The sequence below is a fragment of the Bacillus cereus group sp. MYBK14-1 genome (assembly GCF_051916885.1).
Lineage (GTDB): Bacteria > Bacillota > Bacilli > Bacillales > Bacillaceae_G > Bacillus_A > Bacillus_A cereus.
Map to the genome: position 1 here is coordinate 1 of NZ_JBQAHM010000011.1, position 57,671 is coordinate 57,671.

The following is a 57,671-nucleotide window of genomic DNA, read 5'->3' on the forward strand; positions in this document are numbered from 1 at the left end:
AATTACAGAGCGTCGCCCAGGTGATGTGGCAGTATGTTTTGCTGATGCATCGAAAGCAAAGCGTGAATTAGGCTGGGAGGCAACACGCGGATTAGAAGAAATGTGTGCAGATTCTTGGAAATGGCAATCAAATAATAAAAATGGCTATTTAAAAGTTTAATGATGAATATAAAAAAATGACCTTTGCATAAAAGCAAGAGGTCATTTTTTATTAATTTTATTAGCGAACCTAGAAAAGAACGTTCGCTGTTTTAAATGATGTGATTTTACAATATCTTATGCTAGAAGGTAGTAGAATGAGATAGAGGAATGTATTATTTTATTAATTTTTTATAGAAATTGAAAGCGTATTATTGAAAAGTATTCCAACACTTGTATCATTGATAGAGTCCGTTTATAATCAAGGAATCCTAGTTCATGTTTTGATAGGATTATTTATTATTGAAAGCGTTTTAAGTTCGCTCCTTTTTGAGGTAGGAGGTCTGACTTATTTGAATGAAAAATTATGTATGCAGTTTTAAATGGGAAGAAAAATAATATAAGTATCACTTTATAGTGTGGGGAGGTTAAAAGTGTGAAAGGTAAAGATTTTCACACGAATATATATGGGTTATGTAGGATTATTACTTTCAGGGGCAGCTTTATTTTTAAATAGTCTTGTTATATTAGGGAAAGCAGAGATGAAAAGTGCGGGTGTTTTTAATTTATTTGTGGGTGCACTACAAATTATTATTCCGTTTTATTTGATCATGATTTCTGACCAAAGCAATTGGACAGTGTATTCATATGCGGCTACTTTCTTATTTGGATTAACTTATTTATATGTAGGTGTTACTTTTATAAAAGGAATGGATAGTAGTGGTCTAGGATGGTTTTGTATTTGGGTAGCAATTATAGCCTTATTCTATATGGTTGTTTCATTTGTTCAATTCCATGATGTTGTTAATGCGTTAACGTGGTTTATGTGGGCATTACTTTGGTATTTATTCTTTGTATTAAATACACAAAAGAAGAACATTAATCAATATCTTGGAAGGATTGCCTTCGTACAATCATGGGTAACATTGACTTTACCTTCACTCTTTTATTTTATGGGAGTGTGGGGAGAGGGATTTGTATATGAACTATGGGTTTATGTATCAGTAATTTCTATTTTGTACTTCTGTTATTGTATTTATAAATATCGAGTACGTTAATATATTTTCTGTAGAAAAGCATGGAATCGTTAAACGAATTCCATGCTTTTTATATGTTGGCACTTATAATAGAGAGGTAGTATTTTACAATTTGCTAAAATGGGGATGATGAAGTTGAAAAAAGTATTGGTGCTAGGGGGAACAAGATTTTTTGGTAAACATTTAGTAGAAGCACTTTTGCAAGAGGGGCACGATGTAACGATTGCGACGAGGGGAGTTACTGAAGATTCTTTTGGTAGCGCAGTAAAAAGAATAATTATTGATAGAGAAGATGGAAAGCTACTAGAAAAGTGTCTAGAAGGAAAAAGTTATGATATTGTATACGATAATTTATGCTATAGCTCGAATGCAGCGAAGATAACATGTGAAGTGTTACGAGGGAAAACGAAGAAATATGTTATGACATCTTCAATGGCCGTCTATGAACCTGCCCTAAGCTTATCAGAAGAAGACTTTAATCCGTACGATTATGCAATCGCGTATGGAGATAGGAATGACTTCAATTATGGTGAAGGAAAGAGATTAGCTGAAGCCGTTGTATTTCAACAAGCAACATTCCCAGTTGTTGCAGTTCGTTTTCCAGTTGTTATTGGAGAAAACGATTATACGAAAAGGTTACAATTTTACGTTGAATGTATTGTGAACCAAAAACCTATCGTTGTGGATCATGTAGATGGAACTTTGTCATTTATACATGAAAAAGAGGCAGGAGAGTTTCTAGCTTGGTGCGGAATGGAAAATGTGAAAGGGCCAATTAACGCCTGTAGTAACGGGGTAGTTTCTACGGAAGAAATTATTCATTTCATAGAAGAGAAGACAGGAATAAAAGCACTCATTCAGAAAGCTGGGGAAAATATAGCTCCTTATAATGAGGTAACTAACTGTACATTACATAATGGAAAGGCTCGTGAATTCGGATTTTTGTTCCGAGAGCTGAAACTAGAAATGAAAAATGTTTTAAAACATTATATAAATACAATGAAGTAATCATAAATCCCCCGGTGGCAATCCGGGGGATTCTGGAGGATTTCGACAATACTGATTTTACATTACCAAATTTACCTTATACGTACGACTAATGTTTTTGTGATTGAATTGCTTGTAAATACTTCTCGTTTACTTGGTCCCAGTTTACTGTATGCCACCAGTTGGTAACAAACTCTGGGCGCCTATTTTGATACTTTAAATAATAAGCATGTTCCCATACATCAATTACGAGTAAGGGGATTTTCCCTTCTTGCAAAGGCGTATCTTGATTTGGTGTACTCATAACAGAGAGTTCCTCACCGTCAAGAACAAGCCATCCATAGCCACTTCCAAAACGACTAATAGCTGCTTTGGAAAGTTGATCTTTTAAGTTGTCAAAGGTATTGAAATAATAATCAATTACTTTTGCAACGTCTCCATTAGGCTCACCGCCACCTCGTGGGCTCATCACTTCCCAAAAAAGACTATGACAATAGTGACCGCCACCATTATTTCGTACAGCTGTAACAATTTCCTTCGGTAAAGTATCTAAATTACATAGCAATTCTTCTAAAGATTTATTATGTAATTCAGTATAATTTTCTAAAGTAGCATTTAAATTGTTTACGTATGTCGCATGGTGCTTTCCATGATGAATGGAAAGTGTATTGCTATCAATATGTGGCTCTAGTTCATCATAGTCATATGAAAGCTTTGGCAATTGAAATGAAGACATAACATTACCTCCTTTCTATTTAAAAAGTTGGTCTAGGTAAAAATACTTTACCTGAGTCAAAAATACACCCATTTTCCATATAAGTCAATAGTAAGTCCATTAATTTTCTGAAAAATATTACAATAAAAGTAACACTCTCACTTTCATTTGTGACTCCTATCCTTTTTGCTTATACTGTAAAGTAGCAGGGTTTTGTTGAAATAGAAGGAGATTGTTTATGAGTAAAACGAAACAATTAATAGAAGAAGCAAGTAATTTTATTACGATTTGTTATAAGGAGCTTCATAAAGAACAATTGATAGAAGAACGTATAAAAGAAATTCAAATTGAGATAGAGAAGACAGGGACATATGAGCATACATTTGAAGAACTTGTTCATGGTTCACGAATGGCATGGCGTAACAGTAATAGATGTATTGGAAGACTATTTTGGAGTAAGATGCACATATTAGATGCGCGCGAAGTAAATGATGAAGAGGGTGTATATAATGCATTAATTCATCATATTAAATATGCAACGAACGACGGGAAAGTTAAACCAACCATTACGATTTTTAAGCAATATCAAGGTGAAGAAAATAATATAAGAATTTATAATCACCAATTGATTCGATATGCAGGATATAAAACAGAAACGGGAGTGATTGGTGATTCTCATTCCGCTACATTTACGGACTTTTGTCAGGGGCTTGGTTGGCAAGGAGAAGGTACGAATTTCGATGTATTGCCACTTGTGTTCTCTATAAACGGGAAGGCACCTACATATAAAGAAATTCCGAGAGAAGAAGTAAAAGAAGTGCCAATTGAACACCCAGAATACCCTATTTCATCACTTGGAGTGAAATGGTATGGTGTTCCAATGATTTCAGATATGCGTTTAGAAATTGGCGGTATTTCTTATACAGCCGCTCCGTTCAATGGATGGTATATGGGAACAGAAATTGGGGCGCGCAACTTAGCAGATCATGATCGTTATAATTTACTTCCGGCTGTTGCGGAGATGATGGATTTAGATACATCGAGAAACGGTACCTTATGGAAAGATAAGGCGCTAATTGAGTTGAATATTGCCGTACTACACTCCTTTAAAAAACAAGGAGTTAGTATTGTTGATCACCATACTGCTGCACAACAATTTCAGCAATTTGAGAAGCAAGAAGCTGCTTGTGGTCGTGTTGTAACAGGTAATTGGGTATGGCTTATTCCGCCATTATCTCCAGCTACCACTCACATTTATCATAAACCGTATCCGAATGAAATTTTGAAGCCAAATTTCTTTCATAAATAATATTTAGTGCAGTTTTTTTCTGCAAAATATATTTTTTTTAATTACTGTTATGTAGCAAATGGAAGCCTTTACTCTCGGTTATTTTTGGAAGAGGATTTTTGAACCAAGGAGTACCTTATGTTATAATCAAATTTCTGTTTCGAAGACCTTATAGAAATATAAGGTCTTTTGTTTTGCTTTTTTATGTAAGAGGAAGAGAATTTTTCTTTTTAATAAGGGATTTGGCATATTTTTAGGGACAACATAAGTATGTGGGAAGTCGATAAAATGTTATGCATATATAATTATTATGTTTTAGGTTTAAACAATAAAACATAATAAAGTTGTTTTTTTAGATTGCTGAGGAAGGAGGAAGTATAAATGAGGATGAAGAGTCGAAAAACTGATTGGCCTGTATTTATTATTAGTGGTGGTTCACTTTTATTATTTGTAATTGCAGTTTTTTTGAACAAGGATTATGTAGAGAGTGCGATTAATAAAAGTTTCGCTTTTTCAATTAAATATTTCGGTGCCTTCTGGCAAGTTTTATTATTAGGTACATTTATTGTTGCGATGTGTATGGCTTTCTCCAAATATGGGAGAGTTAAGCTTGGGGGATTAGAAAAACCTGAGATTAGTACGGCAAAATGGCTTGCTATTATTATGTCTACATTACTTGCTGGAGGTGGCGTTTTTTGGGCAGCAGCAGAGCCAATGTATCATTTGATGACGGTGCCACCAATACATGATGGTATATCTGCTGGAACGAAAGAAGCAGTCATGCCTGCTTTAGCACAAAGTTATATGCATTGGGGATTTTTAGCATGGACGATTTTAGGTACAATTAGTGCGGTAGTTATGATGTATGGACATTATCATAAAGATATGCCGCTAAAACCTCGAACGCTTTTATATCCTATTTTTGGGGAAAAATTAAGAAAGAGCCTGCTTGGAACGATAATTGATGCAGCTGCAATTATTGCAGTAGCTGCAGGTACAATTGGCCCAATTGGATTTTTAGGTTTACAAGCAAGTTATGGATTACAAGAATTATTTGGAATTTCTGATGTGTTTACTACTCAATTAGCAATTATTGTTTGTGTGGTGGCCGTGTCTACCATATCGGCAGTAACAGGTATTGATAAAGGGATTCAAATTATAAGTAATTTAAATGTTAGATTAGCAATTGTGTTAATGGCATTCATATTACTATTTGGGCCAGGTGGATTTATTATTGATTCGTTTGTTTCTTCGTTTGGATTTTATGTAAATGAGTTTATACCGATGAGCACATACCGTGGTGATACAAGTTGGTTAGGATCTTGGACAATCTTTTTCTGGGGATGGTTTATTGGATACGGACCAATGATGGCAATTTTAGTGAGTCGAATTTCAAGAGGGAGAACGATTCGAGAAATCATCGCTGCAATTGGAATTATCGCACCTATTATTACAACATTTTGGTTTACTATATTAGGTGGATCAGGCGTGTTTTATGAGTTGATGAATCCTGGGTCTATCTCGGACGCATTAAGTGAATCTGGTATGCCGGCGGCTATGATTGCAATTACAGGGCAATTGCCACTTTCTAATATTATTGGACCAGCGTTTCTTTTATTAACAATTTTATTTGTAGTGACAACAGGAGATTCAATGGCGTATTCCATTTCAATGGCAGTGACTGGAGACGGAGATCCTAGAATTAGTTTGCGAATTTTTTGGTCGCTTATTATGGGCGCAGTTGCAGCAATTCTTTTATATATGGGTGAAGGAAGTATTAATGCGCTACAATCGTTTATCGTGGTGACGGCAGTTCCGGTATCAATTTTGTTATTCCCAATGCTATGGTTAGCGCCTAAAGTTGCGGGAGAATTAGCGTTAAAACAAGGTATTGTAAAAGAAGAAGATAAAACTGCATTCTTATTTCAGAAGGCTAGTAAATCAAAATAAATAAATAAAAACGTAAAAGAGGAAGCATCTTAAATGAGATGCTTCCTCTTTTACGTTTAATCTAATACTTTTCCCTTTGTTTCTGGTACACATAGTAGCATTGTAATTAACCCGATTGGGTAGATGATAAAAATCAAGGACAATGCTCCAAGTAGGTTGCCACCTGTAGCGAGTAAGCCAATAATAACAGGCCCAAATCCAGCTAACCCACGTCCTGTACCGAAAATAAAGTTTTCAGCGGTAGAGCGAGCTTCAGCAGGATAGTTTTCAGCTAAAATTGCTCCAAATCCTCCCATCATTCCATTTGCAAAGAATCCAAGCAATGCACTTCCCCATAATAATAATGTTGAATCTGTGAATAAGAAGAAGTAAATGAGACAGTATACTGTACCGCCAATATAATAGATTGCAAAGGTTTTACGTCGACCAATTTTATCAGCCAGAATACCAAAGATTGCAATTCCAATTAGCATACCGATGGTAGAAATGAACATCCAGCCACTTGCTTTTGCTAATGTATAGTTATATTTATTTGCTAAAATAGTGGGCATCCATGTGAAGATTCCGTAATATCCGAAGTTTTGGATGAACGACATAATAATAAGACCAATTGTTGTAATTGTTACTTTTTTATTGGCAAATAACTTTCGAAGTGGAAATTTTTTTATATGTTTTAGTTGTTCTGCTTCAGTAGTTGTTAATTTACCTGCAGCTTCTTTTTGCAATAGTTCCTTTTTGTAGCGTTGTTTTTGCTCCCATATTTTCGGTTCACTTAAACTTTTACGGACATAGACAGCTAGTAAAGCTGGAATTAATCCAAATAAGAAAACGGCTCTCCATCCAAAGTGTGGGACAATAAATGCTGGAAGGAGTGAAGCAATCAGTACACCAAATTGCCATCCAAGTGCAACAACAGATGTCGCTTTAGCGCGCATTTCTTTAGACCATGTTTCTGTTACGATGGCCATTCCGATTCCGAATTCACCACCAACTCCCATTCCAACTAAAAAGCGCAGAATTAATAATTGCCAGTAGTCTGTTGCGAAATAAATGAGTGCGGTTGCTAGTGAAAACAGTAAGATTGTGAAGGCCATTGTACGAATACGGCCAAATAAATCAGCAATAAATCCAAATAAATAAGAACCAATTAACATTCCTATTGTGGTAGCTAAAGTTAAGTTTCCACCTTCAACAGGACTTAAGTGAAACTCTTTTAAAATATAGACAAGTACGAACGATAATAGCAACATATCTAAACCTTCTGCTGCATATCCTAGCGCAGAACCAAATAATGTTTTATATCTTTTCGCTTTTGTCTCCTCTGTTGTTTGTTGTACATCAGTAGTGACGTTCATTATTACTCCTCCTTATTTTCTACAGTCGCTATGGAAGAATAACAAAAGGCCTTCTCACCTGATATGATGAGAAGGCCAAAAAAGCATACGTATCCCCAAGAAAAGAACATACGTATATTGTATTCCGACTTCCTTCTCAACCTCACGGGGTTGGGTTAAAGGACTGTATTATATTACTTTATTTTTAGCACTCTTCTATATGTATTGTCAAATAAAGAGGAAGTTATTATGTGTAAAATATTTCAAAAAACATTTCGTTCTTCTTGACGCCGACTTCATTATTTTCCCATAATAAAACTAACTAAATAAAAAGGAATGAATCAAAGATGCTAAATTTAGTACTCATGATGATTGAACGAGTCGGACTTATAGTTATTTTAGGATTTTTACTCTCTCATATTAAAACTTTCAGACGCCTCCTTCATAAACAGGATGGCTATGTAGATAAGCTTAAGCTTATTTGTATTTTTTCGGTATTTACAATTGTAAGCAATTACACTGGGATTGAAATAGCAGGAAATACGATTATGAATGAAAATTGGTTACAAGGTGTTTCATCATCGAGTACCATTGCGAATACACGTATTATGGGTGTTGGAATTAGTGGATTGCTTGGTGGTCCTATCGTCGGAATTGGGGTAGGATCAATTGCTGGTATTCACCGTTATATGCTTGGAGGGACGACAGCTCTAAGTTGTGCAATCTCGTCAATTTTAGCAGGTGTTATAACGGGGTATATTGGATACATTTTCAAAAAGTATAATCGTACAATTACTCCTAAGTTTTCAGCGATTTTAAGTGTTTTTATCGTTTCTTTAGAAATGATTATGATCCTATTAATTGTAGAGGATGGAATGAGCATTGTGAAAACAATTGCGATACCAATGATCCTTGTAAATAGTTTTGGAAGTTTTATTTTACTTTCTATGATACAAGCTATTTTGCGTCAGGAAGAGAACGCAAAGGCACTTCAGACTCATAAGGTATTACGTATTGCAGATAAAACGTTACCATATTTTCGCCAAGGCTTAACAGAAGAATCATGTAAGCATGTGGCACAAATTATTCACCGTTTTACAGGAACAGATGCGGTATCCTTAACAGATACAGAGAAAATATTAGCTCATGTTGGATTAGCATCAGATCACCATATTCCTTCACATAGTTTAATAACTGGTTTGTCGAAAGAAGTTTTACATACAGGGCAAATAATGAAAGCAAAATCACGTGAGGTCATTAATTGTCAACATGAAGGATGCCCTTTGCAAGCGGCGATTGTTATTCCACTAACTTCGCATGGAAATACGATAGGGACATTAAAACTGTATTTTAAAAATCCTAACCAGTTAAGTCGCGTTGAAGAAGAATTAGCAGAAGGGTTAGCAAAAATATTCTCCACGCAGTTAGAGTTAGGAGAAGCTGAGTTGCAAAGTAAATTACTTCAAGATGCGGAGATAAAAGCATTACAAGCGCAAATTAACCCGCACTTTTTATTTAATGCGATTAATACAGTATCAGCTTTATGCCGAACAGATGTAGAAAAAGCAAGGAAGTTATTATTACAGCTTAGCGTATATTTCCGATGTAATTTGCAAGGGGCACGTCAGTTATTGATTCCACTAGAACAAGAATTAAACCATGTACAGGCATATCTATCCTTAGAACAAGCAAGGTTCCCAAATAAGTATGAGGTAAAGATGTATATTGAGGACGAGCTAAAGACAACTTTAGTACCACCATTTGTTCTTCAACTATTGGTTGAAAATGCATTGCGACACGCTTTTCCGAAGAAGCAACCAGTATGTGAAGTAGAAGTGCATGTTTTTGAAAAAGAGGGTATGGTTCATTTTGAAGTAAAAGATAATGGACAGGGAATTGAGGAAGAACGTTTAGAACAATTAGGAAAGATGGTAGTTTCGTCAAAGAAAGGGACTGGAACAGCTTTATATAATATTAATGAACGCCTTATTGGATTATTTGGAAAAGAAACGATGCTTCATATCGAAAGTGAATTAAATGAGGGGACAGAGATTACTTTTGTTATTCCAAAAAAAGTAGGGGAGGAAGAACAGATTGTTAAAAGTATTAGTAGTTGACGATGAAATGTTAGCACGTGATGAACTAAAGTATTTATTAGAGAGAACGAAAGAAGTTGAGATAATTGGTGAGGCTGATTGTGTGGAAGACGCATTAGAAGAACTAATGCAAAGTAGACCAGATATTGTGTTTTTAGATATTCAATTATCCGATGATAACGGATTTGAAATCGCCAATATATTAAAGAAGATGAAAAATCCACCTGCAATTGTATTTGCTACTGCCTATGATCAATATGCACTGCAAGCATTTGAAGTAGATGCGTTAGACTACATTTTAAAACCATTTGATGAAGAGCGTATTGTGCAGACATTAAAGAAGTATAAAAAACAAAAACAATCGCAAATAGAAACGAAGCACGAAATAAAGGGGACAGATGTAACAGTAGAGATGCATAAATTAGCATTACCAATTGAAGAATCAATCGTACTTGTTAATATTGAAGATATTGTATATGTAGGACTTGTGGACGGAAAAGTGACAGTAAAAACAATGAGGGAAACATATGTAACACACGATACACTTGTAATTTTGGAAAAGAAGTTGCCGCAAGTAAGTTTCATGCGTGTTCATCGTAGCTTTATTGCAAATATTAATCATATTACTGAAATTCAGCCATGGTTTAACTCTACTTATAATTTAATTATGAAAGAAGGATCAAAAGTACCTGTTAGTCGTACATATGCAAAAGAACTCAAGAAGCTGCTTCGTATTTAAGGAGCAGCTTTTGTATTTCATCCTTTTATATTTGTAACTAATTCTGTATATTTGACGTTCCGTTATGTAAACGCTTACTTAGGCGGTTATATCCTATACAATAAAGGTACCAAATCGAAAGAGGTGGCCAAAATGAGTACGAAAAAAGTATATAGTTTCTTATCACAAGCATTCATATTTTCAGATATTATGTTAATTTCTAATATTATTGCAACACATTTACCAATTCCAATGCCTTCATCGGTAATCGGGTTAGTTATTTTATTTAGTCTATTATGTTTAAAACTTATTAAATTGGAGCAAGTTGAATCACTCGGAACAGCTTTAACAGGTATTATTGGATTCTTATTCGTCCCATCAGGTATTTCAGTTATTAATTCTCTTGGTGTAATGGGGCAATACTTTGTACAAATTTTAACTGTAATTGTTGTAGCGACAGTTATTTTACTCGCTGTAACAGGATTATTTGCACAATTTATTTTAGGAAAAGATGAAAAAGAAACAGAAGATATAAAAGAATTGAAAGTAGTAAATAAAGGACGCAAGCACGGAAAGGTTGCGTAACCATTGTATTTATATATTGTTGGGAGGTAATGAACATGGCAAGCACAATGACTCCATATTTCGGAATCGTCGTTTCATTAATCGCATACGGAATCGGAACATTATTATTCAAGCATTCAAAAGGGTTCTTCCTATTTACACCATTATTCGTAGCGATGGTATTAGGGATTGTATTTCTAAAGGTAGGTAACTTTACTTTTGAAGAATATAATACTGGCGGAAAAATGATTAGTTTCTTCTTAGAGCCAGCAACAATTGCATTCGCTATCCCACTATATAAACAAGTTGATAAGTTGAAAAAATATTGGTGGCAAATTTTATCAGCTATCGTGGTTGGATCTATTTGCTCAGTAATTGTCGTGTTCATTGTTGCAAAAGCAATCGGTTTAGATACAGCAGTAATGAATTCAATGCTACCACAAGCAGCAACAACAGCAATTGCGTTACCAATTTCAGAAAGTATTGGTGGTATTCCAGCAATTACATCGTTTGCAGTTATTTTCAACGCAGTTATCGTATACGCATTAGGAGCATTATTCTTAAAAACATTTAGAGTGAAACATCCGATCGCAAAAGGTTTAGCACTTGGAACAGCGGGTCATGCATTAGGAGTTGCAGTAGGAATTGAAATGGGTGAGGTAGAGGCAGCGATGGCAAGTATTGCTGTAACGGTAGTTGGGGTTGTAACAGTAGTTGTCATCCCAATGTTCATGCCATTCATTGGATAGTAAAACTTACTTAAAAAATAAGAAAAGCAAGCTATTTGTAGAACAGATTTCTACTGATAGCTTGCTTTTTATGTTACAGTAGTGGTAAGACCTATTAAAAAATGTAAGTTTCCTTAAATCTTCATTAATACTATGTAGAATACGTTTTGAATTAGGTCATTGTATTGTAAAATAAGAAGTAGGCTACTATATACCTGGTAAGGTAGGCATATAATGAGTTTATAAAAATCTTAATATGAATGAATAATTAAAAGTAGAAAAGAGAGAGAAATCTACTTATTAACGTTTTAGTTTATAGGACAGGAGAGAGTATTCGTCGATTATGCAAATAAAAAACCTGTTTCAAAGCAAAGGATTTCAGAGGTTACTCGTATTAGTAATACTTGCTCTCGTGTTATACGGGCTGCAAAGTATGTTGAATTTAATATTAATTACGTTTATTCTCACGTATTTAATGGATCGATTCCAAAAGTTTATTTCACGCAAATTAGATCATTTCATGCCTATTAATCGAAAAATTATTATAGCATTTCTATATGTAATGTTAATTGGTGGAATTGCTATTACGCTATTTAAATATTTACCAGTATTGACGATACAAATTTCACAACTGATTTACCAATTCAATGTATTTTTAAGAAACCCACCAGATAGTGAACTAATTAAGTATGCAGTTAATGCTGTCAATCATATGGAGCTTTCTAAATATGTAGGACAAGGCGTAGACATTTTGTATAAATCGATTACGAATGTTGGTAAATTTGGCCTTCAAGTTTTACTTTCTTTAATTTTGAGTTTATTTTTCTTATTAGAAAAATCTCGTATTGTCGGTTTTACTGCAAAGTTTAAAGAAAGCAGGCTTGCAATTTTCTATACTGAAATTGAGTACTTCGGAAAGAAATTTGCACGTTCATTTGGAAAGGTAATCGAAGCGCAATTTTTAATTGCTGTTGTTAACTGTGTTCTTTCAGTTATCGCATTATGGATATTAGGATTCCCACAATTATTAGGTTTAGCGTTAATGATTTTCTTGCTGGGCTTAATTCCAGTAGCGGGGGTTATCATTTCGTTATTCCCACTTTGTATGATTGCTTACAATATTGGCGGTATCATGTACGTTGTTTATATTTTGGTTATCGTAACAGTGATTCATGCGCTTGAAAGTTACGTATTAAACCCGAAGTTTATGTCGCAAAAAACAAATTTACCGATTTTCTATACATTTATGGTATTAATCTTCTCAGAACACTTCTTAGGTGTATGGGGATTAATTATCGGTATTCCAATCTTCATCTTCTTATTAGATGTTTTAGACGTGACAAGTGATGAAATGGAGAAGGATGTTGGAAAAAATAAAGTGAAGTAAAGAAAAAGCATCGATGTTCGGTGCTTTTTCTTTTATAATATGATGTTTCTTATGCCATACTGTAAGCAGAACATAGAATAGGGGTGAAGTAATGGCTGTAAATGAAAAGATAGAATTGGCTACATTTGCTGGAGGGTGCTTCTGGTGTATGGTTTCGCCATTTGAAGAGATGGAAGGGATTATAAAGGTTGTTTCTGGCTATACAGGTGGTCATAAAGAGAATCCAACGTATAAAGAAGTATGTTCAGAAACGACGGGACATTATGAGGCAGTACAAATTACATTTGATGCAAATAAAATGCCGTATGAGGAATTGTTAAATATATATTGGAGACAAATTGATCCGACCGATATTGGTGGACAATTCCACGACCGCGGACAGTCTTATGAAACGGTGATTTTTTATCATAATGAAGAACAACATAAAAAAGCAGAGGCCTCAAAAGAAGAGCTTGAGCAGAGTGGACGCTTTTCAAAACCAATTGCGACAAAAATACTACCAGCAGCTACATTTTATCCAGCTGAAGAATATCACCAAGGATACCATAAGAAAAACACATTCCGCTATGAGTTATATCGTAAAGGCTCAGGACGAGATGCTTTTATTAAGCAACATTGGCCAAAGGATAATGCTCATTTAAAAGAAAAACTCAATGAGATGCAGTATTATGTAACACAGGAAAATGGTACAGAACCACCATTTCGAAATGAGTATTGGAACCATAAAGAGGAAGGTCTTTATGTAGACATCGTTTCAGGTGAGCCGTTGTTTACTTCTCTAGATAAATTTGATAGTGGATGTGGATGGCCTAGTTTTACAAAACCAGTGATGTCAGCAAGTGTGAAAGAAAAGATGGATGTGAGTCATAATATGACACGTACAGAAGTGAGAAGTAAAGAAGGAGATTCACATCTTGGGCACGTATTTCCAGATGGTCCAGGACCAAATGGCCTTCGTTACTGTATTAATTCGGCAGCTCTTCGATTTATTCCAAAAGAGGAATTAGAGAAAGAAGGCTATGGCGATTTCCTAATCTTGTTTGGAAATAAAAAATAACCTCGCAGTTAGCGAGGTTATTTTTTTGTTATTTTGTTTTTTTCTTTTTAAATTTGCTTAATACTTCATAAACGATTGGAACAATAAGAAGTGTTAATAACGTTGAACTTGTTAATCCACCAATTACCGTTACGCCAAGTCCTTTAGAAATTAAGCCACTACCTTCAAATCCTAATGCAAGCGGGATAAGAGCACCGATTGTTGCAATTGCAGTCATTAAAATTGGACGAAGGCGTGTTGCACCAGCTTCTAATAAAGCTTCACGTGTTGATAGTCCTTCATTTTCCTTATGAATAACGCGGTCGATAAGCACGATTGCGTTTGTTACAACGATACCGATTAACATAAGCGCACCAATCATTGCAGATACACTTAATGTTTCACCAGAGATTAATAAGGCAACAAGAGCCCCAATAATTGTAAATGGTAGCGAGAATAAAATTGCGAATGGTGCTAGGGCACCACCAAATGTAACGACAAGAACGAAGTATACAATGGCAATCGCAGCTAACATCGCTAAGCCAAGTTGTTTGAATGATTCTTCAATATCTTTAGTAACACCGCCCATAGAAACATCTACACCAGAAGGAAGATCCATTTTATCTACTTCTTTTTGTACTGCAGCAGATGCTTTTGAAACGTCATCAGATGTTAATTTGGCACTAACCTCTGCATAAACACGTCCATCTCGGTGTGTTACTGTATTCGATGTTTCACCTTCTTTTACAGTCATAACATCTTTCACAGCTACTTCATTACCAAGTGGTGTTGTAATTTTGCGATTTGTTAAGTCATCGATTGTTTCATAATTTTGTTTTTCAGCTTCTACATATACATTGATATCTTTACCGTCTTTTTTAATTGTTGTCAGAACAGGGCGATCATGTTGATTAGAAAGTCCCATTCCAATTTGAGCAGCCGTTAAGCCCATTTTACTCAGCTTTTCTTGATCTGCGACTAAAGTGTACTCTGCATATGTTTTTGCAATACTAGAATCTATATCTTTTAAGTCTTTATTTTTCTTCATGATATTTTGAATATCTTTTACGACAGGCTTAATGTCTTCTGAGCTATCTCCATAAACGTATAGTTTAATTTCGTTACTACCGCCACTTGCTCCGAAGTCTTGGTTTTTCCATTCGCCTTTGCCAGACATCTTCTGTAAATCTTTAACGACTTGTTCTTTCTCTTTTTCAAAGTTTTTCGTGTCGTTATCATATTGCACGAAGAACATTGCTTGGTTTGATTGACCAGGACTCATTGGATTCTCTCCACCTAATGAGAACTGAATTGTTTTGACGTCTTTATTATCTTGGAAGTGCTTCTCAGCTTTTGTTGCAATTTTTTCAACGTCTTCTAACGTTTGACCTGGTTCAGGATTATATGTTGCAATAATCATTTTTTCTTCTTCAGAAGGTAAGAAACTTACACCGATAACTGGTACAAGTGCAAGACTACCAACTAATAGAAGGACAGCGATACTTGATGTAATAATTTTGTGATTTAAAGCCCATGCAAGTATGCGTTTATACCCATTTGCTAATTTACTTGGTTTTTCTTCATGATGTACTTCTTTTTCCCTCATGCTCTCTTTCTTAAATAAGGAATGAGCTAGCATCGGTACGATTGTAACTGCTACTAGTAATGATGCTAATAAAGCGAAGACGATAGTTAAGGCGAATGGTAAGAACATTTCACCAATCATACCTTTTACTAGTCCAAGCGGTAAAAATACAGCAATTGTTACAATGGTGGAAGACATAATTGGGATAAACATTTCTTTCGTAGCTTCACGAATTAAATCTTTTCCACGTAATTTCTCTTCTGATAACGACATACGTCGGTAAATATTTTCAATAACAACAATTGAGTCATCGACAACGCGGCCTATAGCAACGGTCATTGCTCCAAGTGTCATAATGTTAAGCGTAATATCCATTTGCTTTATGACTAAAACAGCAATTAATAAAGAAAGTGGTATTGAAACGACAGAAATTAACGTTGTTCGAATATTTCGTAGGAACAGCATAATAATAACAATCGCAAAGATAGCACCGAAAATTGCTTTGCTCAGCATTGTTTCAACTGATTTTTCAATAGGTGCACCTTGGTCGAATGTTGAAATGATCTCTAAATCTTTATATTTTTTCTCAAGATCTTTTACTTTATCTTTTACTGCATTTACAACATCAACTGTATTTGCATCAGAGGCCTTCACAATTTGAATTCCAATTGCTTCTTTTCCATTTGTTCGAGAAATAGATTCTGCTTTCCCAACTTCTTTAATGTCAGCAATTTCGTCTAATGTAACTGTTGGAATCCCGTTCATAGCAGCTGGATTCATTTGCGGCGTTTGTGCACCAGCGCCAGCATTTTGACTACCTTGACCGTTAGGTGAGGAAGGTATAGCTGGGATTTTAAGTTCTTTTAACGCTTTAATCGTTGTAATATTGCCATCTACAACAACTGATTTTTCCGTGTCTTTAAATGTGTATAAGCCAAGTGGTAAAGATACATCCGATCCCTTAATCACATTTTTTACGGTATCTTCACTTAGTCCTAGTTCTTTCATTTTATCTTTCTTGAAGACAAGCTGTACTTCATCTACTTGTTGGCCAGCAATTTGAACAGATGCAACACCATCAAGTCCTTTTAATCCTGGTACAACATTTTTTTCTACATTTTCAGTTAAGGTAGCTAAAGATTCATTCTTACTTGCCACGCTTAACGAAATAACTGGAAAGGCATTGAAGTTTACTCGTGAAACTTTAGGATCTTTAACACCTTCTGGGAGTTTTACATTTGTGAGAGCTTCTTTAATTTCTGTTTCTGCTTTTTCCATATTTTTATCAAAATCGTATTCTACTTGAATAGAAGATGCGTTTTGAAAAGATGATGAACTCACAACGTTAACACCGCTTAAATTTTGTAGTTGTTCTTCCATCGGCTTTGAAACTTTATCAGCTACTTCTTCTGGTGTAGCACCAGGATAGACCGTAGTTACTGTCACAATCGGTGTTGTAATATCAGGGATTGTTTCCAGCTTCATATTGAGTCCAGAGTAGATCCCCGCAATAGTAACAATAATGGTTAGTAGCCAAACTGCGAACTTATTTTTTAACGAGAAATTGATGATTTTGTTCATGTTTGCGCTCCCTTTTTATTATATTGACCAACTGGTCAGTCTAATACATAATATAACTGACCGTTCGGTCAATCGTCAATAAAAAGAGATGGTATAATACATTTATAATAAGATGCGAGATTAAATTTAGGAGAGAAGATATGAAAGAAAAAGAGCGTTTAATTATAGAATCGGCTATGAAGTTATTTGCTACTAAGGGTGTAAATGCGACATCAGTGCAGGAAATTGTGACAGCTAGTGGTATATCTAAGGGAGCTTTTTACTTATATTTTAAATCGAAAGATGAGCTTTTATTAGCGACACTTCGATATTATTATGACAAAATCCAAAAGAAAATGCTGGATATTGAAAAAGAGTCTTTATTACCACGTGAAAAATTTGCAAAACAATTACATTGTCAGTTTAATGATATACAAAAGCATAAAGAATTTATTATTATGCATGCGAGAGAAAATGCGATTCCGTTTAATAAAGAAGTAGAAGAATTTATGATGCGGATGAAGTTAGAGTCTCATGCATTTTATCGGAATAGTTTATTGTCCATTTATGGTGAAAAGGTTATGCCATATTTATTGGATTTAGTAATTATGGTAGAAGGCATATGCCGTGGGTATTTAGAATTAATTATTTTACAAGCACCAGAAATTGATTTATCGTATGTAGCTGCTTTTATTTTAAAAAGAGTAGATAATTTAGTAGATGGCTTAGTAGAATCTTCGGAAGAACCTATTTTACATGAAGAAAAGCTTGGAGAATTCCTTTGTAAATCAGAGCTTATTAAGGAACAAGTTAAAGAACATTTTTTAAAAGAGATTATTGTATTTAAGCGCACTTTAGCTGATCAATTAGAGGATGATGAGCTGTTGGTTACATTAGATGTTTTAGAGGCGGAAATACGATTGCTTAATCCAAGAATTCCGGTAATTAGAGGTATGTTAGCAAATTTAGAGGCGTATTCGGAATTAAAAGAATTTCGATTACGCCTTATAGGATACTACAATATAAAAAATTCTTAATAAAAATAAGTAAAAAACTCCTTGTCTACACAAGGAGTTTTTTCTTAAAGACTACTTACTATTTTGAGACCATTCTTCAACATCCCAAACTTTTGTGATCCAATCTTCATAGAAGTCCGGTTCGTGACATACAAGGAGAATTGTTCCTTTATATGCTTTCATAGCCTTCTTAAGTTCCGCTTTTGCTGTAACGTCAAGATGGTTTGTCGGCTCATCAAATAATAGCCAGTTACTTTCCTCACCCATTAGCTTACATAAACGAACTTTTGCTTGTTCTCCACCACTTAATTGACTTAATGGACGAGAAATATGTTCATTTTTTAATCCGCATTTTGCTAACATCGCACGAATTTGATGCTGGTCTAGGCCAGGGAATGTATTCCATACATCATCAATTGGTGTTATATTATCAGCTTTAACTTCTTGTTCAAAGTATGCAGGCTCTAAGAAGTCACCAAGACTTGTTTTACCGCTTAAAGGTTTAATTTTACCTAAGATCGTTTTTAGCAACGTTGATTTACCAACACCGTTACATCCAACAATAGCAATTTTTTCACCACGTTCAATCGTCATTGATAGCTTTGGTAGTAGAGGATGCGTATATCCGATTTCTACATTTTCACCTTCAAAGACGAAGCGACTACTCGCGCGACTTTCTTTAAATGAGAATTCAGGTTTAATCGCTGTTTCTGGGCGATCAATAAGTTCCATGCGATCAAGTTGTTTTTGACGACTCTTTGCACGACCTGTCGTTGAATAACGAGCCTTGTTCTTTGCAATGAAGTCTTCTTGCTTTTTGATAAACTCGCGCTGTTTTTCATAAGCGTTTATATGTTGATTTTTATTGATTTCTGCTAGTTCTAGGAATTTTTCATATGTCGCTGTATAGCGTGTCATTTTTGTGAATTCTAGATGGAAAATAACATCAACACATTTGTTCATAAATTCCGTATCATGAGAAATTAATAAGAATGCATGTGGATATTCTTTCAAATAATTTGTTAACCAATGAATATGTTCAACGTCTAAATAGTTAGTAGGTTCATCAAGCAATAACACTTCTGGCTGTTCAAGTAATAGCTTTGCAAGCAATACCTTTGTACGTTGTCCACCACTTAATGCTGAAACATCACGATCTAAACCAATTGCATCAATTCCAAGACCACGTGCAGCCTCTTCAATTTTCATATCTAGTAAGTAGAAACCACCTGCTTCAAGTGCATCTTGTATTTCTGCCATTTGCTCAAGAAGTTCTTCTAGTTCTTCTGGTGTAGCAGTTCCCATTTTTTCTGTAACTTCATTTAAAGCTTTTTCCTTTTCGAATAACGGTAAAAATGCATCCGCTAGTACGTCACGGATTGTACGCCCAGGTGTTAAAACAGTATGCTGATCTAAGTAGCCGTAATGTGTGCCCGGTGTCCATTCTACGCGACCTTGGTCATGAATAAGCTGACCAGTAATGATATTCATGAATGTTGATTTACCAACACCGTTTGCACCAACTAATCCAACGTGCTCACCTGCTAATAATCGCATAGATACATCTTTAAATAATGTACGATCGCCAAATGTATGTCCTAATTTTTCAACTGTTAATAAGCTCATAGTATCCTCCGTCCAACTTGAAATAGTACCTTGAATCATGATACTAAATTCTTTCATATAATGCTATCATTTCAAAATGTATATTTTTTCAAAAGAAGTGTTTGTAAATGTTAGTATATAAAAAAGTTACTTCTCCCACAGAAGTAACTTTTTGGTTATGCCTTTTGTTTAACTTCACTAACTTTCTTTTCAGCTACAATAAAATGCGGTCTACGTTTTGTTTCATAATAAATACGACCGATATATTCACCAATAACACCTAGGAATATGAGTTGAATACCGCCAATAAATAGTATAGCGGAAATGAGAGTAAAGTAACCAGGAACTTCCACACCACCGAGGATGATTTGAACGAACGTAGTGATTACGTATAAAAGTCCTAAAATGGTTGTTAGTAATCCAAGATATATAGATAGACGTAACGGTTTATTATTGAATGAAATTACACCATCAATTCCATAATTTAATAATTTCGAGAAGGTCCATTTACTTTCTCCATCAGAACGTAATACATTTTCATATTCAATGATTAATTCGTTATAACCGATCCAAGAAAATAAGCCCTTTGAAAATCGGTTGTATTCACTTAAAGATAATAAAGAATCTACTGCTCTTCGACTTAAAAGTCTAAAGTCACCAATACCGTCTACTAATTCAATATCTACAAATTTATTCATCACTTTATAGTAAAGACGAGAGACGAAAGAGCGAACGGGTGAATCACCAGTTCTTGTTCTTTTTGCAATGACTTGGTCGTAGCCGTCGTTATATCCTTCTAACAGTTCTTTTATTAACGTAGGAGGGTGTTGTAAGTCAGCATCCATAATAACAATTGCATCGCCTGTAGCATATTTTAAACCAGCTAACATTGCAGCTTCTTTTCCGAAGTTTCGACTAAATGATATGTAGTGTACCGATGAATCTACACTAGCTAAATCACGTAAAATATTTAATGTAGCATCTTTACTACCATCATTAACAAAAACAAATTCATAATCGGTAGTTAATTTATGAATTTCAAGGGAAGTCTCTGAATAAAAGGCTCGAAGCACCTTTTCTTCATTGTAGCATGGTACAACTATTGAAAGGGTCATGTTTGACACTCCTTGTTTGTAGTGGATTAAAATAATATTTAGATATTATTTTAGGAAGCTATCTAAATAGATAGCTTCATGATTCATTAAGTGCTCATTATTGCTTTTTAAAAGAAAATTTTCGTCGTGCTTTTGGATTTTTGAAAATTAGTAAAGCTATACAGATAATTAGTGAGATGATTGATATAGTTATACCTAATTTGAAGTAAGGTGTAACGTAAGTCATTTCGATTACATGTGAACCTTTTGTAATTGGAACACCGATAAAGGCAGAATTCGCTTTCGTAAATTCTGTTTCTTTCCCATCAATTTTTATAGTCCAGCCTTTACTATATGGGACAGATAGATATAAGAGCCCGTCTTTATTTGATTTGATATCCCCTTTTAAATAATTGTTCTTATAATAAATATTTTCAAGCCTATTTTCAGTTAGTTTTTTTGTTTCTTTTTGTATACTTTCATAGTTTACAATATTTGCTTGCAAGTCACCTAATTCATACTCACCTGCCATATCAATAGAGATAGTTAGGTTTTCTGGACGCTCATTGCCCAAATTGTAAACAAACCTTTCTAACGGATAAGAGTATGCACCAGCATCGTCCCCTTTTCCTATCGTTTTTCCATTAACAGTTGCATTGAATGTGCCTGCATTTTTTAATTTTAATTCTATCAGTAGATCACCAGGTGTATCAGGATAATTGATAGGTACAATCATATTTCCAAAGCCATGAACAATTAGTTTATTTTCTTGTTTTTCCATGTTTTCGAATTTTGCTTTTTCCGTTTTAATAGATACTGCCTTTGATTTAAGGTCTTGTTTATTAAAATGGTTTAATGAAAATTCTTTTGTATTATTAACGACAACAGCATGTAATAATAATTGATCACGCTGAGCAAAGTTTAATTTAGAAAATTCTTCTTCACTTATAGCCGAATCATATACATATCCTAACGGTAAAGCATAGTCATTTTTGTAAATATTATATGGTCCTACTTGCTGTAATAGTTTATATCCATAAGGTACATTCTTTGAATCTGTATCAGCACTTAATACGCGATATTTTATACCTAGCATATTTTCGAGTAGTAGTCGACTATCAGCTTGATAAAACATTGAAGGTGTATCGTACATTTGGAATACGCCATATTTATTTTTCATAAAGTCATGGACATAATAATTAACCAAGCTTTGATACGTACTTACGCCATGATATCCTTGTAGCATTGGTGTGTTATATTCGCTATATGGATTAAGAATACGATAAAAGTCTTTATCATTTTCTTGTATGTAGCGAATTGCAGCAATTTCTTCTTGATTATCATAGCCTGGTTCGTGTAACTTTTCAGTTGAAATCTGGCTCTGTCCGTAAACTGTGCTAAGTATATTATTCGCATACATATAATTCATAGAAATTGTGCTAACGAGTACGTTCAATACAACTAAAAATTGTATGAAAGGTTTAGAAATATAACGCCATAAACATACTGTAATAACAGAAAGAACGACAGTTCCGAGTAAAATGTTATCAACGTCTTGTAAAGGTTTATCAGTTACATTTATATTTGCCTTTCTATAAAATGCATAAATGAATAATCCAATAGACACTAATAAACTTATTAAATAAGGTAATTTGTAGTCTTTCTTATGAATAATCATCCAATCTAGAATGTATGCAATTGTTTGGGCAATTACAAATACAAATAAATAAAACCATCTAGATTGCATTGCTGAAAAACCATTAAACATAGAATATGTATATGGAAGCATAAACAGAATGAACATGAATAACGTAAAGAATACTTTATTCTTAACGAGTTTATCACGTATAAACATTCCAAATACGATTAAGAATAAAATTAAAGCTGGTAAAGCTAATTGATGATTTTCAGCATTATACATGAAGAAAATATTTTCCATTAAATCTTTATAAAATTTATCTTCAAATAATAATGGTATCTCAAACTTTTTTGATAGTCGATCAGCGCTAAATACGGCATTAACTGATGGGAGGAAGCAAACGGCGGCTAAACCGAGTGATAATCCGTACAATAAACCGATTCTAATATAATAAGTTAGAAAAGAGACAATCGTTTTATTTTGTTGTGTCGCAAAGTATTGGAATAATGCATAAATAAATATGAAAATACTTGTGATAAAAGCAAAATAAAAGTTTGATGCTAACATTAAAGTAGCAGCGATTAGGAAAAGGCCGTGCTTCTTTTCAATAATATATTTATCAAGTCCCCATATTACTAATGGTAAAAATACAATGGCATCAGCCATGAAATCCCATAGTAAAGAGTGGCGGATGAAAGTAATACAGCCACCATATATAATAGCAGCAACAAAAGATGAGAATGCTGTTTTATTATGGTAACGTAAAGAACCATACATGAATACCATAGCTAAAAAGTTTTTTAAAATACTCATGTATAATTTCACGTCATATACTTGCTCAAGACTTAGTTTAGGTAGTAACAGTGTAATCCAGAAAAACGGTGATGTGCTGTAATAATAACTAAACTCTCCAAATAAATCTCCACCTAATCCATAATCAAAAGACCAAAAAAGGTTGCCATCTTTAAAGGCATGTTGTAGAAGAAACGTAAAAAAGCCAAATTGACGTAACGCATCCCCTGTACCAGAAAAGGCTTGATTAGATGTTAAAAAGAAATAATGAAAAGCAAAAGCGCACAATAATAATATTGGCATAATTATCATTGTTTTCTTGGAAAAGAATTTATTATTCGGCTTTATGCTCATAAAAATTGATAATCCTCCTTTGAAAGTCGTTACATGTAACAACTAGTTTTTAGGTAGCATATAAAAACACACCAATTTTTAAAGGTGTGTTCTTTAGTTTTAACATGAGAAAATATATATTTTTGTTGAAGCATATATATTTTTACAAGCGTTGAAGTTCATAGTTTACATGTAATTTAGTATAAGGCATTTTCAGAAAGTAAGTCAATTTGAGCTGGAATATATAGCATTTTTTTACTGAAGAAAAATGATGGTATATAAAAAAAGCAAAAAGCTTTTCCATTTTTAAATAGGAAAAGCTTTTTGCTTTTAAGCATGTTTGCGAATGAGCTTTTGTTTTATAAACCCTAAAACAAATCCACGTATTTGAGGATCAATTCCAATTCCAATTATACCGTATAGTATACCAGTAAGAGTTAAAGCAATTAGTGGTGGTAAGTTGATTAATGCAATTCGGTATATACCGTAACTAATAATAAAGGCTAAGGAATTAAATATAACTCCTTTAACTAATAATTGCATGCCTTTACGAATAAAGAGGGTAAATCCGATTAATAGTGTAATTTCGGTAAGGATAGCTGCGGCAGCTGCTCCCATCATTCCATATTTACTACCTAATACAATATAACCTATGATGGCAACAACTAATCCAATAGTCATTGTTGTTGCACGTTTCCATTGCTGGCCAATCGTTGTTAAATTATCAGCTAGTGGATAGTTAATTGATTGTAAAATAACCATAAACGCTAGAATAGCAAGAGCGTCACCGGCGGGAGCGTATTCTTCTCCTAATAAACTAACAATCCAGAAACTTGGATCCGCAATAAAGGGGATAGAAATTCCCATTCCTAAAAAAGACATAAGTTTTAATTCAAAACTTGATAATTTTCTATGTTCTTCAATATTTTTCTCATTACCAAAAGCAAAAAGCCTTGGATAAAAGGCCGCTGCAATTACCCCAGGTATTTGATATAGTACAGCAGGTATTTTAGATGCAGCACCAAAGAATCCAACTTGATTATACGTTGAAACCTTTTCTAATATAATAGGGCCCAATTGTGGTAAGAGCATAATGATGATGCCATTGATTGTAAAAATAAGTAGTTGATCTAAAATGCCTTTATCCCAACCCTTATGGACCTTCGTATAACGTATTGTCATTATAAAGGCGATAACACCTGTTACAAGACTAGATACCCCGTACATGGCAGCAACCATCATAAGTGACCATTGGAAAGACATCCCTAGTAATAGGGCAGCAGCAGCAGTTACACCTTGTAGTACAGAAATAATAGCTGTAAATTGCATGCGTTCTGTTACTTGGAAGTAAGCCATTCCAACACCTTGTAAGGTTGCTCCGAACATTGTTGGTAGAACAACCCAATATACCATCGCGCGTAAGTAAGCATCGGGATAGAAGAACTGGGCAAAAATAGCGAAAAGTACAGAAATTACGATAGCTAATATTAAACGAATACGTAAGTAACTACTTATTAGCACGCTAATATTAGCATCGCTTCTCGTTCCTTCACGCATAAACGTATGTGTTAAACCTGCATCTGTAAAGTAACAAATAACAGCTGAAACTGCTAACGCAGTTGTAAACATACCGTAATCACTTGGAGAAACATACCTTGCAAAGAAAATTGTTGCAATAGCCAGTACAAAACGGACAGTAATGTTTCCTACAAACAGGTAGGATGCGTTTTTTAGAATTTTATTTGTTTTCATGAGAAAAGACCTTTCTATTCTTTAGGACCCGGTTAGCTTGTCCTATTTGTAAATTTGATTTGTTCACAGAAAGAGAGAGTATCGTTATATTTTCAGTTTAAGAAAACAGAAATTTAATTCGTACAAACCAAAGCATTGCATATAGTTTTTTACTACGTTTTCCATTCTTTGAATAGATTTTACGGCAATATTTCTTTATATCTTTTTTGATTAATTGAACTTGTGATTTATCTAATTGAGAGTTTTCTTTAATATATATACAAGCGTTATTGATGACTGTATAAGGGAATAAATAAGTCTCAAGAATTTCAATAAGTAACTGAGAATCTTTTGTAATGAAATCTTGAGATTTATTATGTACCCATTCCTTCATACGATTGAATACTTCCAGCTCTTTTGTCGTTTTTAATTCATAATCTTTATACTTAGAAGAAAGATTTCCTTCTGATAAGATTCTATAATAAGTTAAGTATTCATGGACATAACATACATTTGTCACACTCATAAGTTTAAATAAAAACTCTAAATCTTCGCCCCAACTACATTCTGGTGTAAAACGAATGTTATGATCCATTACGATGGATCGTTTGAAAATCCAAGTACTTGTTTGAGCAACAACTTGATGCGTTAGGAATGCTTTTGCCATATCACCTTTAATAAAGTTTGTTGTATGTTCAACCTTCTCACCTGTTTCTTCGTAGAAATTCATATAACCACAATAGCAAGCGTCCATGTTGTTTTTATGCATACTTTCGACTTGCTTCTCAATTTTAGTTGGATGCCATAAGTCATCGCTATCAAGAAAAGCGACATATTCTCCACTAGCATTTTCAATACCCGTATTACGAGCTACTGAAACACCTTGGTTTTTTTGATGAACGTATTTTACTTGCCCTGGATATTTTTCAGCAAGGTTTTTCACAATAGAAGGTGATTGATCTTTACTTCCATCATCTACAATTACAATTTCGATATTTTTATATGTTTGATCTAGTATTGACTGCATCGTTTCTTCAATATATTTTTCCGTGTTATACAGGGGTATGACAACAGAAACAAGTTGCTTTTGTTCCATCATAGAATTTTTATCTCCTCAAGTTTTTTATGTCTTGCATCATATATACAAGCCTTTTGAAAGGAAGAAGATTACAAGAACATCTGTATAAGTTTAACGCATATAAACTTTGTAAATCAACTTTCTATTAAAAAGGTGGCGGGAAGTTAGATTCTTATGGTTAATTCTCGTATTTCAAACAGCTTTATCATGTCTATTGCATATAACTTCTTATTCATGTCATTTTAACTTATTAGTTAAGTAGGATGTATCTATCTTAACGATTGTGAAGGCGAATAAATTATTATTAAGAATAAAAAACCTCTTAATTTTTGCAATAAATTAAGAGGTTTTTTATATTAGCTATGAAATATTAGGTTAGTCTTTGTCTGGCTCAGTTGCATTTAATTTTTGCTTTAGTAACGCATAATCTTGCGTTAATGTTACAAGTTGATGATGTTGTTTAGAAATTTTTCTTGTTAGGTCAAAAATTAAGATGAAACAGAATAATAGTCCAAATAAGAATAAAATGGAAGGGGGATATTCTACTTTTAATAGTTTTCCAATCCAGTTTATAATTTTATCGGTAGAACTTAAAATAGCCATTGCAATACAAACAAAAATCCATAAAACAGCATATTTCGTTTCTAAAGTTCCACGGCGAATGGAATTAATAATTAATAATAATAATAATAAAATAAAGATGAATGAAAAGGTAATTATAGGCATTTATTATCAACCTTTCACGATTTTTTGCATCAATATAGCAAGACTTACTTTAATCATGTAATATGCAGATTTAAAAGGTGTGATAGAAGATTGTCCACCTTGTCGCTCTTGCATATTTACAGATATTTCATTAATGCGAAGTTTTTTCTTTTTTAAATGAATAAGAACTTCTGGTTCTGGATAATCTTTTGGATAGTTGTGTGCAAAAATTTTAATTACTTCTCGATTGATAGCACGATATCCAGAAGTTGGATCCATAAATGTTTGTTTTGTTAGTACTTTCAATAGGGCAGTAAAATAAAAAATACCGATCCTTCTGGAAATACTACCTTTATATGCTGTTTTTTCTGTAAAACGTGACCCTAGCACCATATCGCATTCATCTTCAGCGATTGGCTTTATAATTTTATATAAATCATCTGGATTATGTTGTCCATCAGCATCGAACTGAATCGCAATATCATATCCGTTCTCATATGCGTATTTATATCCAGTTTGTACAGCTGAGCCAATACCTAGGTTATATGGTAAATTCACAAGGTGAACAGGAAAATCTTGTACGATTTGAGCTGTTTTATCGTGTGATCCATCATTAATAACACAAATGCTTAATCCTGTAAAATGCTGTTTTAGTTTTAATAATCTTGTTAATGTATCTGCAATTGCTTCTTCCTCGTTATACGCTGGAATAATAATTAACGTTTTTGGTATTGAAATTGGTACTTCAATAGTCATTACCGCACCATCCCTTATATACTTAATCATATTATGGTTATTTTTAAACGAACTTTATTTAATATACCATTAACAGTATAACAAAATAAAGGAAAAGCTGGTGCATGATTTAGGAGAACAGATTGAGAATAAAATGGTAAGAGGTGATATTTTGTATAAAAAAATACATGCAAGGAAGAAAAAATCTGTGCATGTATATGGAAGAGTATTGTATTAAATATTCCAAGGTTTATTTAAAGTTAAAACCTCAGCCATTTCTTTGCTTTTTAAACGTCCTTTTTTTCTATTTTCCGCACGTTCTGAACCGGTTGTGTATAACCAATGTTCTTCCTCAGTTTCAGGTAGTACTTGTGGTACCGACGAAGGTTTTCCATCTTTTATTGCTACAAATGTAATGAAGCAAGTAGCAGCAATTCTACGCTCGCCTGCTAATAAATTTTCTGCGATTACTTTTACGAAAACTTCCATTGAAGATTTCCCTGTATAACATACAAATGCTTCATAACAAACAGAATCAGCCTGGTGAATTGGAGTTAAAAAATCAACTGAATCAATAGATGCTGTTACGCAATGTTTACGACTATGTCTTGCAGCCGCAATCGAAGCAATACTATCAATTTCTGCTAATAATTTCCCTCCAAAAAGTGTTTGGTGATTATTTAAATCGTTAGGAAAAACACGTGTTGTCTTAATTGCTTTAGATTCTCGCATGAATTTCTTTTCCATATATTCAGCCCCTATAGTCTGTTTTCAATCAGAATAATATGTGTAAGCGGATTACTCATATTAGATATTTAATGAAGTAAAGTGTATTCCAAAAGAGGATTATTTAAACTTCTGTATTTGTATTCATGTAACTGAAAGAAAATTTATTTTATCTAAAATGTAGTGTAAAAGAGGATTCGCTTACATTGCAAGTAAAAAGTAATGACTATGTATTTGTCATAGAATTTCTCTATCAGCCGTGTACTCATTCATGATAGAATCGTTTTGTTATGAATGGAAATAGAGGTGCAATGGACATATGAATCATATACAAACAAATTTTTCATCTTTCTTTAATAAAATTACAATCGGTGCGATGCTCGCATTTTTTGTTTATAGTTGTTGGGCAGCATTTGAGACAAGTAAGCAATTTTTTGGAGGAAGTACAACAAGTGTAACAATCATATTAGCAATTTTTATCATACTCATTTTGTTAGTGGCATCAATTCTACAATATCGTTTTACAGATAAACAATTTCTTATTTTTCTTATAAGTATATCTATAGTTGTGAGACTTAGTATGCTGTTATTTGTAGACGCTCCAATAATTGGTGATCTGAAAGTGATGTATGAGTCTGCAAAGCAGATTGCAATTGGTAATAATATAGAGACTGTAACTCATTTGCCTTTTATTATATATGAGTCAGTAATTATTCGTATATTTGGTGATACATTATTCGCTTTACAACTATTTAATGTGTTATTTTGCGCAGGAACCGCATTTTTTATTTATCGTATTGCAGCAATGGTTTTTGGAGAAGAATGCGGTCGTATTGCTTCTATCTTTTATGCTCTGTATATTCCAAATATATTCATGAGTTCCGTATTAACTCCTGAGTCACTTGCAATATTTTTATTTTATTTTGCTTGTTACATACTTTTATATAAAGGATTAGATCATCCTTATATGTGGGTATTTTCAGCGATTTTATTTGCATTTAGTAATATGATTTTCCCAATGGGATTATTTCTTCCTATTTTTATCACGGTATATGTATTATTAATCGAAGTATTTCAATCAGCAACGAAACAAAAGGTGTTACTAAAGATGATAGGGATACTTATTCTATTTTATAGTGCCCATTTTGGTGTGAATTATGGAATTAAGACAATGGGAATGTCACAATATACGATTGCGAATGAGACGTATGTTCAATCTGTTTTAATTGGAAAAACGCAACATGAAGAAAAAATATCGAAAAATCAAAGTGTAACAGAGCATATTGATCAAAAGTTAAAAGAGATTGAGGGAGAAAGATTTAAACTTTTAGAACCGATGATAAATCAGTTTTCAGATGAGGGGATAAATTCTATTCTTTTCAAATATGAAAAACTGATATATATAGCCGTAACATTGTTTATGACTATAGCTCTATTACACTTCCTTATTAAGAAACAACAAAATGAGGGATATATGTTGTTCTTATTTTTAATTAGTGGATACGTATTGTTAAAGCTCTTCCAAGTAGATATGGCATATTACAATGTAATTATGCCAGCATTGTTTATTTTGCAGAGCTTTGGTGTTTATATGAGTTATGTGTATTGTCAAAAAATATTTTTCAGAAAATAAAAAGAATCCATTCTGGATTCTTTTTTTGATGGAAGATGAAATTTAGTAGTTAGTACAGATGAAAAGTATGCTTGACTACTAAATTTCATCTTATCGATTTAGTTCTAGTTGCAAATTATCGGCTGTTAGAGCCATTTGTGAGGAATCATCTTGAATTCCTTTCATTACTTGTGAAATAGCTTGTAGTTCGTGTTCAATTTTCTTATTCTGTTCTTTTGAGTTAGACATATCTTTTACGATTTCTTGGAAGTATCGATCTGTTGCCGACATACTATCTGTTCCTTCCGATACGAGAGAGCTAATTTGTTTCACAGAAGACGAGACACGAGTAATTTGTTCATTTGTTTTTTCGACGAGCTTTGTAACGTTAAATATAGATTCTTTCGTTTGCTCTGATAATTTTCGGATTTCGCCAGCAACAACAGAAAACCCTTTCCCAAATTCTCCAGCACGTGCCGACTCAATAGCAGCATTTAGTGCGAGTAAATTTGTTTGCTCCGCAATCGATTTAACAATATCTATGATTTCATTAATTTTGTTAGAAATATTGAGAAGTTCATGAGTATCTGTAATAATCGTTTCCATATTCATTTGAATAGATCCCATTCGTTTGTTTTGCTGGTTTAATTGTTCTTTCCCTTTATTCGCTTTTTCTTCAGATGTTGTAGCTAATGATGTACCTGTTTTAGCAATCTCTACAATAGTTTCAGATTTGGCGGTTAGTTTTTGAATAGAAGAGCTTGTTTTTTCAGATACAGCAGCTAGTTCTGTTGCGATATGCGTAATTGTCATAGCAGTTAATTCTTTTTCTTTCTCATGCTCTTTTTGCATTCTTTCATATTCAGATTCATAAGCTGCAAGAACAAGTTCTTGTTCAAGAGTGAATAATTTATTTATAACATTTATAGAATATGAAAAATCATCGATTGTCGTTATTTTTGTTTGCAAAATCTTCATGATAGAGCGGAATAATTCTTGATAAGCAGCAGTATACCATTTTCGATGTAAACCAATTTGTACATGCCTTTTGGCAATCCTAACACGCTGTTCAATAAAATCTTCATGCATATTGCCGCTGAATAATTCTTTAATATGTGTTTTTAAAGTTTGTTTTAGTTTTGGAATAGAGCTGTAACGCTCAATAATAGTAATTAAATTAGGTTGTTTTGTAATGTTGGCATAGAATTTTTCAGTAATCCAATCAATTTCTGCATAAATAAAAGGCTGTAGCACTTTTACAACTTGTAAATCTTCTTTTGAAATATGTAGCATATCCATTTGAATTTTTAATTCAGAATTAGTAGGTACATTAAAAGTTATTTGTTGGTTCTTACTTAATTCGATTATACTGGCATTTGTTTTATTAATATTTTTTTTGAAAACCCCAAGCATCATTCTTCCCCCTGTATATAAAACGTTTTCAATTTTAAAACTAATATAGAGTAATTATATATGCTTATATATAATTACTCTATATTAGTTCGTTGAATAGTATATAAATTAAGAGAATTCTATCTAGAATTCTCTTAATGGCCTTTATTAATTTTAGCATGTGTTTTAAAGAAAACAGGGAAATGCACATTATATATTACAGTGACGACACGAATAACGAATGTTACTAATAAACAAACATAGAAAGCTAATACGTGCGCCCCCATAGCGTGTGTAATTAGGAAGCTAATTGCTCCTAAGATAGAAGCGATTGCGTAAATCTCTTTTCGGAATACGTAAGGGATATCTTGAGCACAAATGTCACGCAAAATACCGCCTCCAATACCTGTAATGACTCCCATTGAAACAACTAGAAATGAGGCGTCAACATGATGTGACATTGCCGCATTTGCACCAATAGCTGTAAAAACGCCTAAGCCAACAGCATCAGAAAGCATAATAACGACTTGAAGTTTATTGATACGCTCAAAAAACATACAAGTAAATAATGCTGATAATACACTTACGAAAAAGTAAATGGGTTTTACAAATGCGACAGGGGGCAGGTTACCAATCATGATATCACGAATAATACCGCCGCCGAGCGCAGTGGCTACAGCTAAACAAAGGACACCAAATAAATCTAAATCTTTTTTTAAACCAACTAATGTACCAGAAATGGCAGCGGCGATAATGCCAAGAAACGTAAATATATCGATTAATAACATGGCCTTAATCCCTTCCTCTTAAAGATGTTCCAGAGAAAAAATATACACTAAAGTATTGGAAATAACAATTACTTTTCGCTACATGTAGAAAAACGGATAAAATTCATAAAGAAAGCGTTTGAAAATGTTTGGAAAATAACTATAAAGTAATCTGAAAAAGATATGAAAAGATTAATTTTACATTTTTTGATGTTGTTAATTTGGGAAATATTACAATTAGAGGTGAGATATTTATATTTGTATAAAATGATAAAAAAATATGTATATACTGACAAAAATAAGGGGATGGTTGTTAGATAGATTTTGTAAAAATAGGGGAGTATAGCTAAAGGACGATGATTTTTATTACTTATTAATACTTGTCCTGGCTAGTTTTAGCTGGAAAAATAGTTCTCGATTTGAATATGAGTTATGTTATAATTGCTAGGTGTGTTTGAATGATAAAAAATTATGATTAAAAGATAATGTTAAGATTTTGTATGGAGGTCTTGGAATGTTAGCAAATCAAGCTAGGGTTAGATTTGAGCATTTTTTGCTCTTTTTTATTATTTTACAGCCTGTTTTAGATTTATTAACGTCTCTTAGCATCACTTTATTAAAGTCAAATGCTACCGTTGGAATTTTAGTAAGATTCCTTATTATGGCTGTTGGTGGTATTTACATTTTAATTCAGGCAAAAGAGAAGGAAAATAGAAAGTTTTTAATTTATCTTATATTATTAGCCGGAGTTTTAGGGATAGGGTTTATTAATAACAAACTAGTTAAAAATCCTATTGTACTTGGTGAAGAGGTTAAATTCGTTGCGAAAGCATTGTATATATATATCATGCTGGGATCATACATTTTAGCTTTAAAATCATTGAAAAAGACAGTTAATATTAGTGATAAGGTTCGAAATAGTATTGTATATTCTACATTAATCATTAACGCAATTATGGTTATTTCTATTTCAACATCTACTGACTTTGGTAGTTATGAATGGATGAAGGTTGGTTCTCGAGGTTGGTTCTATGCAGGGAATGAACTAGGTTCAATCTTAGCTATTATTTTCCCTATTGTGGTACTATATTCTATTCAAAAAACAAAGAGCTGGAAACACATTTTATATTGGATTCCATCACTTTTAATGATTTATTCGCTAATTCAAGTCGGTACAAAAGTTGGAATGGGCTCAATTGGTGCTACGTTAGGGGCAGCAATCGGAATCATTGTACTACAATTATTATTTGATAGAAAAAATCCGAACAAAAAATCCCTTGCGCTTAATGCAGTAATTGCTATGGTCCTATTAGCTGGTGTAGTTGGGACGTTTAAACAAACACCATTAGCACAAAATATGGGTATTCACAATAATTATTTATCAGAGCAAAATGTGGCACAGCAAGGTCAAAAAGAAAAAGAAATTAAAGAGAAGCTGAAAAAAGAGCAAGAACTTAAAGCAAAAGAAGAAAATCATCATAAAGTTGAAAAGCCAGAAGAAAAGGCGAAGATAGAAGAGGAAGTTAAGAAAGAGCTTGAGAAAGAGCAAAAGAAAGAAAATCAAGAAAATCTTATTTTCAGTGGACGTCAAGTATATGAAGAAAGACATAAGCAGTTCTTTAAAGAAGCGCCAATGTCACAAAAGTTATTAGGAATGGGTTATGCAGGTAACTTTAAATACAATGAACAAAAGCAGCCAGATCCAAAACTAATTGAAATGGACTTCCATGATTGGTTTTATGATTTCGGGATTATTGGCTTTGTATTACTAATGATTCCATTTATTTATTACGGGCTAAGAATTTTACTAGCATTTGCTACGAGATTTAAGGACATATTCAATATAAAATATGGAATGATTTCAGCAAGCTTATTGTTAGCGTTAGGTATTGCTTATATTGCAGGACATATTTTAACAGCACCAGGAGTTGGGATTTACTTTGTAGTGGTGTTAGCTTATCTAATAGTAGACCTAGAAATTGAATGATAAAAATAAAAGCTAACTTTTGTTAGCTTTTATTTTTTAGTACAGTAAAATAAAAATAGATGGAAACGTAGCGAGGATTTAAAGGAGGAAAAAATATGAGAATATTGCATATGAATGCAGGAGCAGAAGATGGGGGAGGGAAAACACATATTATTTCACTTCTCGATCAGTTTCCAACTGGTGAAGTAGAATTAGCAGTATTTGAAGATGGAATTGTTGCGAAGGAAGCAAGGGAGTTAGGGATAAAAGTCCATGTGTTTTCACAAAAATCGCGCTATGATTTATCCATTTTAAAGAATATAAGTGAATTTATTAATAAAGAAAAATTTGATGTAGTTCATACACATGGCCCTAGGGCTAATTTCTATGTTTCTTTAATGAAAAAGAGAATAAAGGCAAAATGGGTAACGACTATTCATAGTGATCCATTTCAAGACTTTACTAAACAGGGCTTAAAAGGTTGGATTTTTACGAAATTAAATTTGAAAGCCTTAAAAAATATAGACTTATTTTTCGTTGTAACAAATAGATTGAAAAAAAGCCTGGCAGCATTAGGTATTTCAAATGAAAAGATGCATGTTATTTATAATGGAATTGAATACGATAAGGAAAAAGCAGAAGGCTATAATAAAAAAGAAATGTTCAATATTGATGAAGATGTATTTACGGCAATCCAAGTAGCACGATTACATCCTGTCAAAGGACATGAAGTTTTATTCGATGCGTTACAACAAACAAAATTAGAGAAAATTAAAGTATTATTAGTTGGCGATGGCCCATTAGAAGAAAATCTAAAGTCATTAGCTACTGAAAAAGGGATTAACGATAAAGTAGAGTTTTTAGGACATCGTCAAGATGTAAAACAATTATTTGCGTCGTCACATGTAAATTTATTAACTTCCCATAGTGAAGGGTTCCCACTAGTTTTATTAGAAGCGGCAAATCAACGCGTACCATCAATTGTGACTAGGGCTGGAGAAATTGAACCATTAATCGTAGATGAAACTTACGGATGGATTGTGCCAACAGGTGATGGAAAGGCATTAGCATTAGCTTTAGAAGAAGCGTATGATAAGTGGAAAACTGGAGAGTTAGCAGCAATGGGTAAACATATTTATGAGCATGCTACTATGAACTTCTCACTTCAAAAACTATATGAAGATACAAAGGAAACATATAAGCAATTAATAGCGAAAAACTTGTAATGATAGAGAGGATAGTTAACTATGGCAGTACAAACAGTTGATATTCTAGGCGTTCCTTTTTCTACAATGACAATGGATGAAACGGTCCAATATTTAAAAGAACAACTAGAAGCGGAGCGAACTCATACGTTTCAGGTAGTAACAGCAAACCCTGAAATTGTTATGTGCGCAAAAAAGGATGAAAAGTTCTATCAAACATTATTGAATACAGATTTAATTACACCTGATGGTATTGGGGTTGTAAAGGCAAGCGGGATGCTTGGTACACCTTTAAAAGAACGTGTAGCAGGTTTTGATTTAATGTGTAATTTACTTGCGAAGTTATCTGAAGATAGTAAGCCGGTATCTGTTTTCTTATTAGGTGCAAAGCCGCATGTTGTACAAGCTGCAGCAGATCATTTAACAAAGACATATTCAGCTGTATCCATCGCCGGTATACAAGATGGTTATTTTAAACAAGAAGACGAAGAGAATATTATTTCTCGCATTCAAGAAGCAAAACCAGATTTATTACTTGTTGCACTTGGTTTCCCGAAACAAGAGAACTTTATCCAAAACAATAAGCATCGTTTAGAAACGAAAATGGCTGTTGGAGTGGGTGGAAGTTTAGACGTATGGGCTGGAGAGGTAAAACGTGCACCAAAATGGATTCAAGCGATTCATTTAGAGTGGTTTTATAGATTATGCAGTAATCCAACACGCTGGCGTCGTCAGTTAGTATTAGCGGAATTTTTAAAAGAAGTAATACGTTCGAAAAAGTAGCGAAATATCGCTGCTTTTTTTATTTGTTCATTTTTAATAAATTGAAACTTTAATCAGTGAGGCATCCCTACTGATTATTAGCCCTCACCAATCGGGATAGACGTTTTACTTTTTGGGAATGATGAAGGAGAAATTTTTTACACAAAAGTATTTTACTTATACAATTCACACATGTAAAATTATGTGTAAAGACACCTGTGTGAGGAGGACTTCTAGTGGGCAAGGTAAAAGAAATTTCGAAGCGCAAACTACTTGGTATAGCTGGGCTTGGATGGCTATTTGATGCAATGGATGTTGGAATGCTTTCATTTGTAATGGTAGCCTTGCAAAAGGATTGGGGATTAAGTACGCAAGAAATGGGCTGGATAGGTAGTATTAACTCAATCGGTATGGCAGTAGGAGCGCTTATTTTTGGGATACTATCAGATAAAATAGGGCGAAAATCAGTCTTTATTATTACATTATTGTTATTTTCTATCGGTAGTGGTTTAACTGCATTAACAACAACACTTGCAATGTTTCTCGTTTTACGCTTTTTAATTGGTATGGGGCTTGGCGGAGAGCTTCCAGTTGCCTCTACACTAGTATCAGAGAGTGTTGAAGCGCATGAGCGTGGGAAAATTGTTGTGTTATTAGAAAGTTTTTGGGCAGGTGGATGGCTAATTGCAGCTCTTATCTCGTATTTTGTTATTCCTAAATATGGTTGGGAAGTTGCGATGGTATTGAGTGCAATTCCAGCACTATATGCTTTATATTTAAGATGGAATTTACCGGATTCCCCAAGGTTCCAAAAAGTTGAAAAAAGGCCATCTGTTATTGAAAATATAAAATCAGTTTGGTCTGGGGAATATCGTAAAGCAACAATTATGCTATGGATTCTATGGTTTTGTGTTGTCTTTTCCTATTATGGAATGTTCCTTTGGTTACCGAGTGTAATGGTGCTAAAAGGATTTAGTTTAATAAAAAGTTTCCAATACGTACTTATTATGACATTAGCTCAACTTCCAGGATATTTCACCGCTGCTTGGTTTATTGAACGTCTCGGTCGTAAATTTGTTTTGGTTACGTATTTAATTGGGACAGCTTGCAGTGCCTATTTGTTTGGGGTTGCGGATTCATTAACAGTATTAATCGTGGCAGGTATGTTACTATCCTTCTTTAACTTAGGTGCTTGGGGAGCATTATACGCCTATACACCTGAGCAGTATCCAACCGTTATTCGTGGTACAGGTGCAGGAATGGCAGCAGCGTTTGGGCGTATTGGTGGTATTCTTGGACCATTATTAGTGGGGTATTTAGTTGCCTCAGAAGCTTCACTATCATTAATATTTACGATTTTCTGCGGATCAATCTTAATTGGTGTATTCGCTGTAGTAATACTTGGACAAGAAACGAAGCAACGAGAATTAGTATAAAGTGAAATTTTAAATGTATGCCTGATCGTTTATTACCCTACACTACTCGGCTCTTTCTAGGCAGTTAATGTAGGATAAAGGGGGAGAGGAAACCGAAGGGGTTTCCTTTTTTCTGTTTTTTTAGATAAATAATGGTATAGTAAGAAAAAGGATTATTTCTTATAAAAGCGAATGTATACAACAGGACATATGGACAAAGAATTAGGTGGTTGAAGAAATGAAAATTTTACTGATTATGGAAGAGGCAGAAGAGAGAAGAGAGTTAGCTGAAAATTTCACTGAAAATATGAGAAATGTAGAATGTTTTGAAGCAAAGACAGGAACAGAATCTTTATTTATGATGAAAAAACATATACCAGACTTTGTTTTTTTAAGTTCCAAATTACTAGATGGTACTGGTTTTGAATATGCAAGTTTATTACGAGAAATAAATTGCTATACAAAATTTATTTTTGTAGGTGAAAACATAGAAGAATCTATTACAGCTTTTCGTTTCCAAGCATTTTATTATTTATTGCGACCATTTCGTGAAGAAGATTTACAATTTCTTTTATATAAAATAGGTAAAGAACAAGGCGAGAAAGCAAAGAGTTATTTGCGAAAACTACCGATAGAAAGTCAAGAGGGCATACGATATATTCTTCCAGAAGATATCGTATATGTAAGTAAAAATAAAGAAAATAAAACTGTTTCAATTTACACAACGAATAATCAGTATATTTCAACATATACACTTCAGGAATTAGAAAATAAGCTAAATGCATATGATTTTTTACGTGTACATAAAAGCTATTTAATTAATATGTCATATGTAAAAGAACTGAAACCTTATTATAATGGCACGTATAATTTGTATTTAGATAGGTATGATGAGCAACCGATTCCAGTCAGTCGTAATTATGTAAAACGCCTTCGAAATAACATTGAATTATAGTAGATAATGAGAGTATTTTAACATGATAAACTAAAAATCCTTCATGATAGGGAGGATTCAAGTTAAATATTCAGAAAATTTAGTACAATCTCCACTAAGAAATAGTATTGGGGGAATTGTATGTGAAGACATTGAAATCGATCTTACTTTGGGGCGTTATTACAGCAGTAGGAGCAGGTGCTTTTGGGGTAATAGCTTTATCACAAGGTGAAACCATTAATGCTGTATGGCTCTTAGTAGCTGCCGTATGTGTATATGCAGTTGCTTATCGCTTTTATAGTAGATTTATAGCGAGAAAGGTTTTTAATTTAGATGATAATCGGCAAACACCAGCCCATACATTAAATGATGGGAAAGACTATGTTCCAACAAATAAGTGGGTATTGTTTGGACATCACTTTGCAGCGATTGCTGGAGCGGGACCTTTAGTAGGACCGATTTTAGCGGCACAAATGGGGTATTTACCAGGGACCATTTGGATTATTGTTGGGGTAGTTGTTGCGGGGGCTGTCCAAGATTTTGTTATTTTATTTGCTTCAATGAGACGTAATGGTAAATCGTTAGGAGAAATGATTAAAGATGAGATTGGACCTGTTACAGGACTAATTGCAATGATAGGTATTTTAGGAATTATGATTATTTTATTAGCAGTATTAGCGTTGGTCGTAGTAAAGGCACTAATCGGAAGTCCTTGGGGAATGTTTACGATAGCAGCAACGATTCCTATCGCTATTTTAATGGGAGTTTATATGCGCTATATTAGGCCTGGTCGTGTTGGAGAAGGATCAGTAATCGGTATTATCCTACTTATTTTATCTCTTGTTGGAGGACAGTATGTAGCAGAAAATCCAACACTTGCAAGTATGTTCACATTTAGTGGTGAAACAATTGCTATTATGCTTATTGTATATGGATTTATTGCATCTGCATTACCAGTTTGGATGCTTTTAGCACCACGTGATTATTTAAGTACATTTTTAAAAGTTGGAACAATTGTAGGGTTAGCAATCGGTATCTTAATTGTAGCACCAGATTTACAAATGCCAGCAGTTTCGAAATTTATTGATGGAACTGGTCCTGTGTTCTCTGGAAACTTATTCCCATTCTTATTTATTACTATTGCTTGTGGTGCAGTGTCTGGATTCCATGCTCTTGTTTCATCAGGTACGACGCCGAAGATGATTGAGCAAGAGGGACACGCACAGCCAATCGGTTATGGAGCAATGTTAATGGAGTCGTTTGTAGCAGCGATGGCGATGATTGCAGCTTGTGTATTAACACCGGGAACGTATTTTGCAATTAATAGTCCCGCAGCACTTATCGGTACAGATGTCTCGCAGGCAGCTCAAGTTATTTCCTCATGGGGATTTGCTATTACACCAAATGAATTAAAAGATCTTGCTGTAAATGTTGGAGAGCAAACGATTTTATCACGTACAGGTGGTGCGCCAACATTAGCGATAGGTATGGCATATATTTTCTCACAAGTAATAGGTGGAACGGCCATGATGGCATTTTGGTATCATTTTGCGATTCTCTTTGAAGCCCTATTTATTTTAACAACGATTGATGCCGGAACGCGTGTCGGCCGATTTATGATTCAAGATATTTTAGGGCATGTATATAAGCCATTTGGGAAAACGGATTCTACATTAGCGAATGTAATCGCTACAACATTATGTGTATTAGGATGGGGATATTTCTTATACCAAGGGGTAATAGATCCGCTCGGTGGAATTAATACATTATGGCCACTTTTCGGTATTGCAAATCAAATGCTAGCAGGTATTGCATTATTACTTGGAACGACAATTTTGTTCAAAATGGGGAAAAAGGCGTACGTTTGGGTAACACTTATTCCAACTGTGGGATTGCTTATTGTAACAATGACAGCTGGTTATCAAAAGCTATTTCATGAAAATCCTAAAATCGGATTTCTATCTCACGCGAAGGTGTTTCAGGGAGCGTTAGATGAAGGGAAAGTGTTAGCACCAGCTAAAAATGTTACTCAAATGAAGCAAATTATTTTTAATGATTATATCGATGCAGCGCTTTGTGGGATTTTTATGATAGTTGTAATCGCTGTGTTAATTTCAGCACTTCGAATTTGGATACAAGTATTAAGAAATAAGCCAATGCCGTTAAAAGAGGCACCATATATTCCTAGAGATGAAAGTGAGTCGAGGAACTATGCTTAAAAAGCTGTGGCAAGTATGGGGGGAAAGGAAGCGCTTTATTAGTTTGCTCGTTGGGGTACCAAGTTATGAAGTATATGTGGAGCATATGAAAAAGCATCATCCTGAAGAAGAGGTTTTATGTCAAAAGCAATTTTTTGCTGAGGCACAAGAAGCAAGATTTAACGCAAAGGGTGGAAAAATATCACGCTGTTGTTAATGAAAAAGGGCGAGTTTTCGCCCTTTTTATTTTTTGCTGTTTCACGTGGAACAGCAAAAAATAAATAAAAACTTTGGGAATTATAGGGATTTCGTATACAATAAAGTAAGGAAAGGGATAGATAGAAAAGTAAGGAGATCATTTTATGTTAAGGGACTTATTTGTAAATACAACAATTATTCTTTCCTTTATTTTTGTTGGAGGTCAGCTTTTAAGAGATAAGCCGTTAAAAGAAGGATTCTCTTTTGGGCAGAAATGTGTAGTAGGCATTTTTACTGGGATACTAGGTATATTACTAATGTATTTCGGTGTTCGTGTTGGTACCATCCTATTGGATTTACGCTACTTAGCTGTTATTCTAGCTGTTATTATTGGAGGGCCGATAGCGAGTACCATAACAATTATTATGATTTTAGTAACTAGACTGTTGTTTATGGATTATTCATTAGCTTCTCAAGTGGCCTTTTATACAATCATTGCGATAGGAATAGGGAGTATCTTTATTTCGCGTATGAAGCTTTCTTTAGGGGAAAAGTGGGTATGGTTACACGCATATATTTTATCTATTCTAATCCCAGCGTTATATATATGGTTAATTAAAGAGATCCACATAGTGGGATTATATTTAATTTCTAGTATTATTACAGGTTACATAACATTCATAAGTGCAAATTATGTTTTACAATCCAATGAGCTATTTCAAACGATGAAGCAATACGCAACGATAGATGCATTGACAGGTCTAGGAAACGTAAGACAGTTTGATTTAGAGATGAATCGTCATATTAGTAATAAACACTTGAAAAACGATTCACTTTGTTTACTACTTATAGATATTGACCATTTTAAGCATGTAAATGATACGTATGGGCACCCAGCGGGAGACGAAGTGTTAAAACAAGTAGGGCATATTTTGCGAGAAATGTCAGCATTTCCGGATTTGGTTTTTCGAAAGGGTGGAGAGGAGTTTGCGCTTTTGATACCAAGGAAAGAAATGGCTTATGGAATTCATGTTGGGGAACAAACTCGTATAGCTGTTGAAAAACATTCATTTGAATTGTTAGATGGAACAAAAATAAAAATTACAGTTTCGGTAGGGGTTTCAGAGTATGAAGGGGCATCAGAGCAATTTATTCAAGCGGCGGATGATGCGTTATACTACTCGAAACGAAATGGTAGAAATAAGGTCAGCTCTGCATCTTAAAGATAAGATGACCGGAAGACATAAAGCTTATAAAAAACACTCACAGAGGCAATGTATGAACCTTGTGAGTGTTTTTATTTATATATTAGACAAGTTCTTTTGATACAACGAATTTACGATATGCACCATGGTGAGTTGGACCTACGTATTCGTTAATTTTGAATGAGTAACGAATAGCAGCTGTGATGAATTCTTTAGCAGTTTTTACTGCTTCTTTCACAGGTTTTCCTTTTGCAAGTTCTGCTGTAATTGCAGCAGAATATGTACAACCTGCACCGTGTGTATTGGTTGTATCGATTTTTTCTGATTCTAGAAGTTCGAATGTTTCTCCATCATATAGGACGTCGATTGCAGTTTCCGTACCAAGTTTGCTTCCGCCTTTAATTAGTACGTATTTGGGACCTAAAGCGTGAATTTTCTTCGCTGCTTCTTTCATGTCCTCAAGAGAATTAATTTTCACACCACTTAATTGGTAAGCTTCAAATAAGTTTGGCGTTACAACTAATGCCTTTGGCACAAGAACGTCACGTAAGCAATCGTTCGTTTCAGGGTGTAATGCTTCATCTGCACCTTTACATACCATAACAGGGTCAACTACTACATTTTTGAAATTGTGCTTTTCGATTGTTTCTGCAACCATTTCAATAATTTCTACTGATCCAAGCATACCTGTTTTTAAAGCGTCTACGCCAACACCTTCAATTGTTGTTTCTAATTGTGGTTTTAATGTAGAAGCTGGGATTGGAAATACGTTATGTGCCCAACCGTTATGTGGATCCATCGTTACGATTGTTGTAAGAGATGTCATTCCGTATACGCCCAGTTCTTGGAATGTTTTTAAATCTGCTTGTATACCAGCACCGCCACTTGTGTCAGAACCAGCGATAGTAAGTGCTTTATTTAATGTCATTATGAAAGCCCCCTCGAGTGATATAATGAAAACTATGTTTTCACCATTATATCAATGTTACGAATAAGTACAAAGTGAAAAGTAGATGATTTATTTTAAGAGCTATTTAAAATCTTGTATGCAGGAGAATGAGTATGTTTCGAGATAATCGTACGAATGAATTAGTTATATTAAAGGAAATTGCAGAAACATTAAATACATCAAATGATACATATCATGTATTGCAAGCTGTCCTCGAGAAATTGCTAAGTGTAACAGGTTTAACGACAGGATGGATTTTTCTTGCGGATGAAAATGGGAAGTATACGAAGTTAATTGATTATCAATTACCAGAGGCACTTACATATGAAAATAAACGCCCGATGTGCGAAGGTGAATGTTGGTGTTTACGAGGTTTTGTAGATGGAAAATTGGAGAGAGCCGTTAATATTATTGAATGTAAAAGAATTAATAATGCAATTGAATATAATTGGGGGGATACGGAGGGCATTCTTCATCATGCTACGGTTCCTTTAAAAGCTGGGGGAGAAAAATTTGGGGTGTTAAATGTTGCAAGTCCGGGTAAAACACATTTTTCAGAAGAAGAATTAGTATTACTCCAATCGGTTGCCTTCCAAATTGGTACGGCTTTAAAGCGAACAAAATTATATGAAAATGAAAAGAGAAGAGCACATTATTATGTGAAATTAGAGCGTTTCATTCAAGATTTAAAAATGATTCATAAGTTTAATGTACTACCTGAAAAGGTGGTAAATCACGTAGGTGAAGTATTTCAATGGAATCAAGTAGCGCTTTTTATTAGGGAGGAAAAAGAATTATCTCTGCGAGCGTCTTACGTTCAGGAAGAGTTACAAGAGGATGTAAAAGAGGCGGCCAAGAAGGCGTTAGAACAAGATGAACCAGTTCTAATAAAACATCAAATAGGACATAATGTACATCTAAATCGAGCTGTTATTGCTACACCAATACATATTCAAAACCATATATTTGGTGTTTTATGTGTTAGTTTGAATAATGGAGAGTTTGATGCTAATACAATAGATGTAATTCAAGCATTATCGAACCATGTTTCGTTAATAATAGAGAATTTGAGGTTAAACGAGCAGCGCCGTGAACTTGTACGAATGGAAGAAAGAAATCGGTTAGCAAGAGATTTACATGATTCTGTTTCGCAAAAATTATTTTCATTAACCTTCATGACAAAAGGCGCCGAGGCAGTTTTAAAAGGTAAAAATGAAAAGGTAGATCAATCTTTGCATGAGATGCGTGAACTTGCGCAAGGAGCTTTGAAAGAAATGAGGACATTAATTTGGCAGCTTCGTCCGGCAGGATTAGAAAAAGGATTATTGCCAGCTCTAAAGCAGTACGGTGAAAATTTGGGACTGAAAATTAGGGAGCAAGTTACGGGTGTTCGTGATTTACCTCGTGTAGTAGAAGAAGCTTTGTGGCGCATAGGCCAAGAAGCACTGAACAATGTAAGTAAGCATGCAGGTGTAAAAGAAGCGACGATTTATTTTACAGTGAATGAGAAAAATGTATCATTAGAAATAGTTGATCAAGGAAAGGGCTTTGTGGAAAAGAATATAAAAGAAAAGAAATCACTAGGTATGACTACGATGCGTGAAAGAGTAGAATTAGTTGGTGGAACAATTAAAATTGTAAGTAGTAATAAACGAACGAGCGTAAAAGTAAATGTACCATTATGATGTGAAAATGAGGGAAGTTTGTGAAAATAAAAGTATTGTTAGTTGATGATCATACAGTCGTTTTAAAAGGATTAGCATTTTTCTTAAGTACACAGGAAGATTTAGAGTTAGTTGGAGAAGCGAATAATGGGAAAGAAGCGTTAGTGAAAGTAGGAGAAACAAATCCCGATGTTATATTAATGGATTTATATATGCCTGAAATGGATGGTGTTGAGGCGACGGCATATATAAAAAAAGAGTATCCAAATGTGAAAGTAATTGTATTAACTAGCTTTTCTGATCAGGCGCATGTGTTACCTGCATTAAGGGCTGGAGCAAGTGGGTATATTTTAAAAGATGTAGAACCAGATCAGCTTGTTGAGGCTATTCGAAGCGCATATAAAGGTAATATTCAATTACATCCGGATATAGCAAATGCTCTTCTCTCTCAAACATTACCTGTAGAAGAAAAGGAAGAAGAATCTTCTATTCAAGTGGATGTGCTAACAGCGAGAGAAAATGAAGTATTGCAGCTATTAGCGAAAGGGATGAGCAATAAGGAAATTGCATCTGTTTTAGTTATTACAGAAAAGACGGTTAAGGCGCATGTAAGTAGTATTTTGAGTAAGTTGAATTTATCTGATCGTACGCAAGCGGCATTATATGCAGTTAAAAATGGAATTGTATAAGACGAAAGTCGTAAGACCAAGTTCGCCTTTAGAAGGTGGACTTTTTTTATGGAAAAATACGTCTATGTGAGGACGAAATTGTCTTTATATAAAGATAAAATATGTTTGTAAGCAACAAAACAACAATTACAAGGGATACCTTTTTTGAAAGCATATAACAACATAAGAGTGAGTACTAGGAGGAATAAATAATGGCAACAGTTTTATTCGTTAAAGCAAATAACCGTCCAGCGGAACAAGCAGTTAGTGTAAAATTATATGAGGCATTTTTAGCAAACTATAAAGAAGCACACCCAAATGATACAGTAGTAGAACTTGATTTATATAAAGAAGAATTACCATACGTAGGCGTAGACATGATCAATGGTACATTCAAGGTAGGTAAAGGATTTGATTTAACAGAAGAAGAAGCAAAAGCAGTAGCAGTTGCTGATAAGTATTTAAATCAATTCCTAGAAGCTGATAAAGTTGTTTTCGGCTTCCCATTATGGAACTTAACGATTCCAGCAGTATTGCACACATATATTGATTATTTAAACCGTGCTGGTAAAACGTTCAAATATACGCCAGAGGGTCCAGTTGGCCTAATTGGAGATAAGAAGATTGCATTATTAAATGCAAGAGGCGGCGTATATTCAGAAGGTCCAGCAGCTGAGGTAGAAATGGCTGTTAAATATGTAGCAAGTATGATGGGCTTCTTCGGCGCAACAAACATGGAAACAGTAATTATTGAAGGACATAACCAATTCCCAGATAAAGCAGAAGAAATCATTGCTACAGGTCTTGAAGAAGCAGCTAAAGTAGCAAGTAAATTTTAATTAAAATGATAATCGTCACTCGAAAAAGCAGCATTAACATGTAAACGTTAATGCTGCTTTTTTTATATTTTTAGTTCATCAGCAAGTTTTTTTAATTGAATTCGATCTCGTATGTAATAGGTTCTTCCGTCTTTTTTTAAGTAATTTTGTTGGCAAAACTGATTTAATACATATAAAAGATGACGGTAGCTGACATTTAAATATTCCGAGGCCTCAGTATGCTTTTCTATATAACAATTATTTTGTTCTGTTAATAAAATAAAAGCAGCTAATCGATTTTCAAAAGGATAACTATAGTTTTTTGCGTAATTTTCAGTGCGAGTAATTGTCTTTTCTCCAATAAATTTGCATAAGTGCTGTAAAAATGTTGCATCTTGTAATAAAAGTTGCTGACAATCTTTAAGAGGAAGTGCCAAACAAACACAATCTTCTAGTACTTCAACGGACTTAGTAATATTTTCTACCCCTATTAATCCTAATTCCCCGATAAAAGATGGTGCTTGAATAAAATTAATTAATGAAACCTTCCCGTTTTTATGACTCATATATATTTTGGCTCTCCCAGAAATTAAGTAATAGAGATAAGGGAGAGCATTTCCTTCACTACATATCATCTCTTTCGTTTGAAAAGAATGCAGCTCTACATATGGCAAGACATGAAATGAAAATAGGGTATGGAATTGATGGATTCGCATGTATTGATAAATTTCTTCCTCATTTTTGCTGATTTTCATATTTTCACCCCTATGTATAGTATGAGATATCTCCTATTATCTTTACAAGAAGGAATGATACGATTTATGTAAATTTGTTTTTGTAGAAAAGAGAGTGTGATGAATTTATGAAAAAATATAAAACATTGCTATTTGATGTAGATGATACATTATTAGATTTCCAAAAGGCTGAAAAAGTGGCTTTACGGGTGCTTTTTGAAGAGAAGGGAATCCCTTTAACAGACGAGATAGAGGCTCGTTATAAAAAAATAAATAAAGGTCTTTGGGATGCTTTTGAAAAAGGTGAACTATCACGCAATGAAGTTGTAAATACACGATTCTCTCTGTTGTTTAAAGAGTATGGAGAAGAAGTAAATGGAATATTATTCGAAAATAATTATCGTAACTACTTAGAAGAAGGAAATCAACTCATGCAAGGTGCATTTGAATTTATAAATCAAATTCAAGGGGAGTATGAATTGTATATAGTGACAAATGGTGTTTCTAAGACGCAAGATAAACGTTTGCGCAATGCAGGGTTACATTCATTATTTAAAGATGTCTTTGTTTCGGAAGATACAGGTTTTCAAAAACCGATGAAAGAGTATTTTGATTATGTTTTTGAACGGATTCCTAACTTTGCACCTGAAGAAGGGCTGATTATTGGGGATTCATTAAGCGCTGATATTAAAGGTGGATATGTAGCGGGAATTGATACTTGTTGGTTTAATCCAGAAAGGAAATTAAATGATAGTGGGATTATACCGACATATGAAGTGCATAATTTTGAGGAGTTAGAAGCGTTATTGAAGCAGCATGTGTAATAAAAAAATAGACAGTGGAGCTTTCGTGAACTGACCCCATAAAGTTAGACAGGTCGTTTCATTAGGCAGCCTTTAGGGCATGAGTTCGATATTGTACCGGACTCATGCCTTTTAGTTTTGCCTTAATTCTTTTGTGATTATAATAATCGATATATTTTTCAAATTCTTGTTTAAAGTGTTCTATGCTTTCAAAATCTTTTAGATAAAGAAATTCAGATTTCATAATACCAAAGAAACTTTCAATAACCGCATTATCGTAACAGTTCCCTTTACGAGACATACTTTGCGTAATCTTGCGTTCCTTTAGGGCGTGCCGATACTTCTTCATTTGATAATGCCAGCCTTGATCAGAGTGAATAAGGAGTTCGTCTTCTTCTGTCAATTGTTGAAAAGACTTCTCCAACATCTTCGATACAAGTGAATAGGTTGGTCTTGAATCAATTGTATAAGCGATTATCTCTCCATTAAATAGATCTAACATCGGTGATAAGTAGAGCTTCTCGCCGCATAATTTAAATTCTGTTATGTCTGTAACCCATTTTTCGTTCGGCTTTTCAGCTTTAAAATTACGTTCTAAAATATTTGGCGCAATCTTACCTACTTGTCCTTTATACGAGCGATATTTTTTCATACGAACTAGACTCTTTAAACCTAACTCTTTCATAATTCGTTGAACTTTTTTATGGTTGATTTTATGTCCTTGGTTCATTAACTCATCGCGAATACGGCGATATCCATAACGACCTTGGTGTTCATCGTAAATGTTTTGAATTAAGATCTTTAGCTCTTTATCTTTATCTGGCCGATTAGAATTCTGTATCCAGTAATAATATGTACTTCGTGGGAGTTCTGCTAATTTTAAAAGTGCCTGCACCGGAAATGCTTTCCTTAGTTCATAGATTACTTGCGCCTTATCTTGTTTGGTGATTTTTCCTTGTTTTGAACTAAGGCATTCAACTTTTTTAAATAAGCATTCTCCATACGCAAACGCTCCAATTCAGCTTGTAATGCTTCTACTGACTCTTCTGTTTGTGTTTGTTTCTTAATTGATTTTTGATTGTCCTTAGTCATAGATTGACGCCCCTTTTTCTTCGATTTAAGGGCGTCTACTCCTTTTTGATGTAGCTGAATACGCCATTTTCTAATAAGTCCAGGTGAAGAAATATTAAAAATAACTGCCGTTTCGTTTGGAGACGTCCCATTTTCGAACATATAATTTAGTACGTCTAGTTTATACTGTGCAGAATACGTTGTATAGCCTTTTTCAAAGGCCTGGATTCCATGATATTCAAATTGTTTTATCCACATGCGAACCACTTCGTGATTCGCTCCCAATGATTTCGCAATATCTTTTATACTCTCACTTCCATCTTGATAATGTATTACTGCATTTATTTTGTCTTCTGAAGTAAATTTAGTCATAAAAAAACTACACCTCCAATTGTTAGACTGTGTCTAACAATTGGGGTGCAGTTCATTCGTCCCCACTGCCTATTTTTATTAATTTTTATTTTCGTTATGTTTTGGGAGTGGAAAGGCATTCCCGATAGCAGCTGCACCAAGCATGGGCAATAGTAAATTAAGCGGGAAAAACATAAGTAATAGTAATGTTATAGCTATTGGCTTTCGTAACGCATAGCTTGAAATTGCTGTTGTTACGATGGCAACAGATGCTACTGGATCTATAGGAAGAATAGATGCTACAGCGTATCCGATACTTGACCCAGAAAATATAATTGGGAAGATATGTCCACCTCGCCACCCTGTGTTCAAACAAACGGCAGTAATGCACAACTTTAAAATCCCTGAAAGAAGTAGTATCCAAAAAGATAAATGGCTCCATTCAACAACTAATTCTTTTAATTGATGTTCCCCTGAAAATAATGTGTACGGAAGAAAGGTTCCCGCAATTCCTAATAAAATACCACCGATAATTCCGAGTGTCAGCTTGTATTCTCTAAAAGGGTGAATTAACTTTTCTAATGTGAATTCTAACTTGAAATAAAAGAAACCAACTATAGCACCGATACTAGCAAGTGGAAGAAATGCAATCCATTCATTGAAAGAAAGTGTACCTTCTCCGAAATCAACAATAAAGGATCCACGATTATCAAGTTTACTCAGTAGTAAATAAACAGAAAAACCTGCGAAAGTAGTAGCTAAGTATACAATCGCTTTTTTTCCTTTAGAAAAAGCAGCAATTTCTTCCCCCTCATTTTCATTTGGTGCTAAATAACCGAATAATGGTGCGTTAAAAATGACACTTAAAGTAGCGCCAATTCCGATCTCGGTTAGCTCATTCATACCCTTTAAGGCAAATTTAAAGCGATCCCCTACCCATGTGCACAGTCCGCCTATAATTCCAACTAGTGCGGCTTCTGGACCAAGACTAGCACCGAAAATTAAAACAATAATCGCTGTTAAAGTAGCCCGATGGACAAAGCGATATTCGATTCGACCAGTTTTTTTATATTCAGCCATTACTTCAGGCATAAGGCGTGGGTATGTACCGAAATGTTTTTGTGATAGACCAACAAGAACCCCGCCAATTATTGTTACGCAAAGGGTGTAATAAGAGGGAAAAGAGAGAACTTCAGGCAAGTATCCCCAAATAAAGTGGATTCCAATATTTATTGTGACTAAAAATAACCAGACTGTAGCTCCTACTATAGATCCTAGAAGAATGCCATATAGAGCAAGTATGTAATGCATATCTTTTTTATTTGTCATGTTATACCTCCGTTATGTAAATCTTAGTAGGGAAAAAAGTGAAATATACTAGTGAAAAATGGATTGAATATATATAGTATCTTTTTGAGAAGATGGCCTATTCAACATATAGGCTAACTTTTGGGGAATTTGAATTTATAGGTTAAATTACTTATTTAATTTTATAGACTGATTTGAGGTTTTTAAAGGTCTTTTTTGAAATAGACTAGAATATATTTCTTTTGTTGCTTTATATGAAACTGTTAACATTTATTTTAGAACATTCAGAAAAACTGTTTGACATTAGGAAATTATTGCTATAAAATCAACGGTAATTGCATAGTCTTATCAAGAAAAGGTGGAGGGACAGGCCCGATGAAACCTTGGCAACAGCCGTATAACGGAATTGTGCCAAATCCTGCAGGTAGTAATCCTGAGAGATAAGAAAGAGCCTTTAGAGCGTGTTTTCAAACTGCTCCTTTCTTGTTTTCAGGAAAGGGGCAGTTTTTTATTTTGTATAAAAGAAAGGAGAATGAGAGATGGGAGAATCATGGGGAAAAGGAACAATTTGTGTGCAAGGTGGCTATACGCCAAAGAATGGTGAACCACGTGTTTTACCACTTTATCAAAGCACAACGTATAAATACGATACTTCGGATGATTTAGCAGCTCTATTTAACTTAGAGGCAGAAGGATATATTTATACACGTATTGGAAACCCTACTTTAGCAGCATTTGAGCAGAAGTTATCAGATTTAGAAGGCGGTGTAGGAGCTGTTGCAACGGCTTCTGGGCAAGCAGCTATTATGCTCGCAGTTTTAAATATTTGTAGTAGTGGGGATCATTTACTTTGCTCTTCAACTGTTTACGGGGGAACGTTTAATTTATTTGGGGTGAGTTTACGTAAGCTTGGCATTGATGTTACGTTCTTTAATCCAAATTTAACGGCAGATGAAATCACGGCGCTTGCTAATGACAAGACGAAACTTATCTATGCAGAATCATTAGGAAATCCAGCGATGAATGTTTTAAATTTTAAAGAATTTTCAGCTGCCGCTAAAGAATTAGAGGTACCTTTTATCGTTGATAATACATTAGCAACTCCTTATTTATGCCAGGCATTTGAACATGGGGCAAATATTATTGTTCATTCTACGACGAAGTATATCGATGGGCATGCGAGCTCTTTAGGCGGTATTGTAATTGACGGTGGAAACTTTGATTGGACAAATGGAAAGTATCCTGAGCTTGTTGAACCAGATCCAAGTTATCACGGTGTAAGTTACGTTCAAAACTTTGGTGCAGCAGCGTATATTGTGAAAGCACGTGTTCAGCTATTAAGAGATTATGGAAATTGTATGAGCCCATTCAATGCATATATTAGCAATATTGGCTTAGAAACATTGCATTTACGAATGGAACGTCATAGTGAAAATGCTCTTGCAGTTGCTAAGTGGCTTGCTAATCATGAACGTATTGAATGGGTGAATTATCCAGGCTTAGATAGTAATGAAAATTACTCATTAGCACAACAGTACTTGAAAAAAGGTGCTAGTGGTGTTTTAACTTTCGGTATTAAAGGCGGATTAGAAGCAGCAAAAGAATTTATCGCAAATGTAAAACTAGCAACTCTTGTAACGCACGTAGCTGATGCACGAACTTGCGTTATACATCCTGCTAGTACGACGCATAGACAATTAAATGCTGAAGATCAGCGTTTAGCGGGTGTTACATCTGATTTAATTCGTTTATCGGTTGGTATAGAAGATGTTTCTGATATTATTGCAGATTTGGAAGCAGCTCTAGTTGGAGGCAAAACACATGCCGATCATAATTGATAAAGATTTACCGGCTCGCAAAGTGTTGCAAAAAGAAAATATTTTTGTAATGACGAAGGAGCGGGCAGAAACACAAGATATACGTGCTTTAAAAATTGCTATATTAAATTTAATGCCAACGAAGCAAGACACAGAGGCGCAATTACTTCGCTTAATTGGAAACACACCGTTACAATTAGATGTTCATTTGCTTCATATGGAATCACATCTATCGCGTAATGTAACGCAAGAACATTTAACAAGCTTTTATAAAACGTTTCGTGATATTGAAAATGAAAAGTTTGATGGGCTCATTATTACAGGAGCGCCAGTGGAGACCCTTGCTTTTGAAGAGGTAGATTATTGGGAAGAGCTTAAACATATTATGGAGTATTCAAAAACGAATGTAACATCTACGCTCCATATTTGCTGGGGGGCACAGGCTGGCTTGTACTATCATTATGGTGTTCCAAAGTATCCCCTTAAGGAAAAAATGTTTGGTGTATTTGAACATGAAGTTTGCGAGCAACATGTGAAATTATTACAAGGATTTGATGAATTGTTTTTTGCTCCGCATTCTCGTCATACAGAAGTACGAGAGAATGATATTAGAGAAGTGAAAGAATTAACATTGTTAGCAAACTCTGAAGAAGCAGGTGTTCACCTTGTTATTGGGCCAGAAGGAAGGCAAGTGTTTGCCCTTGGACATAGCGAATATAGTTGTGAGACGTTAAAACAAGAATACGAACGAGATCGTGACAAGGGATTAAATATTGATGTGCCAAAAAACTATTTTAAACATAATAATCCAGATGAAAAGCCGCTTGTTAGGTGGAGGAGTCATGGTAATTTATTGTTTTCTAATTGGTTGAATTATTACGTGTATCAAGAAACCCCTTATATATTGTAAAGAAAGATTGTGTAACACGTGGTAACGTTTTCCTTGTAAAGATTAACCTTTATTTTTCCGAATGTTCAAAATACATTGTTTTTCAGATTTTTTACTCATATAATTTCATCTAAACACAATTTTTGAGGGGTGGACAGTACTATGAAAGAAATTCAAGTTGGGTTATTAGGTCTTGGGACAGTTGGCAGTGGTGTGGTTCGTATTATTACGGATCATCAAGAACGACTCATACACCAAGTAGGTTGTCCAGTGAAGGTAACGAAAGTATTAGTGCAAAACATTGAGAAAGAGAGAGAGGTAGAGGTACCTTCTACTCTATTAACACAAGATGCAAATGAAATTTTAGATAATCCAAATATTGATGTTGTCATTGAAGTGATGGGTGGCATTGATGATGCAAAATCATATATTTTACAAGCTTTAAAAAGCGGAAAGCATGTTGTAACTGCAAATAAAGACTTAATGGCATTACATGGAGCTGAATTATTAGCGACAGCAAAAGATAATAAGGCTGATTTATTCTATGAGGCGAGTGTGGCAGGGGGAATTCCAATTTTACGCAGTATCGTAGAAGGACTTTCTTCAGATCTTATTACGAAAGTAATGGGAATTGTAAATGGAACAACAAATTTTATTTTGACGAAAATGTCAGACGAAGGGAGAGCATATAACGACGTGTTAAAAGAAGCCCAACAACTTGGATTTGCAGAAGCAGATCCAACATCAGATGTAGAAGGTTTAGATGCAGCAAGAAAAATGACGATTTTAGCTACCCTCGGTTTCTCTACAAATGTAGAGCTTGGAGATGTGAAAGTAAAAGGGATTACCTCTATTACAGAGGAAGATATTGAATACAGTAAGAGCTTAGGTTATACAATTAAATTAATCGGTCTTGCAAAACGAGATGGTGAAAAATTGGAGGTTACAGTTGAACCAACTTTACTTCCAAATACACATCCTCTTGCGGCAGTACAAAATGAATATAACGCTGTGTATGTGTACGGTGAAGCAGTTGGAGAAACGATGTTTTATGGACCAGGCGCAGGAAGTTTACCGACAGCGACAGCTGTTGTTTCGGATTTAGTTGCTGTAATGCAAAATATTAGATTAGGGGTAACAGGAAATAGTGCTGTAGTCCCACAATATCAAAAAGTATTAAAAGAGCCAGACGAAATTGTCGTGAAAAAGTTTTTAAGACTGCATGTAAAAGACGAAATTGGTGTATTTGCAAAAATTACTTCATTGTTCTCTGAGCGCGGAGTTAGCTTTGAGAAAATTATTCAAATGCCGCTTGAAGAGAAAGGAAAGGCTGAAATTGTAATTGTAACGCATCGTGCGTCTCTTGCTGATTATGATTATATTCTACATACGTTGCAAGGGTATGAAGAAATAGATTGTTTGAAAGCGAACTATCGAATTGAAGGGGATGCTAAGTAGTATCTCTTACCATAAAACAGAAAGAGCCTATTAAGCAGCTTGCTTAATAGGCTCTTTTCTATTTAAAATCTGCGTACCAACTTGAATAAATGCTTGGATAATCCAGCCTGTTGTAAAGGATAAGATGATTGTTCCAAAATAGATAGGTCCATCTAATAAAAAGCTTAACGTTAAAAATAAAAAGGCTAATGAAATCTCTGTTCTTCTAAACGTCCATTTTTTCTTCTCGGCAACCGTTAAAACGAAAGCTTCTTGAGGCGCTGCACAAAGGTTTGTAGAGACGTAAAGACCAATTCCAGCTCCAACGAATAGATTTCCGCAAATAAGTGTTATATATTTTGGAAGAGAGCGGATAGCGTCCATAATAGTTGTAATGGAACCAATCCAATCAACAAAAAGAGAAATAAGAACCATCGTTACAATTGTACCGATTGTAATTTGTTTTCTATTCCAAAAGAGTACGATAAGTGTAAAGGCAAAGTTAATCATGAAAATCCAAAAACCAATACTTATCCCAAAATTTTGATATAGTGCAATAAAGAAGGAATCATAAGGGCTAAGTCCAAAGGAAGTAATTGTCGTCATCATATTAATACCGATGGCAAGAATGAGTAAACCGCCAATGAAAAATATATATTCTAATTTGAATCGAAGCATAGTTGTATATCCTTTCTAAATGTATTTGCTAGGAAAGGATATATTGTGGAAAGCTTACCAGGTCAAGGAAGAATTTTTGTGAGAAGGGGAAAATGAGATGACAAATATAAGAAAGATTGCTGAACTTGCTGGAGTATCTGTTTCAACTGTTTCACGTGTACTAAATAATCATCCGTACGTAAATGAACAGAAACGAAAAGAAATTTTAGCGATTATAGAAGAATTAAATTACACGCAAAACGTGAATGCAATTCATTTAGTGAAAGGAAAAACGAATGTAATTGGCGTTTTATTGCCACACGTAAATGATCAATATTATAGCGCTATTATCGAGGGGATATCAAAAGAGACAGCAAAGAATAATTATAATATGATGCTTTGCCAGACGAATTATAGTGAAGAAAGAGAACTAGAAATTTTGAATATGTTAAAAATGAAAAAGCTTGATGGGGTTATTATTTGTTCTCGGACAAATAGTAAGGAGAAGCTTGAAGAATATACGAAATTCGGTCCGATTGTTATGTGTGAAGAAATAGATTCGAAGTATATTTCAAGTGTCCATATCGATTACTACAAAGTATTTTCACGTGGGATGAAAAGCTTAATAGATGCCGGTCATACACGTATTGGATATTGTATTGGAAGAAGTAATAGCGTTAATAGCCAAAGACGAAAGAAGGCGTACGAAGATTCGCTTCAACAGAGTATCGTAACACCGTTAGAGACCTGGAAATTTGAGGGATGTTTTACAGTGGAAGATGGACGCAATGTAATTAGAGAATGGGCTCATATGTCAGTAAAACCGACGGCGTTCCTTGTATCTTGTAACCATATTGCAGCGGGGATGGTTACAGAAGCAAAAAAACAAGGAGTTCGTATTCCAGAGGATATTACGATTATCGGGTGTGATGATCAAGAGGTGGCAGATATATTGGGTATAACGACGATTTCGCATTCTAGTAAAAACGTTGGAGTGAAAGCGTTTGAATTATTATATGAAAAGATTAATGAAGAGAAATTAGATGTGAAGCATATAGAGTTATTACCAGAGTTAGTAGATAGAGAAACGACATAATTGAGAAGGTGTGAAAATCGCTTTTCAAAATTTCGTTTGGTATAATTATGGACAATCTATGAGGGCTAAAAGGGGTTTTGATATGAGATCAAAAGTAGTAAAAGTAATTCTACTCATTACAATTGCATCTTTCTGTTTATTTGCATATGGCTTTGTTTCAGGTGTAAATGATGTATTAAATCCGAAAGCTTCAAATTTAATTAAAAAGACCGATGTAGTGGCAAAAGAGAAAAAGAAAATGGGAACGTTACAAATCGTTAGTTTAGGTGATTCATTAACGCGTGGCGTTGGTGATAAAGAAGGAATTGGCTATGTTGGGCGAATGAAAGAGGATTTACAAAAAGATTATAAGCAAAAAATTGCATTAACAAATTTAGCAGTTAGTGGTGCAAAAATGCCCGATTTATTAAAACAAATTGAAAGTAATGGCGCTCAATATTCAATTAAGCAAGCAGATGTAATTGTGTTAACGATTGGTGGAAATGATTTGTTCCCAGGCTGGGAATCACTTGGGAAAATAGATTTAGAGACGTATCGTCCTGACACAGAGACGTTTCAAAATGAAGCAAAGAAAATTATAGAAGAAATTCGTAAATTAAATACAGATAGTCCGATTTTTTGGCTTGGTTTATACAATCCTTTTGAAGATGTAGAAGATTTAAAAGGGTCTTCAAACATTGTTGTGGACTGGAATGCATCTTTAGAGAAATTAGCGCTAAACGATAAAAATGTGTATATTACACCGACATTTGATTTATTCCAAAACCGCGGGAAAGATTTATTATACTCTGATCATTTTCATCCGAACGAAGTAGGTTATACGTATATGGCAGAACGTTTAGTTCAAAATGTTGTAAGTAAATTAAAACTAGAACAAGGAGGGGTAAAATGACGACGATACTTTCCGTACGAGACTTGAAGAAGGTAATTGGAAAGAAGACTCTTGTAGAGAATATTTCCTTTGATGTAAAGCAAGGAGAAGTGTTCGGGTTCTTAGGACCAAATGGTGCTGGAAAGACGACTACCATTCGAATGTTAGTCGGATTGATTAAGGCGACAGAAGGTACGATTTCTATCGGTGGTTATTCGATTAAGGAAAATTTCAGAGAAGCGATGCGTCAAATTGGGAGTATCGTTGAAAACCCAGAGTTGTATACATATTTAACGGGATGGGAAAA

At 34.3% G+C, this 57,671-nt stretch carries 49 protein-coding genes, 2 pseudogenes and 1 riboswitch (1 of these 52 running past the window's edge); of the genes and pseudogenes, 32 read left to right on the plus strand and 19 right to left on the minus strand.

The window, feature by feature from the left end:
- From ACTFR3_RS22740 to ACTFR3_RS22750, 3 genes are all read left to right on the plus strand, one after another.
- On the plus strand, positions 1-160 hold a 160-nt coding region (locus tag ACTFR3_RS22740), incomplete at its 5' end, for a GDP-mannose 4,6-dehydratase (protein WP_440044848.1).
- 445 nt (positions 161-605) lie between these two features.
- Entirely contained in the window at positions 606-1,196 is a 591-nt protein-coding gene (locus tag ACTFR3_RS22745) for an AmiS/UreI family transporter (protein WP_000542569.1), read from the plus strand.
- Positions 1,197-1,295: 99 nt separating this feature from the next.
- The gene (locus ACTFR3_RS22750) at positions 1,296-2,183 is read left to right on the plus strand and encodes an NAD-dependent epimerase/dehydratase family protein (RefSeq protein ID WP_002195968.1); all 888 of its coding nucleotides are present in this window, start codon (positions 1,296-1,298) and stop codon (positions 2,181-2,183) included.
- Positions 2,184-2,271: 88 nt separating this feature from the next.
- Here the strand turns inward: ACTFR3_RS22750 and sodA are convergent, their stop codons facing one another.
- Positions 2,272-2,898, minus strand: coding sequence for a superoxide dismutase [Mn] (gene sodA / locus ACTFR3_RS22755; RefSeq protein ID WP_000094042.1), 627 nt, complete (start codon positions 2,896-2,898; stop codon positions 2,272-2,274).
- Between the two features lie 217 nt (positions 2,899-3,115).
- On the opposite strand from sodA, the gene ACTFR3_RS22760 reads away from it, so the two are divergent.
- A complete protein-coding gene (locus ACTFR3_RS22760; RefSeq protein WP_000047627.1) occupies positions 3,116-4,186 on the plus strand; it encodes a nitric oxide synthase oxygenase in 1,071 nt (356 codons plus the stop codon).
- A 360-nt stretch (positions 4,187-4,546) separates the two neighbouring features.
- Positions 4,547-6,115, plus strand: coding sequence for a BCCT family transporter (locus ACTFR3_RS22765; RefSeq protein ID WP_322369029.1), 1,569 nt, complete (start codon positions 4,547-4,549; stop codon positions 6,113-6,115).
- A gap of 56 nt (positions 6,116-6,171) precedes the next feature.
- Here the strand turns inward: ACTFR3_RS22765 and ACTFR3_RS22770 are convergent, their stop codons facing one another.
- Positions 6,172-7,470 carry an MFS transporter gene (locus ACTFR3_RS22770; RefSeq protein WP_001103412.1) on the minus strand — a complete coding sequence of 433 codons (1,299 nt, stop codon included), beginning with the start codon at positions 7,468-7,470 and terminating at the stop codon, positions 6,172-6,174.
- Between the two features lie 326 nt (positions 7,471-7,796).
- Here ACTFR3_RS22770 and lytS point away from each other — a divergent pair, with 326 nt between their 5' ends.
- The 7 genes and pseudogenes from lytS to msrB all read left to right on the plus strand — a co-directional run bounded on the left by lytS (position 7,797) and on the right by msrB (position 13,999).
- Positions 7,797-9,566 carry a two-component system sensor histidine kinase LytS gene (gene lytS / locus ACTFR3_RS22775; protein ID WP_000933565.1) on the plus strand — a complete coding sequence of 590 codons (1,770 nt, stop codon included), beginning with the start codon at positions 7,797-7,799 and terminating at the stop codon, positions 9,564-9,566.
- Complete coding sequence (locus ACTFR3_RS22780) at positions 9,544-10,284, plus strand: LytR/AlgR family response regulator transcription factor (protein ID WP_000921843.1); 741 nt, start codon at positions 9,544-9,546, stop codon at positions 10,282-10,284. Before lytS ends, ACTFR3_RS22780 begins: the two co-directional genes overlap by 23 nt.
- 132 nt (positions 10,285-10,416) lie before the next feature.
- Positions 10,417-10,848 (plus strand): antiholin-like murein hydrolase modulator LrgA, encoded by a 432-nt coding sequence (gene lrgA / locus ACTFR3_RS22785; RefSeq protein WP_440044825.1) that lies wholly within the window; start codon positions 10,417-10,419, stop codon positions 10,846-10,848.
- Positions 10,849-10,883: 35 nt separating this feature from the next.
- On the plus strand, positions 10,884-11,576 hold the full coding sequence (gene lrgB, locus ACTFR3_RS22790; RefSeq protein WP_000168869.1) for an antiholin-like protein LrgB: 693 nt from the start codon (positions 10,884-10,886) through the stop codon (positions 11,574-11,576).
- A gap of 322 nt (positions 11,577-11,898) precedes the next feature.
- The gene (locus ACTFR3_RS22795; RefSeq protein WP_001166010.1) at positions 11,899-12,942 is read left to right on the plus strand and encodes an AI-2E family transporter; all 1,044 of its coding nucleotides are present in this window, start codon (positions 11,899-11,901) and stop codon (positions 12,940-12,942) included.
- Between the two features lie 91 nt (positions 12,943-13,033).
- A pseudogene (msrA, locus tag ACTFR3_RS22800) lies at positions 13,034-13,501 on the plus strand (peptide-methionine (S)-S-oxide reductase MsrA); the annotation flags it as partial.
- A 45-nt stretch (positions 13,502-13,546) separates the two neighbouring features.
- Complete coding sequence (gene msrB / locus ACTFR3_RS22805; RefSeq protein ID WP_224201069.1) at positions 13,547-13,999, plus strand: peptide-methionine (R)-S-oxide reductase MsrB; 453 nt, start codon at positions 13,547-13,549, stop codon at positions 13,997-13,999.
- Positions 14,000-14,027: 28 nt separating this feature from the next.
- Here the strand turns inward: msrB and ACTFR3_RS22810 are convergent, their stop codons facing one another.
- Positions 14,028-17,144: an efflux RND transporter permease subunit gene (locus ACTFR3_RS22810; protein ID WP_001033493.1), complete on the minus strand. Its 3,117-nt coding sequence runs from the start codon at positions 17,142-17,144 to the stop codon at positions 14,028-14,030.
- Between the two features lie 140 nt (positions 17,145-17,284).
- Here ACTFR3_RS22810 and ACTFR3_RS22815 point away from each other — a divergent pair, with 140 nt between their 5' ends.
- The gene (locus ACTFR3_RS22815; RefSeq protein ID WP_048538342.1) at positions 17,285-18,160 is read left to right on the plus strand and encodes a TetR/AcrR family transcriptional regulator; all 876 of its coding nucleotides are present in this window, start codon (positions 17,285-17,287) and stop codon (positions 18,158-18,160) included.
- 51 nt (positions 18,161-18,211) lie between these two features.
- Here ACTFR3_RS22815 and ACTFR3_RS22820 read toward each other — a convergent pair whose 3' ends face one another.
- The 8 genes from ACTFR3_RS22820 to ACTFR3_RS22855 all read right to left on the minus strand — a co-directional run bounded on the left by ACTFR3_RS22820 (position 18,212) and on the right by ACTFR3_RS22855 (position 28,598).
- Positions 18,212-19,765: an ABC-F family ATP-binding cassette domain-containing protein gene (locus ACTFR3_RS22820; protein WP_000055410.1), complete on the minus strand. Its 1,554-nt coding sequence runs from the start codon at positions 19,763-19,765 to the stop codon at positions 18,212-18,214.
- A 155-nt stretch (positions 19,766-19,920) separates the two neighbouring features.
- Positions 19,921-20,859 carry a glycosyltransferase family 2 protein gene (locus ACTFR3_RS22825; RefSeq protein WP_063219912.1) on the minus strand — a complete coding sequence of 313 codons (939 nt, stop codon included), beginning with the start codon at positions 20,857-20,859 and terminating at the stop codon, positions 19,921-19,923.
- Positions 20,860-20,956: 97 nt separating this feature from the next.
- On the minus strand, positions 20,957-23,623 hold the full coding sequence (locus tag ACTFR3_RS22830) for a YfhO family protein (RefSeq protein WP_440044826.1): 2,667 nt from the start codon (positions 23,621-23,623) through the stop codon (positions 20,957-20,959).
- A 309-nt stretch (positions 23,624-23,932) separates the two neighbouring features.
- Positions 23,933-25,354: an oligosaccharide flippase family protein gene (locus ACTFR3_RS22835; RefSeq protein ID WP_046393130.1), complete on the minus strand. Its 1,422-nt coding sequence runs from the start codon at positions 25,352-25,354 to the stop codon at positions 23,933-23,935.
- Positions 25,355-25,451: 97 nt separating this feature from the next.
- Complete coding sequence (locus tag ACTFR3_RS22840) at positions 25,452-26,432, minus strand: glycosyltransferase family 2 protein (protein WP_000970530.1); 981 nt, start codon at positions 26,430-26,432, stop codon at positions 25,452-25,454.
- 354 nt (positions 26,433-26,786) lie between these two features.
- Positions 26,787-27,137 (minus strand): DUF2304 domain-containing protein, encoded by a 351-nt coding sequence (locus ACTFR3_RS22845; RefSeq protein ID WP_001121774.1) that lies wholly within the window; start codon positions 27,135-27,137, stop codon positions 26,787-26,789.
- Positions 27,138-27,143: 6 nt separating this feature from the next.
- The gene (locus ACTFR3_RS22850; protein ID WP_000151539.1) at positions 27,144-27,872 is read right to left on the minus strand and encodes a glycosyltransferase family 2 protein; all 729 of its coding nucleotides are present in this window, start codon (positions 27,870-27,872) and stop codon (positions 27,144-27,146) included.
- A gap of 213 nt (positions 27,873-28,085) precedes the next feature.
- Positions 28,086-28,598 (minus strand): acyl-CoA thioesterase, encoded by a 513-nt coding sequence (locus tag ACTFR3_RS22855; RefSeq protein ID WP_000412123.1) that lies wholly within the window; start codon positions 28,596-28,598, stop codon positions 28,086-28,088.
- Positions 28,599-28,896: 298 nt separating this feature from the next.
- Between ACTFR3_RS22855 and ACTFR3_RS22860 the strand changes: the two genes are divergently transcribed.
- Entirely contained in the window at positions 28,897-30,210 is a 1,314-nt protein-coding gene (locus ACTFR3_RS22860) for an ArnT family glycosyltransferase (RefSeq protein ID WP_242278339.1), read from the plus strand.
- Between the two features lie 90 nt (positions 30,211-30,300).
- Here the strand turns inward: ACTFR3_RS22860 and ACTFR3_RS22865 are convergent, their stop codons facing one another.
- The 3 genes and pseudogenes from ACTFR3_RS22865 to ACTFR3_RS22875 form a co-directional block, all read right to left on the minus strand.
- Positions 30,301-31,041: a methyl-accepting chemotaxis protein gene (locus ACTFR3_RS22865; RefSeq protein ID WP_370512974.1), complete on the minus strand. Its 741-nt coding sequence runs from the start codon at positions 31,039-31,041 to the stop codon at positions 30,301-30,303.
- A 15-nt stretch (positions 31,042-31,056) separates the two neighbouring features.
- Positions 31,057-31,605, minus strand: a pseudogene (locus ACTFR3_RS22870) (protoglobin family protein); the annotation flags it as partial.
- Between the two features lie 131 nt (positions 31,606-31,736).
- Entirely contained in the window at positions 31,737-32,369 is a 633-nt protein-coding gene (locus tag ACTFR3_RS22875) for a trimeric intracellular cation channel family protein (protein ID WP_000924371.1), read from the minus strand.
- Positions 32,370-32,862: 493 nt separating this feature from the next.
- Between ACTFR3_RS22875 and ACTFR3_RS22880 the strand changes: the two genes are divergently transcribed.
- The 8 genes from ACTFR3_RS22880 to ACTFR3_RS22915 all read left to right on the plus strand — a co-directional run bounded on the left by ACTFR3_RS22880 (position 32,863) and on the right by ACTFR3_RS22915 (position 42,249).
- Positions 32,863-34,335, plus strand: coding sequence for an O-antigen ligase family protein (locus ACTFR3_RS22880; RefSeq protein ID WP_000880755.1), 1,473 nt, complete (start codon positions 32,863-32,865; stop codon positions 34,333-34,335).
- A 95-nt stretch (positions 34,336-34,430) separates the two neighbouring features.
- Positions 34,431-35,540, plus strand: coding sequence for a glycosyltransferase family 4 protein (locus ACTFR3_RS22885; protein ID WP_001221227.1), 1,110 nt, complete (start codon positions 34,431-34,433; stop codon positions 35,538-35,540).
- Positions 35,541-35,561: 21 nt separating this feature from the next.
- On the plus strand, positions 35,562-36,302 hold the full coding sequence (locus tag ACTFR3_RS22890) for a WecB/TagA/CpsF family glycosyltransferase (protein ID WP_322369028.1): 741 nt from the start codon (positions 35,562-35,564) through the stop codon (positions 36,300-36,302).
- A 215-nt stretch (positions 36,303-36,517) separates the two neighbouring features.
- A complete protein-coding gene (locus ACTFR3_RS22895; protein ID WP_017657617.1) occupies positions 36,518-37,717 on the plus strand; it encodes an MFS transporter in 1,200 nt (399 codons plus the stop codon).
- Between the two features lie 217 nt (positions 37,718-37,934).
- Positions 37,935-38,651, plus strand: a complete 717-nt coding sequence (locus ACTFR3_RS22900) for a LytR/AlgR family response regulator transcription factor (protein ID WP_000698256.1) — start codon at positions 37,935-37,937, stop codon at positions 38,649-38,651.
- Positions 38,652-38,773: 122 nt separating this feature from the next.
- Entirely contained in the window at positions 38,774-40,849 is a 2,076-nt protein-coding gene (gene cstA / locus ACTFR3_RS22905; protein WP_000854312.1) for a carbon starvation protein CstA, read from the plus strand.
- On the plus strand, positions 40,842-41,045 hold the full coding sequence (locus ACTFR3_RS22910; protein WP_000914503.1) for a YbdD/YjiX family protein: 204 nt from the start codon (positions 40,842-40,844) through the stop codon (positions 41,043-41,045). The genes cstA and ACTFR3_RS22910 overlap by 8 nt, the downstream gene beginning before the upstream one ends.
- A gap of 145 nt (positions 41,046-41,190) precedes the next feature.
- Positions 41,191-42,249, plus strand: coding sequence for a GGDEF domain-containing protein (locus tag ACTFR3_RS22915; RefSeq protein ID WP_000942916.1), 1,059 nt, complete (start codon positions 41,191-41,193; stop codon positions 42,247-42,249).
- An 85-nt stretch (positions 42,250-42,334) separates the two neighbouring features.
- Here ACTFR3_RS22915 and pdxK read toward each other — a convergent pair whose 3' ends face one another.
- Complete coding sequence (gene pdxK, locus ACTFR3_RS22920; protein ID WP_000174260.1) at positions 42,335-43,159, minus strand: pyridoxine/pyridoxal/pyridoxamine kinase; 825 nt, start codon at positions 43,157-43,159, stop codon at positions 42,335-42,337.
- Positions 43,160-43,293: 134 nt separating this feature from the next.
- On the opposite strand from pdxK, the gene ACTFR3_RS22925 reads away from it, so the two are divergent.
- From ACTFR3_RS22925 to ACTFR3_RS22935, 3 genes are all read left to right on the plus strand, one after another.
- Entirely contained in the window at positions 43,294-44,865 is a 1,572-nt protein-coding gene (locus ACTFR3_RS22925; RefSeq protein WP_000488138.1) for a GAF domain-containing sensor histidine kinase, read from the plus strand.
- 20 nt (positions 44,866-44,885) lie between these two features.
- On the plus strand, positions 44,886-45,533 hold the full coding sequence (locus tag ACTFR3_RS22930) for a response regulator (protein WP_000695801.1): 648 nt from the start codon (positions 44,886-44,888) through the stop codon (positions 45,531-45,533).
- Between the two features lie 191 nt (positions 45,534-45,724).
- Positions 45,725-46,351 (plus strand): FMN-dependent NADH-azoreductase, encoded by a 627-nt coding sequence (locus tag ACTFR3_RS22935; RefSeq protein ID WP_000246734.1) that lies wholly within the window; start codon positions 45,725-45,727, stop codon positions 46,349-46,351.
- Between the two features lie 62 nt (positions 46,352-46,413).
- Here the strand turns inward: ACTFR3_RS22935 and ACTFR3_RS22940 are convergent, their stop codons facing one another.
- Positions 46,414-47,085: a transcriptional regulator YeiL gene (locus ACTFR3_RS22940; RefSeq protein WP_000703326.1), complete on the minus strand. Its 672-nt coding sequence runs from the start codon at positions 47,083-47,085 to the stop codon at positions 46,414-46,416.
- Between the two features lie 107 nt (positions 47,086-47,192).
- Here ACTFR3_RS22940 and ACTFR3_RS22945 point away from each other — a divergent pair, with 107 nt between their 5' ends.
- Positions 47,193-47,888 carry a YjjG family noncanonical pyrimidine nucleotidase gene (locus ACTFR3_RS22945; RefSeq protein WP_000760196.1) on the plus strand — a complete coding sequence of 232 codons (696 nt, stop codon included), beginning with the start codon at positions 47,193-47,195 and terminating at the stop codon, positions 47,886-47,888.
- Between the two features lie 61 nt (positions 47,889-47,949).
- Here the strand turns inward: ACTFR3_RS22945 and ACTFR3_RS22950 are convergent.
- Both ACTFR3_RS22950 and ACTFR3_RS22955 read right to left on the minus strand, forming a co-directional pair.
- A protein-coding gene (locus ACTFR3_RS22950) for an IS3 family transposase (protein WP_088338564.1) occupies positions 47,950-49,310 on the minus strand; the annotation gives its coding sequence in 2 pieces (ribosomal slippage) (positions 47,950-48,854 and positions 48,854-49,310; 1,362 coding nt in all).
- Between the two features lie 78 nt (positions 49,311-49,388).
- Positions 49,389-50,618 (minus strand): chloride channel protein, encoded by a 1,230-nt coding sequence (locus ACTFR3_RS22955; RefSeq protein ID WP_000182456.1) that lies wholly within the window; start codon positions 50,616-50,618, stop codon positions 49,389-49,391.
- A 321-nt stretch (positions 50,619-50,939) separates the two neighbouring features.
- A riboswitch (SAM riboswitch) is annotated at positions 50,940-51,044 on the plus strand.
- Positions 51,045-51,136: 92 nt separating this feature from the next.
- On the opposite strand from ACTFR3_RS22955, the gene ACTFR3_RS22960 reads away from it, so the two are divergent.
- The 3 genes from ACTFR3_RS22960 (at position 51,137) to ACTFR3_RS22970 (ending at position 54,761) form a co-directional block, all read left to right on the plus strand.
- A complete protein-coding gene (locus tag ACTFR3_RS22960) occupies positions 51,137-52,435 on the plus strand; it encodes a bifunctional O-acetylhomoserine aminocarboxypropyltransferase/cysteine synthase (protein WP_000504780.1) in 1,299 nt (432 codons plus the stop codon).
- Positions 52,419-53,324: a homoserine O-acetyltransferase MetA gene (gene metA, locus ACTFR3_RS22965; RefSeq protein ID WP_001121536.1), complete on the plus strand. Its 906-nt coding sequence runs from the start codon at positions 52,419-52,421 to the stop codon at positions 53,322-53,324. The genes ACTFR3_RS22960 and metA overlap by 17 nt, the downstream gene beginning before the upstream one ends.
- Positions 53,325-53,465: 141 nt before the next feature.
- Positions 53,466-54,761: a homoserine dehydrogenase gene (locus ACTFR3_RS22970; RefSeq protein WP_000659109.1), complete on the plus strand. Its 1,296-nt coding sequence runs from the start codon at positions 53,466-53,468 to the stop codon at positions 54,759-54,761.
- A 30-nt stretch (positions 54,762-54,791) separates the two neighbouring features.
- Here the strand turns inward: ACTFR3_RS22970 and ACTFR3_RS22975 are convergent, their stop codons facing one another.
- Positions 54,792-55,418: a YczE/YyaS/YitT family protein gene (locus tag ACTFR3_RS22975; protein WP_000943416.1), complete on the minus strand. Its 627-nt coding sequence runs from the start codon at positions 55,416-55,418 to the stop codon at positions 54,792-54,794.
- 97 nt (positions 55,419-55,515) lie between these two features.
- Here ACTFR3_RS22975 and ACTFR3_RS22980 point away from each other — a divergent pair, with 97 nt between their 5' ends.
- The 3 genes in view from ACTFR3_RS22980 to ACTFR3_RS22990 are tightly spaced (at most 10 nt apart) and all read left to right on the plus strand, a layout consistent with a single transcriptional unit that may run on beyond the window.
- Positions 55,516-56,493 (plus strand): LacI family DNA-binding transcriptional regulator, encoded by a 978-nt coding sequence (locus ACTFR3_RS22980; RefSeq protein ID WP_000181976.1) that lies wholly within the window; start codon positions 55,516-55,518, stop codon positions 56,491-56,493.
- A 10-nt stretch (positions 56,494-56,503) separates the two neighbouring features.
- On the plus strand, positions 56,504-57,385 hold the full coding sequence (locus ACTFR3_RS22985; protein ID WP_002180592.1) for an SGNH/GDSL hydrolase family protein: 882 nt from the start codon (positions 56,504-56,506) through the stop codon (positions 57,383-57,385).
- Positions 57,382-57,671 carry the 5' end (the start) of an ABC transporter ATP-binding protein gene (locus ACTFR3_RS22990; protein WP_000207717.1) on the plus strand. It continues 628 nt past the right edge of the window, so the window shows 290 of its 918 coding nt (coding positions 1-290); its start codon is at positions 57,382-57,384; the stop codon falls past the right edge of the window. Before ACTFR3_RS22985 ends, ACTFR3_RS22990 begins: the two co-directional genes overlap by 4 nt.

Bases quoted from the DNA above. Each gene is read 5' to 3' on its own strand.
- ACTFR3_RS22745 (WP_000542569.1), top strand. From the start codon at position 606: ATGGGTTATGTAGGATTATTACTTTCAGGGGCAGCTTTATTTTTAAAT.
- ACTFR3_RS22750 (WP_002195968.1), top strand. From the start codon at position 1,296: ATGGGGATGATGAAGTTGAAAAAAGTATTGGTGCTAGGGGGAACAAGA.
- sodA (WP_000094042.1), bottom strand. From the start codon at position 2,898: ATGTCTTCATTTCAATTGCCAAAGCTTTCATATGACTATGATGAACTA.
- ACTFR3_RS22760 (WP_000047627.1), top strand. From the start codon at position 3,116: ATGAGTAAAACGAAACAATTAATAGAAGAAGCAAGTAATTTTATTACG.
- ACTFR3_RS22765 (WP_322369029.1), top strand. From the start codon at position 4,547: ATGAGGATGAAGAGTCGAAAAACTGATTGGCCTGTATTTATTATTAGT.
- ACTFR3_RS22770 (WP_001103412.1), bottom strand. From the start codon at position 7,470: ATGAACGTCACTACTGATGTACAACAAACAACAGAGGAGACAAAAGCG.
- lytS (WP_000933565.1), top strand. From the start codon at position 7,797: ATGCTAAATTTAGTACTCATGATGATTGAACGAGTCGGACTTATAGTT.
- lrgA (WP_440044825.1), top strand. From the start codon at position 10,417: ATGAGTACGAAAAAAGTATATAGTTTCTTATCACAAGCATTCATATTT.
- lrgB (WP_000168869.1), top strand. From the start codon at position 10,884: ATGGCAAGCACAATGACTCCATATTTCGGAATCGTCGTTTCATTAATC.
- ACTFR3_RS22795 (WP_001166010.1), top strand. From the start codon at position 11,899: ATGCAAATAAAAAACCTGTTTCAAAGCAAAGGATTTCAGAGGTTACTC.
- ACTFR3_RS22810 (WP_001033493.1), bottom strand. From the start codon at position 17,144: ATGAACAAAATCATCAATTTCTCGTTAAAAAATAAGTTCGCAGTTTGG.
- ACTFR3_RS22815 (WP_048538342.1), top strand. From the start codon at position 17,285: ATGAAAGAAAAAGAGCGTTTAATTATAGAATCGGCTATGAAGTTATTT.
- ACTFR3_RS22820 (WP_000055410.1), bottom strand. From the start codon at position 19,765: ATGAGCTTATTAACAGTTGAAAAATTAGGACATACATTTGGCGATCGT.
- ACTFR3_RS22825 (WP_063219912.1), bottom strand. From the start codon at position 20,859: ATGACCCTTTCAATAGTTGTACCATGCTACAATGAAGAAAAGGTGCTT.
- ACTFR3_RS22830 (WP_440044826.1), bottom strand. From the start codon at position 23,623: ATGAGCATAAAGCCGAATAATAAATTCTTTTCCAAGAAAACAATGATA.
- ACTFR3_RS22835 (WP_046393130.1), bottom strand. From the start codon at position 25,354: ATGAAAACAAATAAAATTCTAAAAAACGCATCCTACCTGTTTGTAGGA.
- ACTFR3_RS22840 (WP_000970530.1), bottom strand. From the start codon at position 26,432: ATGATGGAACAAAAGCAACTTGTTTCTGTTGTCATACCCCTGTATAAC.
- ACTFR3_RS22845 (WP_001121774.1), bottom strand. From the start codon at position 27,137: ATGCCTATAATTACCTTTTCATTCATCTTTATTTTATTATTATTATTA.
- ACTFR3_RS22850 (WP_000151539.1), bottom strand. From the start codon at position 27,872: ATGACTATTGAAGTACCAATTTCAATACCAAAAACGTTAATTATTATT.
- ACTFR3_RS22855 (WP_000412123.1), bottom strand. From the start codon at position 28,598: ATGGAAAAGAAATTCATGCGAGAATCTAAAGCAATTAAGACAACACGT.
- ACTFR3_RS22860 (WP_242278339.1), top strand. From the start codon at position 28,897: ATGAATCATATACAAACAAATTTTTCATCTTTCTTTAATAAAATTACA.
- ACTFR3_RS22865 (WP_370512974.1), bottom strand. From the start codon at position 31,041: ATGCAAAAAGAGCATGAGAAAGAAAAAGAATTAACTGCTATGACAATT.
- ACTFR3_RS22875 (WP_000924371.1), bottom strand. From the start codon at position 32,369: ATGTTATTAATCGATATATTTACGTTTCTTGGCATTATCGCCGCTGCC.
- ACTFR3_RS22880 (WP_000880755.1), top strand. From the start codon at position 32,863: ATGTTAGCAAATCAAGCTAGGGTTAGATTTGAGCATTTTTTGCTCTTT.
- ACTFR3_RS22885 (WP_001221227.1), top strand. From the start codon at position 34,431: ATGAGAATATTGCATATGAATGCAGGAGCAGAAGATGGGGGAGGGAAA.
- ACTFR3_RS22890 (WP_322369028.1), top strand. From the start codon at position 35,562: ATGGCAGTACAAACAGTTGATATTCTAGGCGTTCCTTTTTCTACAATG.
- ACTFR3_RS22900 (WP_000698256.1), top strand. From the start codon at position 37,935: ATGAAAATTTTACTGATTATGGAAGAGGCAGAAGAGAGAAGAGAGTTA.
- ACTFR3_RS22910 (WP_000914503.1), top strand. From the start codon at position 40,842: ATGCTTAAAAAGCTGTGGCAAGTATGGGGGGAAAGGAAGCGCTTTATT.
- ACTFR3_RS22915 (WP_000942916.1), top strand. From the start codon at position 41,191: ATGTTAAGGGACTTATTTGTAAATACAACAATTATTCTTTCCTTTATT.
- pdxK (WP_000174260.1), bottom strand. From the start codon at position 43,159: ATGACATTAAATAAAGCACTTACTATCGCTGGTTCTGACACAAGTGGC.
- ACTFR3_RS22925 (WP_000488138.1), top strand. From the start codon at position 43,294: ATGTTTCGAGATAATCGTACGAATGAATTAGTTATATTAAAGGAAATT.
- ACTFR3_RS22935 (WP_000246734.1), top strand. From the start codon at position 45,725: ATGGCAACAGTTTTATTCGTTAAAGCAAATAACCGTCCAGCGGAACAA.
- ACTFR3_RS22940 (WP_000703326.1), bottom strand. From the start codon at position 47,085: ATGAAAATCAGCAAAAATGAGGAAGAAATTTATCAATACATGCGAATC.
- ACTFR3_RS22945 (WP_000760196.1), top strand. From the start codon at position 47,193: ATGAAAAAATATAAAACATTGCTATTTGATGTAGATGATACATTATTA.
- ACTFR3_RS22955 (WP_000182456.1), bottom strand. From the start codon at position 50,618: ATGACAAATAAAAAAGATATGCATTACATACTTGCTCTATATGGCATT.
- ACTFR3_RS22960 (WP_000504780.1), top strand. From the start codon at position 51,137: ATGGGAGAATCATGGGGAAAAGGAACAATTTGTGTGCAAGGTGGCTAT.
- metA (WP_001121536.1), top strand. From the start codon at position 52,419: ATGCCGATCATAATTGATAAAGATTTACCGGCTCGCAAAGTGTTGCAA.
- ACTFR3_RS22970 (WP_000659109.1), top strand. From the start codon at position 53,466: ATGAAAGAAATTCAAGTTGGGTTATTAGGTCTTGGGACAGTTGGCAGT.
- ACTFR3_RS22975 (WP_000943416.1), bottom strand. From the start codon at position 55,418: ATGCTTCGATTCAAATTAGAATATATATTTTTCATTGGCGGTTTACTC.
- ACTFR3_RS22980 (WP_000181976.1), top strand. From the start codon at position 55,516: ATGACAAATATAAGAAAGATTGCTGAACTTGCTGGAGTATCTGTTTCA.